The organism is Krasilnikovia cinnamomea (genome assembly GCF_004217545.1).
GTDB classification, from domain to species: Bacteria; Actinomycetota; Actinomycetes; order Mycobacteriales; family Micromonosporaceae; genus Actinoplanes; species Actinoplanes cinnamomeus.
In genome coordinates this window covers 3329980-3387531 of the sequence record NZ_SHKY01000001.1, presented here as the reverse complement: position 1 = coordinate 3387531, position 57552 = coordinate 3329980, and the positions used below count along the sequence as shown (strand labels likewise).

The window sequence follows — 57552 nt, the reverse complement described above, 5'->3', positions numbered from 1 at the left end:
ATCCGGATGGACGCCTGCTCGCGGGCGGTACTGGCGAGGCTGCTCAGGCAGTCGGTCAGCTGACCGCCGTGGTAGCCGGCGGCCTGCAGCAGCGCGCGGACCACGAGGTCGCCGGTGGGATCGGCCAGGTCGCGGGCGAATACCCGCAGGGCGTCCGTCAGCCGGATTCCCGCTCGCGGCGCCGCGGCCAGGGTTTGGACGTGAGCCCGGATCGGCAGCGGGGTGACCGGGGCGGTGGCGGCGATGGCCTGCTCGAGCCCGGCCGCCGAGGACAGGGTGTCGCGCAGCAGTTCGGCCCAGGTCGCGATCGCCTCGATGCGGGCCAGGTCCTGCCGCGACTCACGGTCGGGACCCAGGATCCGCGGCAACGCCCACACCGCGGCGGCGGTGAGGATCGCCGCGACCGGCCAGCGGGTAGCCAGGGCCGCACCGACGCCAGCCGCGGCGGCGAGCAGCGCCCGAGTGCGATCCGCCGCGGTGAACCCCGGCCGGTGCCGGGCCGGGGCCGGCCCGGCGGGTCGGCGGCGCAGCCCGTCGAGGATCAGGGTGAGCCCGGCGGCGCAGACCAGCCCGAGCAGGATCGGCGTCAGCTGCATGCTCACCACCGGTCCTGGTGCAGCAAGCTCGGGTCGAAGCCGGCCGCGACGAGGTCGTCGAGGGTGTCGGTGCGCATGGGTGAGCCGGGTCTCGCACGCCGGTCCGGGCCCGGCCGGTAGATCTCGTTGGAGGGGACCTGCTCACCGGTGGTCTCCAGAACCTGCAGCACGGAGGAGACGACGCGGGTGCCGTCGGTGGCGACGTCGAGGAAGACGACGAAGTCGACGGCCTGGCCGATGAGCATGTTCGCGGCGTCGAACGTGAGCCTCTCCGGGGCGGCCATCACATACATGCCCAGGCGCAGCAGTGCCTGCTTCGCATTGCTCGCGTGGATCGTGCACATCGACCCGTCGTTGCCCTGCGACATCGCGAACAGCATCTGCAGGGCCTCCGCGCCGCGGGCTTCGCCGACGATGACCCGGTCGGGACGCATCCGCAGCCCCCACTTGACCATGGTGGCCATGTCGATGCCGCCGACACCTTCCAAGTTCGGTTCGCGCTGCTGCAACGCGGTCGCGTTCGGGTGCGCGTCGAGGTCCTCGTCGAGGCCCAGTTCGAAGGCGTCTTCGACGGTGACGATCCGCTCCAGGGGATCGATCTCGTAAGCGGCGGCCCGCAGCAGGGTGGTCTTCCCGATTCCCGTCCCGCCGCAGAAGACGATGTTCTTGCGGGATCGGACCATGGCGGCGATCAGCGCCCGCAGTGCCGGGCTGAGCTCGCCGCGCTCGAGCAGGTCATCGAGCGTGACCCGGTTGAGAGTGTTGCGGCGGATCGAGAGGCTGGGGCGCTTCGCGACCGCCATCACCGCGAACAGCCGCTGGCCGCCGGGAAGCCGCAGCGACAGTGACGGGCTGCCGCGGTCGAAGCGGCGTTCCTCCTGACCGCTGCGGGCGGCGGCGATCTGGATCAGATCGATCAGGTCGTCGTCGCTGGCGGCGACCGGGGCGGCCCGAAGGCGCTGGTTGTCGATGGTGCGTACCCACACGTTGTCGCAGCCGTTGACGAAGATGTCCTCCACGTGGGGGTCGTCGACCAGGCGCTGCAGGGCGCCCAACCCGGTGAACGAGTCCCGCAGCGCGCGGGCCACCGCGGCCTCGACGTGCGGCGACAGCGGCGCTCGTCCCTGGCTGATATCGGCGCGGGCGTTGGTGTCGATCTCCTGGGCGATGAACAACGCGATCGCCTGGTCGCGTTCGGTGTCGCTCATCGTTCCCGCGGCGGCGAGCTTGTCGCTGATGGCGGCACGCAGCCGGGCGACGACGTCCAACGGTGCCGGCACGCGCTCGCCACCTCGGCCGGCACCCTGGCTGGCACCGTGGCCGTTCACGGCGTCGACGACGTTCGGGGTGACGGTCATGACACCGTCCTCAACTCAGTCGGTTGCGGTGCCGCAGCGAGCTGCCCGGCGAGGACCTTGAGGGCCTGACCGAGGCGGGTCCGCACCCATGCCCGGCCGGTCATCCGGCCGGTCAGGGCGCCCGCACCCCACCGGTCGTGCGGTAGCTCCGCCCAGACCGGGGCGCCCAGTTGGTCGGCGATCTCCGGCGGCGAGTAGCGGCTCTTGCCGGTCACCGCGAGGCCGATCACACCAGGACGTGCCGCGCGCTGCAGGTCAGGCAGACGGGTGAACAGGTGATTGAGGTGCTCGTCGCTCGGGTGGGTGACGAGCACGACCGCGTCCGCAGCCGGGAGCAGCCGGAGGGCGGGACTATCGACGTAGAGGCGTCCGAGGTCGAGGACCACGACGGGGGCCAGGTGTCGCACCGCCGCCTCCGGATGTGCGGCCAGGACGGCGACGGCGCTGGCCGCCTCGCGGGCGTCGCCGGGTCCGGCGATCACGTTGAACCCCAGCGGCAGCTGCTGAACGAACAGGGCGGCGCCGATGACCGGGGCGCCGTGGCGGGCCGCGGCGGCCAGGCGGTTCAGGCCGGGTCCCTGCGACAGCCCGAAGCGGGCGGCGAGCACACCGCCGCAGGGATCTGCCTCGACCGCCAGCGCGGGATGCTGCGGCCACAGCGCGGCCATCCCGAGGGCCGTGCAGGACGCCCCGGGTGCCCCGGACACAGTCCCGACCCCGATCACAAGCGGTTCGCTCTGCATGTCTGCGTTCACCGCGGGGCTCCGATCTGGACGAGCGACGCGTCGCCGCTGGCCGAGGCGATCGTCTCGGCGCTGTCGGCGGCGAGCAACAGGGTCACGAGCCGGGTGCCGACCTGGTCGGCTCCTGTCGACACGGACACGACGGTGGCTACCGCCCGCCGGGTGCCGTCAGTGTTCTTCGCGGCGCCGTTGCCGGAGGCGGTGTTCTGGCCGGCGTTGCTCGGCACCACGAGCACGACGACGGTGGCGCCGGCGGTCAGTTCGGCGGGCGCCCGGCCGGGCTTGACGGCCAGCGCGATGACGGCCTGCCCGCTAGGCGGCCACGCAGCGGGTCCGACCTGCGCAGCGGTCAGCAGTACTCCCTGCGGGATCGGCGCGGCAGCGGTACGGCCCACGACCTGGCTGCGGCTGCTCGCCGCGATCAGCGCCAGACCGGACGTGTTCGCGACGCGGACAACGGTGAGGTCGCTGTCGGTGATGGGTTTGCCTGCGGCGATCGGGCGGGCCGTGGACAGGAACGCCTCGTCGGCGTGCTGGCGCAGATCCACCTGCCAGAACACGACCACCGTCGCGATCACGATCAGCACTCCAGCGGCGATCCTCCTGCCTGAGCGTCGACCCGAGCGGCGCGTGACCGGCAGCGCGGCGGGCGGGGGTGAGCTCGCCCCGCGGGCCGCGGCCGGGGGAAGGGAACGGTCGGTCCTGACGCTCATGCCGCCCTACTTTCCATTGCAGGCCCGTGGCTGGTACTCGTGCGGGCTGACGCAGACGAGGCAGGTACGGCTTCCATGCTGGCTGCCATGCATGGCGAGGGGTGCTTGGCCGCCTGTCTCGTTTGATCTTGCTGACCGCTGATCGGGCTCCGCCCCGCACCGGTCAGCTCCGGCAGCGCGACGAACGGCAGCTTGCGGCGGCGGGCCGCCCGCCACGGTCCCCGGCCCGCACGCGGTGTGGGAACCGCGGGGCGATCTTCCAGCCCTGATTTTGGGCGCACGGAACCTAGCGCCATGACCAACGTCCTCCCCAACTGGGCGCTTCTACTGATGGATTTTGCTTGCTGTTTAGCGGCTGATGACCGCCTGGGACTCCTGCACTCGGGTCTGCACGTGACCAGTCGTGCTCAGCCCCGGCACCGTGCCGGTCTGACCCGCCCCCGCCCAGGTCACCTCCCACGTCACCGTCACGGACACCGTGTAGGCGCCGCCCGCAGCGCCTGCCGAGGAACGTCGGTAGACGTAGCCGCAGTCCGGCGACGCCGCTTTCGGATCGGTGCCCGGCTTCCACGCCGTACCTGGCCCGTCACAGGCCCGAGTGGAGCCTTCGCCCATCGACCAGGCCGCCGTCACCGGCCGTGCGGTCGCGGTCACGCTCACCCCCGGCACTGAGGCTGTGGCCGACTGTGTCTTCCACGACGCCTTATCGAGGGCCAGCCAGACTGGCAGATTGACGAGCTGGTCACCGGGCGGGTTCATCCAGATCGTCACCTCGGGCAGCCGCAGCTTCGCCCGCGCCTGCCGCGCGAGGATCTCTGGCGATACCGCAGGCGGCGCGCCCGGGATCCATACCGGACCACCGAAACCGGTTGTGGCCGGCCCGTCCGGGCCGTAGCAGACCTTCTGGTACCAGCCGCCCTCCTCGGAGGGCTGACCGCCGAGGTTCTCGATCATGGTCGGCGACAGATCGGCTGGCTTGTAGTAGCAACCATCCGTGCCAGCCCAACCTCCATCCCGCTGGCACGGGATCTCCTTGCCTTGGGGATCACGGCACTTGCCGTCACCACCTTGACCGCCGCTGCCGCCCTCGCTGCCTCCTTTGCCGGGCCGCCCCGGCGTGCCCGCATGGATGTCGCAGGCTGGTCGCGGGTCTTGCTTGCTGCATTGCATACCGCCGGTGCCGTCATCGGCTCTCGCCGCTGGCGCCAGTGTCCCCGCGACAAGCAGGCCGACGAGGAGCGCCAGCAGCAGATGCGTTCGGTGTCCTAGCTGCATGTCCCTGACTCCTCCAAGAGGAAAGAGCTGACCTTCCACGTGTTGCCGGTGAGCTTCACCGTTGCGGTGGTCCGGTGCTTGCCGCCTGGCTTGTCGTCCGCCAGGCCGCCCGTTGTCTTGTACTTCAGCCACTTCGTGGAGTCGACGCAGTCCAGGACCGTCACCTCGTTGGGTGCCTGGGCGGGCTTGGCGCCGGTTACCTTGGGGTTCAAAACCAGATCGCCTTTCGTGACCTTGCCCTGCTCGCGGTCGGTGTAGAGGGAGCTGGTGATCAATCTCAGTGCTTGGTCCATGGCGTACTTGCGCACACCTGGTGCTTCGGGGTCGGATGTTTTCGCCGCCTCCACGACAGCACTCCACATGCCGCGGTAAGCGATCAATGCATCGCGCTCGGCGGCGGCATTTGGTCCGAGGCTCGGCAACGCCGACGGTGACGGCTGCTGGGTGGCCGGCGCGACTTTCGGATTGTCGGAGCTGCACGCCGCGCTGAGCAGGACAGAAGCGGCGACGAAACCAACCAGAACCGGACGGGTGAACACCGGCATTACCTCCCCCACTCGGGTACGGCCCCCTTCAGGAAGCCGCTGCGCGACTCTTACACTGGCTACTGAGGACCGACCATCAACGTCACAAGCAGGTGTGGACCTCCCCCGCGTAGAGACCGCAATGTGCGACACCGGATTCCGCGGCGTCGCCGCAGCCATCACCATCGCCCAGGGATCCTGCGCCTGCCTGTATCGCCGCGATCGCGGTGATGCTGAGCGTTGCTGGACATCGCCCGGCCCGGACCTCAGCACCGGGACCGTACGAACCCGGGCGTGACGTCGGCAGGGCGCGGATTGGGGATTCCCTGCAACCGGCGGTTCTCGTCCCGCAGCACCTGAGCGGCGACATCCCTCGAACCCCGGTGTCCGCTGCCGCGCCAAGTGATGCCATCGCGTGAGTCCCGGTGCCCGCGCAGCCGTGCGATCCGCACCCGCAGCGTCTCGATGATGTCGTGAATCCTCTTGCGCATCTGCCCTCCCCGATGGCATTCCGCTGCTCGACGTTCACTCAGTGATTGCTCGGCGGTGTTCTCCGTTGGACAGGTCTAGGGACTTCGAGTCAGCGAGTGCCGGTCATGATTGGCAACTCGAGTTTCATGATCCTGTAATGACTTGCCGGGACTCAGCTCCTTTCTCACTTCCCTGCCACGGATGTCACAGCTCACAGGCCGTGGTGCGCCAGCAGGGCTGGGCGACATGAGTCGTCTGCCATGACGTGGCGCACCACGACGGCCGGTCGATCTGAGCGAGTTCTCGGGTTGTGCTATTGCGGGTAAGCACCCGGCACGACGTCACGGTGGGATGTCACGTCGTGCGGGGCGTGACCGGGCGGCCGGGCACCCCCCGTTCGCACGGCCACCGGACCGCGGGGTACTGCCAGTCCCCGCCATCCGAGCCGCCGACCCACGCCTGCCAGATCCAGGCCCAGGCCACCACTGTGGACGGGCGGGCACCACTAGCCCCAGTCATGCGCGGCGCGAGCCAGCATGTGAGACCAATCCGGACAGTGCCCACGATCTCGAAGCGCGTCGATCATACGCACACAGTCGGTGATGGTGTCAACCCGTATAGACATCGAGCGGTCGCGCTGTATTCTTGCTTCGACAGTTCCCCCGTCCAGTCCCCTATGGAGCCCTCATGGACGAGAGTTCTCCGCCGCAGCCCGGCTCGTCGATTGCAGACCGGCTGAACGCTCTGTTCGACAAGGTGCGCAAACCCGATGGGACCTTGTACTCCCTACGGGAGGTCGCTGACGCGGTCACCGCCGCCGGCGACCCGGTCTCCCATGGCTACATCGGCCATCTGCGCTCGGGCCGCAGCACCGATCCGACGCTGAGCCATCTGAAGGGGCTGGCCCGGTTCTTCGGTGTCCCGGTCGAGTACTTCACCTCCGAGGCCGTCGCCACGGAGGTGGACAACGAACTGATTCTGGCGGCCGCGCTGCAGCAGGTCCGGACCCGCACGGTGGCCCTACGCCAGTCCGTCGTCCCTCAGGCCCAGGAGCAGATCGGCGCCATCACGGAGCTGCTGCGCGTGATCGCCGATTTGGAACAGCGTCGTGAAGTCGACAGCGGACAGGCGTGAATGCAGGTCCAATGATGGACCCTCTAGCGATCATGGAGGCGAGGCACACGTGTCACTGCGGCAGGTACGGCGGCGCTGCGAGCAGCTGGCTCGCAGCATCGACGTGCCCGACCCGTTCGATATTGAGGGTCTGCTCGGAGACCTCGGCATGCGGCGGGGCCGCCCGATCGTCCTGCTGCCGTTCGCTCTGCCAGCCGGCGCACCATCCGGGCTGTGCGTGGCCGCGGGCTCGGCGGACTACCTCGTGGTTACGGCGTCGGCCACCGGGCCGCAGCGCGACCACATCGTCTTGCACGAGCTGGCCCATCTGCTGCTCGGACACCGGCTTCAGGCCCTCGACCCCGACGCCGACGTCCAGCTGTTCCGCCACCTGGACCCCGCCGTGATCCGCACGATGCTAGGCCGCACCACCTACAGCACCATCGAGGAACAGGAGGCCGAGATCCTCGCCTCCCTGCTCGGCCAACGCGCGCACCCTTGGGCCGCGCCCGCCCCCGACCGCACCTCCGACCCGGTCGTCGAGCAGCTCGGCCGCTCGCTGGAACACGGATAGCGGCGCATGGACCCGACCTCGGCAGTCTTCCTGTTCTGCGCCGTCGCGGCGTGGACCGCGGCAGGCTACAAGGTCTTCGCATTGCGGCGCGAGCCGAGCAACACGGCGCTATGGGTGCTATCCGTGTCCATCGTCCTGCCCGCCACCGGATTCACGGTCGCCGCGCCACTCATCTACCCGCACGTCGGACGGGTCTCCGGCGTACCGGACCTGGCCACGCTGATCGTGTACGGCTGCATCGCGGGCTACGGCATCGTGGTGTCGATCATGCTGCTGCTCTGGCACAAGTCTCCGCGCGAGGCCCGCCGCGCCGGCACCGCCCTGCTCGCGTTGTACGGCGCTGCCCTAGCCGCCATGATCGTCCTGTTCTTCCACATCGACACGGCCAGCGAGCACCCGCTCGACTTCGACGAGACCTTCGGCCCCACCGCCGTCGGCGGCGCGTTCCTGCTGGTCTACGTCAGCATGTACACCACCGGCCTGATCGCCACCGCGGTCCGCGGACATCAGTTCGCCCGTCACGTCGCCGGCACCGGCGGCCACCCCTGGCTGCGGCGCGGTCTGCGGATCGTCTCGGTGGGTTCCTGCGTCGCTCTCGGCTACGCCGTCTGCAAGTCGGTCTTCGTGGTGCTCGCCTGGTCCGGGGTGTACCTGCCGGACCTGAGCAAGCTCGGAGTGCTGTTCGCCTGCCTGGCCTCCCCACCCATCGCCATCGGGCTGACCATGCCGTCCTGGGGGCCGAAGCTGACTACGGTTACCGGCTGGCTGCGCAAGCGGCGCAAGTACCGCCAGCTGCGCCCCCTGTGGGAAGTGATGTACCACGCGGTTCCCGGCATCGCGCTCGAACAGCCCACCTACGGCTGGGCCCTGCTCGGCGACCTCGACTTCCGCCTGTACCGACGCCTGGTCGAGATCCGCGATGGCCGGCTGGCCCTGGCACCCCACATGCCGGACACAGTGCCCGACGCAGAGCAGCTCGCCGCCGCACAGCAGCTGCCCGTCGACGTCGTGCGCGAAGCGCTACGGATCCGCGCCGCCGCCGACCGGGTCCGCGCCGCTGAACCCGCCCGACCGGTGCCACCGGGCACCGGGCCTGCGCCGGCGCTGCCCAACCACGGCGACGACATTGCCTGGCTGGTGCAGCTCGCCGCGGCCCTCGACCGAATCCCCGCCCCGCAGCCCGAGGCCAGCGTGCGGGCCGCAGACGAAGGATGACTATCATGCTGCACCGTCGCGGACGCTACGACCGCCTCGCCGACATCCGCCGCCGTGACCCCATCGCCGACTATCACGCCATCTACCAGGCCACCGCGCTGTACGAGTTTCCCTTCGACTCCCGGATGGGGCTACTGCTGGCGTTCTGGCGCACCTTCGCCGTGCCGTCGATCGCTGAGGTCCTTGCCGGCACCGGCGAGATCATCCACCGGACCGAGCGCCGCGCCGACGACACCGGCATCCTCATGTACACGCTGGTCAAGCAGGGTCTCGACCATCCGGACGGGCGTACCGCCACGCGGCGGCTCAACCAGATCCACCGGCGTTTCACCATTAGCAACGACGACTACCGGTACGTGCTGGGCACGTTTCTGTTCGAACCTGCCCGATGGATCGACCAGCACGGCTGGCGGCCACTGTGCTGCCACGAACGCACCGCCATGCTGACCTTCTACACCACACTCGGCAGGCGCATGAACATCACCGACATCCCACCGACGTGGAACGAGTACGAGTCCTTCTACGACGCCTTCGAAGCCAAGCACTTCGCGTACACCCCGGCCGCGGCGCAGTTGATGGCCGCCACCGAGGGCCTTCTCGGTCCTCTTCCCCGGCCCCTGGCACCCATGGCCGGCGGCATCATCCGCGCCCTGCTGGACCCGCCGCTACGCGAGGCCACCGAACTCGCCGCACCACCCGGATGGGCCAGGCTGCTCCTAACCACCGGATTGGGCGGGCGGGCCGCATGGCTCCGGCACGGCGCACCACCCCGCAGCCGCGGCTGGCTGGCGGAAGGAATCGTGGGTAAGACCTACCCACACGGCTACGACCTCTCCGCGCTCGGGCCTGGCAACGGCACCACAGTTTCGTGAGGCCATGAACGTCATCGCCGCAGGCGACTTCGCCCTCGCAGGCATCCCGGTCATCGCCATCGCATACTCAGCGCCAACACACGGCAGCCTCCGGATACCGCGAGGGTGGTGGCACGGCGCACCCGCGCGCCGCTCGACCAGCGTCAGCACCTCGCTTCCGACCGGCGCGGCCTCGTGATCCAAGGCCTCGTGGGCTTCGTCGTCCAGACCCGAACCACCAGCGACAACGTCATGCCGATGGGACCTGCACTCCTGGCAGGCTGGCTCCTTGCCGTGGCGCTACACGCCCGGTAAAGCCTTGCCGCAAACGCCGTCGCCGTCAGGCCTCGGACCCGGCGACGAACGTGCCGCGCTGCGGAACCGTGACGACGAGCTCGCGCTCGCGCAGCTCTGCCACCGCCCGACGCGCGGTTGTGCGGGCGACGCCCCACTCGCCGTGCATGTCCGTCTCGGTCGGAATGCGGTCGCCCGGCGCGAGTGCGCCACTCGCGATGTCCGCGGCGATGTAGTCGGCGATCTGCAGATAGACCGGCGTTGGGCCGTCGTGGCGGATCGGGCGGGTCGTCATGCGCGGGACGGTAGGCGAGTGGTCACGTACCCCTATCGGCAGATACGATGCGATACGTAGGTAGACTAGGGTAGACAAGATGGCTAGCATGAGCCATGCCGCGGCGGTCGGGCGGTTACCAACCCGCTCGGCCGTCGCGCTGCCAAATTCGACGAGGGGGTCCAGTGTGGGAGAGCGGACGCGCAACCTGACCGACCAGAACGACGAGCCGAAGCACAGGCGAACGGCCCGGGGTGGGCGCCTCTCCCTGCTCGCTGAACTCGCCGCCGATCCATCGAACGGGATGACCGAGGTAGAGCCGGGCGTCTACCTAGTAGATCGGCACCCGGACGCCCCGAGCGCCCGCTAAGCGCGCCAGGTGACCTGGTTTCCGGCACGGCCTATGCGGCGACGTTGTGGATTGTCCCGAGTTCGTTGCCCTCGCTGTTGGCGTACGACTATAGTCTCGTGCATGACAGATGTGGGACTGCATCTGATGGGCGCTCATGAAATTCGGGTCCGGCTCGGCGGCATCAGCCGGCAGCGGACCTATCAGATCACCAGCCGGGTCGACTTCCCGAAGGCCATCGCCGACCTGGAACAAGGCAAGGTCTGGCTTGCCCGGGACGTCGAAGGATGGATCGCCACGCACCGCGCGCCCCTCTCCGAGAGCGAGGCGTGACGACGCTGGTCGGCTCGCTCCAGCAGGAGCTGGATGTCGGCTCACCAGATCTCCGACGCGCGTCCATTCAGCACTACGTCAGCCGATCGGGTGCGCCCTGTCGCTCAGGTGACAGCGCGTATCGCCGAGCGCCCTCACGATACTGGAGGGTGCAACCGGCGGAGCAGCGTGACCTGCGCCTGCATCTGAGGTTCTGGGCAGCTCGGGGGATGCTCATGTTCACGGTGATGACATGGAATCTGGAGAACCTGTTCCGCGTCGGCCAACCGGGCGGGCCAAGCACTGCGGCGGCGTACGAGGCGAAGCTTCGTGGACTCGCGGCAGTGATCAACGATCACGCGCCCGACGTGGTGGCCGTCCAGGAAGTCGGGGACCCGGCCGCCCTGGACGATGCGGTGGCCCTGTTGAACGGCAGCTGGCAGGCCCAGGTTTCCACGCACCCGGACGTGCGGGGGATCCGGGTGGCCTGGCTGAGCCGTCGTCCCATCAGTGACCCCGCCGAGATCACCGCGTTCCCGGCGCTGCTGCGCCCCGTGCAGTGCGACGATCAGGGCACCACATTGGGGCAGATGGGCCGGGGAGCGGTCGCGATCACCGTGACCACCGATGCCGGTGTCCCGGTACGGCTGATCACCACCCACCTGAAATCGAAGCTTCTGACCTTCCCCGGCGGCCGGTTCAACCCCCGCGACGAGGACGAACGAGCCCGCTACGCCGCCTACGCCCTGACCCGCCGCGCCGGCGAAGCCGCCGCCCTGCGTGCGGCCCTCACGGACGCCCTGAATGGGACGGGCAGCCCTGCGGTGATCCTGACCGGGGACCTCAACGACACCCCGCAGGCGGCCACCACCCAACTGCTGCTCGGCCCGCCCGGCTCCGAGATCGGCACCCGCGGCTTCGACCAGCCCGACCGCGGCGACCACCAGCGGATGTGGAACCTCGCCCCGCTCATGCCCCCAGGCCAGGACTACTCCCGGATCAATAGCGGGCGCAAAGAACTCATCGACCACATCCTCGTGTCCCACGCCCTCGTCGCACCGCTGTCCACGGTCACCGCCCGCGCGATCATCGGCACGCCGCTGGCGTCGATCGACCCCAGCGACCCGGCGGCGCGCCGTGATGCCCCGGCGTCGGATCACGCACCGGTCCTCGCGACGTTCACGAACCTCTGAGCACTACCGGCTGGTGATCGACCCAACGCGGTGGCATGGCTGCCAAGGAGAACGCCGTGATGATCGCCCAACGACGGCTGGTGACGTCGATGCGCTGTCCGAGGGAGCGGATCTGACTGGCTGGCCGCACGCGGTGGTGTCCGCACGCGCAGTCGACTTGGACCGGGCCGGCGTGGTGATGGCGGTTGCGGGTTTGTGGGCGCGGTCACGGACGAGCTAGTGATTACGATGCGGATCGACATTCCACGCGGTGCTCAGGGAAATCTCATGGCTGCCGGACGCGAGGTCTTGCCCGGCGTGGGTCGGCACACCTCGTGCCGCGGCTGTCACGCTGCGTGGATTCTGATCTTGTGGGCCACGAATGTCGTTTCCACTTCTGTAGGGTGACCTGCGCGGATAGCGCGACACGCCTGCGGGGAGGGGTTAGCGATGTTGCCGGTTGATGCGGTGATGCAGCAGATCGCAGTGGAGATCGACGGCCTGAAGCAGGTCGCCGCGAGTTTGCGGGGTGAGTTGGAGGGCAGCTTCCGGGTGCAGGTGCCGAAGGTGTACGACGCGGTGCAGCCCGGGGCGACCCTGGGCGCGTCGATCGCCGGAGGTTCCTGGATCAATCTGCAGGACTCCCTGCACGCCAGCCTGCAGGGCACCACCGACGCGTTGTTCAACCTCGACCAGGGCACGCAGGCCGTCACCACGGCGGCCGAACAGATCGCCCGGGACTACGGCGACGCGGATGCGTTCTCGAAGGCGAAGGTGGAGGACGTCCACGAGATCATGGTGGCGCCACCGCAGGCCCTGGGACCGCTGTCCTCGACGATCCCGGCGGGAGACCTCTGATGGGCGATTACAGCGGGTTCGACGTCAAGCAGTTGTTCAACATGGTCGAGGCCGCGGAGGCGAACCTGGCGCCCAGCCACGCTCAGGTCGACGCGCTCAACCGGGCCCAGCAGACGCTGAGCGCGCATCAGCAGGCCTTGAAGAATGCGCGGGCACAGCTGGCGCTCCGGTGGCCGCCCGAGACGAACGCGGCGTCGAACGCCTATCTCGTCGAACTCGACCGCCTGATCGCGGCCGTCGGCGACACCGCGCTGAACTGCGCCGTGAACGTTATGCACATCAACCTGGTCAGCACCGCGATCGTCGAGTCGCGCAAGACGCTGAAGCCGATGTACGACGAGTACGTCGCCAACGAGAGCGCCCTGGCCAAGTACGAGCAGGAAGTCCATGAGTTCGGTGATGGCGCCAAAGACATCCCCTTCGGCAAGAACATCGCCGAGGGCGCGAAGCGGCTGTTCTCGGATCCGCCGGTCGCCGACGGCCGTCAGGACGAGCTGACCCAGCGGGTACGGCAGGAGATGACGTCGCTGGCCGGGGCCGCGCAGGACGGCGCCGCCCGGATCCAGCCGCCGATACCGTACCAACCGCCGAAGGTGGAGATCTCGCGCGACAGAATCGACGAGCCTCCTCGTCCTGGTGGCGATGGAGGTGGGTCGACCGGTGGGGCTGTTCGACCGCCCCGCATCGATCCGCCCGCGCACACCCGTACCCCCGCCGACGGTGCCGTGTCCGCGCCGGGTGACCAGGTGGGAGGTGCGGTCGTGACCTCGCCGGTCGCCGGTGCCCATCCCGGGTCGTCCGGAAGTGGTCCGGGCCTGGCGGGTGTCATCGCCCCGCCGGCGCTGCCCACGCCCGTGCAGCCGGTGCCCGGTGCGGGGATCGGACCGGTGCCCGCGCCACCCGGGGGTGTCGCGGGCGCACTGCCGGGGCTGCTGCCCGCGCTTGGCGGGGCGGCGGCGGGCCTTGGCCCGATCTCTTCCGGCGGCCGGATCGCCGGTGGCGTTCCGGCCGGGGAACTCGGAGCGATGCGTAGCGCGGGCGGGCCACTCGGCGGCCTGCGCAACGGTGTCATCGGTGGCGTCCCCGGCGTTGGCGAAGGTCCCGGCGTGGGCCGCGTCCCCGGCATGGGCGGTGTATCCGGTGTGGGTGGTGGTCCCGGCGTGGGCCGCGTTTCCGGCGTGGGCGGTGCGGGCGAGGGCGGCCTGCGGGGCGGAGCCGGTGCCCGGCCGAGGATCAATCCGGTCGGCGGGGTCATCGGCCAGGAGCCGGGGGCGGGCAGCGCGGGCCGTGGTCCCGGAGCCCGCATCGCCGGCCAAGCGGGGATAGCCGAGCGCGCTCCCGGAGGCCGCGCCGCGGGTCAAGCAGGAATGGCCGGTCGTGGTTCCGGAGGCCGAGGCGCAGGCTCGGCCGGGATGGCTGAGCGCGGTCCTGGCGGCCGCGCCGGTGGACCGATGGGGATGGCCGGAGCCCGCGGCGGTCGCCGCGGTCACGGCGATTCCGACGAGGGCCAGCGCTGGGACCCCGACAATCCGTGGGCGACCGCGGAGGGCGTCGACTCGGTGATCGCACCCGATCCGGCGAGCGGCGACGTCGACCCCGGGCCGGGCATCATCGGACTGCACCGGTGACCTTGCCGCCACACCGTTTCAACCGCCTGGCCGCCGCGGTGGCCAGCGGTGTCCTCCTGGCACTCGCAGGTGCGCCACCGGTGCTCGCGGATTCGGACCGCGAGCACCAGTGGCACCTGCGCGCGTTGCACGTCGCCGAAGCCCACAAGATCAGCCAGGGTGAGGGCGTCACCGTCGCGGTCATCGACTCCGGCGTCCAGGCCAACCACCGGGATCTGACCGGCAACATCCTGCCGGGTGTCGACTTCCTCGACGCGAAGACCAAGGGGTGGGTGGACACGAACGGGCACGGCACCGCCATGGCGGGGCTCATCGCCGGGCACGGCCACGGCGCGGGCGACGCCGACGGTGCGCTGGGTATCGCACCGAAAGCCAAGATCCTGCCCATCCGGGGTCAGAAGGACAACAAGCTGTCCAGCGTCGAGATTGCCGACGCCATCACCGAGGCCGTCCGCCACCACGTCGGCGTGATCTCCATGTCATTCGCCACGTCAGCCGACGAAGCGACGAAACGCGCCCTTCAACAGGCGATCGACGCGGACATCGTGCTCGTCGCCGCGTCTGGAAACCGCCCGGATGACATTTTCCTGCCCTACCCGGCCAAGTACCCGGGCGTCGTCGCGGTCGGTGCGACCGGCCGTGACGGGAAGCTGGCACCGGTGACGACCACCGGACCGGAAATGGTCCTGGTCGCACCCGGCGTGCAGATCGTCTCCACCGCAAACACCGGTGGATATCGGACGGGCACGGGAACAAGTGACTCCACGGCGATCGTCGCCGGTGCCGCCGCGCTGATCCGGGCCAAGTATCCGAACCTGTCCGCCGCCGAGGTCGTGCACCGGCTCACCGCCACCGCGACCGACAAGGGCGCCCCCGGCCGGGACCGCGAGTACGGCTACGGCTCGCTCGACCTCGTCGCCGCCCTCACCGCCGACGTGCCCGCCGGCGCCGGGCAGCCTTCCGCGGCCCCGAGCAGTTCGGCAGTCGCGCTGCCAGACCCGACGACGGACGGCGACACCGCAGCAGCCCCCTCTACACCCAAGGCTGCCCCGGTCAACTGGACGGCCATCGGCGTGGTCGTCGCCGTCCTCCTCATCGTGATCGGCGTGATGGTCGGCCTGCCCACCTGGCTGATCCTTCGTAGCCGCCGACACCGCAAACCGTGACATCCGGCCTTCAGGCGGCGTCGCTTCCGGCCGAGCTGTCCACGCCGACAGACGGCGGTCAACCGCACCCACCCAAGACCAGCGCACTGAGCATCCCTACCTCGGCACGCCACGAGTCACCCGGCCGCACCCTGCGAGTCAGCGCCAATCACTGACCAAAGGGCATCGGGTTTGGCGCACCCTTGCCCCCTCGATGACACCGAAATTCTGACGCGAGGCGGCGACTCCATGGATGACCTAGGCATGAAAAGTCCCCCGATTCATGGGCGTCGGGTCTGGTGAGGTGAAGGTCGGCGCCCCCATGATCGTTCGCCGGTTGTTGTACCGTCCGTTTGCGCGGCCGAGGTGGCCGGCGCGCCACGGGGAGGCGGCAGGGCATGGGGTATCCGACCGGGCAGGTCGACACGGTGGCATTGGGCAAGGTCGGCGCCGCGGTGCAGCAGTCGTCGGCCAAGTTCTCGAGAGCGTTCGGCGCTCATGCCGGGCAGGTCGGCGCCGTCGGCGCCTTGCAAGGCTGGGGGACCGGTGACGTACTGGCCGAGGCCGAACACGCGTGGTCGACGTTCGTGGGTAATCTCGCGGCCCAGGTCAACGCCCATGGCACGTCCTTGAGCCAGTCCGCGAAGGAATACGCAGCCGCCGACCGTGACGCCGCCGGCCGAATCGCCGCTGCCAGGCAGTCCGCGCCCGGTCTGCCGAAGTAGGCGGCGACGATGGCGTTCACGCTGCAAACCCTGCTTGATGCTGACCCAGGACGGGTCCACATCGCGTCCGAGGCGTGGCTCGCGATGGCCGCAGATCTCGACGACGCCTGCGAGGACCTGATCCGGGGCAGCCGCGACCTTCCCTACGCGTGGACACTCGGCGCCGCAGCGGACGAGGCCCAACGGGCGAACCGGGACCTGGTCGCCGAGGCCAGCAATACCGAGCCACCAGCGCGACGCATCGGGCAAGCGCTGCGTACGCACGCCGACACAGTCCGTAGCTTGCAGGAAATGGCCCGACAGATCGCCGCCGAAGCAACCGGCAAGGGCTTCGTCGTCGACCTGGCGGCGGGCACGGTCGCCGCGGGTGCAGCGCTGGCATCGGACTCCAGCGGCGGGCAGCAACTGGCGCAGGCGGTCTCGTCGTACGTGCAGCAGTTGCAGTCGCTCATCGAACGGGCCGTCGAGCTGGACGCCTCGACGATGAACGCGATCCAGGTGAACCTTCCCAACCCGCGGACCGGGTTCGGCACCGGCAGCCCGCCGCCGGTGACCGAGGCAGCATTGCAGGCGCAGAAGGGGCGCCCACCCGCCGATGTGAAGAACTGGTGGGACAGTCTGACCCCGCAGCAGCAGGAAGACGCCATCCGTAACTATCCGGCGCTGGTCGGTGCCCTCAACGGGGTCCCCGCCAGCGACCGGGATCCGGCGAACCGGATCGTGCTGGACCGGGACCTGCTCACCTTGCGCGGCGGCATCGACGCTTTGAACGATCGCGAGCAGCTCATCAAGACAATGGCCGACCAGGGTCGGCTACGGGAGCTCTACCCGAACAGTCAGAACCCGCTCGGTGAGGCCGCCGACGACCTGAAACAGATCGGTGAGCAGCGCGACGCGCTCACCGGCAAGCTCGGCGGTGCGCTCACCCTGCAGAACCGGCTGAACGACCCGAACAAACCCCCGGCGCTGCTGATGGGCTTCTCCTCCGCCGATGATGGCCGGGCGATCGTCGCGGTCGGGAACCCCGATACGGCCGACAACGTGGTTACGTTCACGCCCGGTACCACCTCCGACGTGGCTGGGATCGCCTCCGATCTGGAGCGCACCGACCGGATGGCGCTCGATGCCAACCGACTGGACCGCGACAAGCTCACCTCGGCGATCTTCTGGTTGGACTACGACGCCCCGGACGCCGTGACCAACGCCGGCTCGTCGAGCTATGCGGACTCGGGCGCACCCACCCTGCGGGACTTCCAGACCGGGTTGCGCGCCACCCACGACGGGCCGCCCTCGCATAACACGGTCCTCGGGCACAGCTACGGCAGTACCGTCGTCGGGTACGCCGCCCGTCACGGTTTGGCCGCCGACGACCTCGTCTTCGTGGGTAGCCCTGGGGTCGGATGGACCGGCGCCAACGGGCTGCTGGTGGAAAACCAGATCGAGGGCCACGATCCCCAGGTGCCGTGGCAGCGAGCAGGGAAGCAGCACGTGTACGCCAGCACCTCACCCTTCGACGCCATCGACATCACCGGCCTCGGCGACGTCAAGCGTTTCGGACTCGACCCGACCAACCCCGACTTCGGCGCCACCAACTTCACCACCGACAACAAGTCCTGGTACGACCCGGTCGAGAACCACTCCAACTCGTACTGGGAGCAGGGCAACCCAGGCCGCACCAACATCGCCAAGATCGTTGTCGGGAAGGGCGGCCAGGTGTCATGACCCGCATCCACCGCACCGCAGCCATCATCGCCGCGCTCACCGCAGCGCTTCTCTCCGCTGGATGTGACATGCAGCCCACCGTGACCAAGCAGCAAGCGATCGAACGAGTGGCCCAACGTGCGCAGGAAAGCTTCGCCCAGCTGCCCCCGGGCGCCACTATGAAGAAGCTCATCGAGCAGGACGGTCTGCCGTGCGATGACGGCCGGGTCCTCGTCGAAATCGACTACGACATTGCGTTCGCGTCGGGCTGGCCGGTCGACGACGTCATCCCGACTCTGGCCAGGTACTGGCAGGACGCCGGCTACAAGATCGCCCGGGACGATCGCGCCAGCCGAGATATACCCGAGCTCGTCGTCGAACACCCGGACGATGGCTTCCAACTCGGCATCCTTGTCTCCCACGGCAGCAAGGGCACCATCGGAGTGACCTTGCGTAGCAGTTCCAGTTGCGTCGAGCCGTAACGCCGCACCATCCAAAGAGCCATCCGGTTCTCGGCCCAGGTAGATGGATATTGGCGATCCCTTCAGCCCGGCGCGGCGGCACTTGGAGGGCGTCTACGGCAATCAGTTGCTCGGCCCGCTGCTACACAACGGCGACTAGCAGGCGAAGTTCCTCTCCTCCATCGACTGGGACGTGGTCGACTTCGTTCGCGTGACCCAGCCAGTCAGGAACGCGCGAAGCCGCTGCCCACAGGTTGTCGGGGCGCGAGGGCTGGACCCGCCGGCGATGCCGCGCCGGCGGGTCCAGCCCGTTGCCTCCACGCGTCGGGGCGGGTGGCCGCCAGACGGGCCGGACCCTGGCGAGCAGTTCTCAGGCAAAGGTCAGGCGCAGGCAAGCGCGGTGACGGCGGCGGTGCAGATTTCGTCGACGGCCTGCACCGGATCGGCGACGTGGATGGTGGTGGTGTCGGCGAAGGTGTGCCCGGTGATTCCTGCGGGTCGCAGCCAGAGAACGGCGCAGCCGGCCTGGTGCAGGGTGGTGATCAGCTTCTGCGCTGCGGCCCTGTCTGGCAGGTCGCCGTCGGACACGACGGCGACCATTCTGACGGTGTGACGTTTACGCAGATCGAGGAGCTGATCGGCGAGGTTGACCGCCTCGCAGAACGCGGTGGTACCGCCGCTGACCTGCATGTCGAGGACCTGCGCGGGACGTTGTCGCGGCGCCACGAGAAGGGTCGCCGTGTTCCCGAACGCGATGGTGGTGGTGACGGCTTCGTTGTGGCGAGCGCCGTGGGCGAGGATCCACCCGGCCGTGGACAGCGGCTTCTGGAACTCGCGCATGGACCAAGACACATCGACGAGGACCGCCAGGTGCAGGGTCGGCTTGGGTGGGGGCACCGTGGTGCGCCGCTGCCAGCGTTGGGCGGTGGGCATCATCCCGGCCGCGGTCTGCGCGTCGGCGGTGATCGCCTGCCGGGTACGCAGCCGGCCGGGCGGTACCGGCGCCGGTACGACGGCGGTCTCGCGGTGCTGGGTGCGGGCCTGCCGGAGCCTGGTGGCCAGCCGGCGGGCGGCTTCGACCTCCGCTTCGGTGGGGTCACGGCGCGTCCAGGTCGCGGGGGCGCCGTGGCGGGTGGTGACCTGGGTGTGGCGGAGGTCCGTGGGGGTGATGCCGAGGGCTGCGGCCAGGTATTCAAGGAGCGCGGCAGCGAGGAGACCGGCGAACTCACCGAGGTCGGGCTGTGGTACGTCCGGCCGGTGGGCGGGGTCGATGTCCAGGGCGTAGCACCACCGCCACGCGATCTGGATCATGGTGGTGGCGTCGTGGTCGTCGCATTCGAGTGCCTGGAGCCAGAGCTCACGCAACCGGTGTAGGCGTTTGCGGCCGGCGACGGCGGTCACCGCGGCGCGGATCATGCGGACGTCCTTGCTGGTGAGGATGCGGGCGTCCACGCGGGCCAGCAGCAGCGCGGCGAGTCGTCCAGCGTGCCAGAGATCGTCCGCCCGGGCGGTCTGCGAGAGGAGCAGAGTGGTGACGGTGTGGCGTATCCACTGCCGGTCGCCGCGTCGTCGGCCGCGTTGCCTGTACTCGGCACGTGCTTCCTCGAGTTGGCCGGCGACGTCGGCGACGACCGGTGGGGTGTCCTCGGGAGTTATCCACAGGCTGTGGGCGGCGTGGGCGGCTTCGTGGACGAGTAGGCCGTAGCCGGTCGCCACGGTCTTCTTGTGGCGGGCCTTGGACGGGTCGGTGATGTCGGGGTTGCCGCCGAGGTAGGCGGCGTCGACCTCGATGCGCAAGTGGTCGGGGTAGAAGCAGGCGGGTGCACCGCCACCGGCTCCGGGGGCGACGACCACGCGAAGGCTGTCACGGTCGGTGAGGACTTTGATCTGTCGGGTCCATGCCTTGTTCCAGGCCGTCCAGGCCGGGTCGACCGTGGTCAGGTCGGGGTGGCCGTGCTGCAGGTGAGGGGGTTGTGTCATGGCAGGTCCTTCCTGGGTGGGTCAGCGTTGGGGGCCGACGCGCAGGGGCACGATGTCGGTGCCGAAGTGCGCGGCCAGGGCGGAGATGACCTCGGTGCGGTCGTCTTCGGGGGCACGGCCGGCGAGGTTCGCGACGGCGGCCTTGTGGCCGAGGGCCTTGCGGACGCGGGTAAATCCGAGGAGTTCGCGCAGTTGCGGCGCCCAGGTGAGTTTTCCGGCGTCGAGGTCGGCGTTGAGCCGGATCGCGGCCTGCACGGCGGCGGCGGGGACGCCGAGGTGGCGGGCGAGGTCGAAGTCGGTGGTGACCTCGATGTGCACGTCGAACCGGGAGGCGAGGGCTTCGGTGAGGATCGCGCCGTGCACACCGGGGTTGTGGCCGGCGAGGATGTAGAAGCCGTCCGCGGCCTCGACGCGTTCGTTGCGGTAGCCGGTCAGGGTGATGACCCGGCGGCCGTCCATCGCCGGGTAGAGCACCGCGAGGACCTTCGGCGGGATGAGGGTGGCGTCGTCGATCAGCAGCGCCCGGCCTTCACGCATCGCCGTGACGAGCGGGCCGTAGACGTATTCGTAGCCGCCGTCGGGCAGCGGTATGAAGTTGCCGACGAAGTCCTCGACGATCGTGTCGCCGGTCCCGGCCACCGTGAGAAGGTCAGGGAAGGCGGCCTCGGCCACGGCGGTCTTGCCGGTGCCGGGCGGCCCGTAGAGCAGGACCGGGATGCGTTTGTCGCGCAGCCGTTGCAGGACGTCGACGTCGGTGGAGCCGGCCAGTTTCCGCGGGAAGTAGGGGTCGCCGTTCGGGCGGGTCACTGGCTGGCGTCGTCCGTGGCGTGCCGTGGAACTGCCGGCGGGTCGGGGCGTGGGCGGCGGCAGTGCCCCGGCGGCGTCGATGCCGGCCTGGGTGACGGTGAATCGGTGCGGATTGCTCTGGTGGGTGGCGTACCCGGCGGCGGCCATCCGTTTCAGCGCCTCGAACACCGCCCCGGAGGAGGGGACGTCGAGAGCTTTGGTGATCTCACCGGGCGACAGCGGCTGGCCGGGGTGGTCGGCGAGGTACAAGGCCACCCGGGGGTAGAGGTGCCCAGATCGGCGTCCGGCTGCGGTCGGCTGTCCGGTTGCTTCCCTGGTCGTTGCCGGGTTGCCGGCGGACGGGTGGGGGTTTGGGTGCATGGCGCGCTCCGTTCCTTGGGACTGGGGTGCGAGCCCGCGCACCCGTCTCCGGGTGCGCGGGCAGGTTGATTCCGCGCTGCGGAGACGGGCGATCCGGCGTGGTCCCGAGCCGCGTTCGCGCAGGGCTGGCCGTCACGCCGGGTAGTGCATCGACACGGACCTGCCGTCCGCGAGGACGGCAGGCCGTGCCAGGTGCGGTTGTCCTTCTTCCCGGGGGTGCTGTCAGGCGTCGTCGGGTCGGGTGCGGGACACGGTGACGGCGACGGTGGTCTCGGTAACTTTCAGGACGAGATGCCGGAATCCCTGCGTGGCCCCACGCCGGAGCAGATCCAGCAGCGAGGCGCTGCGGGGACCGAGTGGTTCGTGCAGATGCAGGTGTTCGGCGAAGTCGTCGCCGCCGATATGGGTGTCGGCGGCGCTCGGATGCTCGTCGTCGGGCTCCCAGCCGTGGGCGTACGCGATGAGGTTCGGGGTGCCGTCGTCGCCGGGGATCTTCGGTTGTCCGGTGGACATCAGGTAGGTGCCCTGGTCGCTGACCCAGACGAGCCCTCCAGGGCAGGTGGTGCCTTCCTGGTGTTCGCTGAACGATGGGGCGTGCTGCGGCGCGGCGTTCGCGTGTTCGGCCAGTCGCAGCGCCAGGGCGAGGTCGAAGTACAGGTCGGTGGTGTCAGCCATGAGAGGGGTACTCCTCGTTGGTGGGAAGGGGCGTTGCCGGGTAGCCGTCGCCGGTATCGCGGCGCAGGTCGCGGTAGCGGGGTCCACGTCCGATGCCGGGCTGTTCTGTGGAGGGGGGCATGCCGTAGACCGTCGCGCGTCCGTACCGCTTCGCCTGGTACATGGCGATGTCAGCGGCGCGCAGCAGTTCACGTCCGGAGATGCCCAGGGTCGCGGTCGCGAAGCCCACGCTCGCGGACACGCGGACCTCGCGCCCGCCGACGCGCACCGCCGTACGCGCGATGATCCTGGAAGCGGCGTGGGCCACGGCTGCGGTCTGGTCGTAACCACCGTCGACCAGCAGCACGAACTCGTCGCCGGACAGCCGCGCTGCCAGCGCGGCCGGGGCCGTGATGCCGGCCAGACGGCGGCCCACTTCGGCGAGCACATCGTTGCCGTGCTCATGGCCGTAGGTGTCGTTGATGGACTTGAACCGGTCGAGGTCGACCATCACCAGCCCGGTCGCACGGCCCTTCCGCAGAGCCGTGCGCAGGCATGCGGTGACGGCGCGACGGTTGGGCAGGCCGGTGGTCACGTCGTGGTTGGCCAGGTAGCGAGCCTGGATCAGGCTTTTCTGCTGCCACGCGATCACCACCACGGCGACGATCAGGGTGGCGATCAGGGCGATGATGGCGAGGTCTTGCCAGGTCTGCAACACTCGAAAAGCTCCTTGTATGTGAAGGAGCACCGGGTCGGTCGTCGCGCCGTGCAAAGCTTCGACGGCCGACCCGGGCTTACCGCTGGGAGTCGGCGTCCGCCGGCTTCGCCTGGAACTGGTAGCTCGCGGGGGCTTCGGAGACGCGGAGTGCGTCGCCGTCGTTGACGAGCTTGTCGAGGGCGTTCACGACGGCACCGGGACCGGCCTTGTTGAACATTCCGTCCTGGTCCGCACCGTCGATGATCTTGCACATCTCGCCGACCCGGAGCGCGCGGTCGGGATTGTTATTCAGCGCCGCGAGGATCGCGGCGCGCAGTGCTCCCTTGGGCCTGCGAGGCTTGGCCGGCTTGCGGTAGGCACGAGTGGTCCTCGTGGCCGAGGCATCTGGGTCCGATTCGTCCGACATGCCGCTGTGTGATCCGACCGGCTCGGGCTCGGCCGGTTCTGCGGGCGCGGCCCCAGGGTGGTTGTCGGCCTCGAGTGCGGCCGCTGGCGGTCGGGTGCCCTCAGGCGTCGGGAGTATCTCGGAACCCGGGTTGCTGAGGGCTGGGCGCGCGCCGGTGAGATCCGGGTGCGAGTCGGCGTGATCGCTCGTTACCTCGGCGCGAGCGTTGTCGGTGGGGCTGCTGATTCCCGGCATCGCGCCGTCGCCGGCGGGAGGTTCTCCGCCGGTCGGGTCATGCGGTTCTGAGGCGGCGTTGGTCGCGTCGCCGTTCGCGGGGCCGAGGGTGGAGGGGATGTCGGTGACGATGTGCCAAAGGGTGCTGCCGTCGCCGCCCTCGGACTTGACGGCCTGGCTCGCGGCGAGCAGGCGGCGCAGGACGGGGCTGACGGTGGAGTAGCCAACGCCGGCGGCCTCCTGGATCTGCTTCGCGGTGGCTGGGCGGTCGAGTGTCCACATGGCGGCGACGATGCGCTGGGCCGCGGTCGCGGCGGGTCGGGTGGTCTCGGTCATGACAGGCGGTGCTCCTTCCAGTAGGGCGTGGAGTTGATCCACGCTTCGTTGCGGGATTTGTTCAAGTCGCCCGTGTCCAGATACCGGCCGTCCGGCGCGGACGTGGTGGCGGTGATCGTGGGCGACAGATGGCGGGGGCCAGCAAGAGCTGGTAGGTCACGTTTGCGATGTCCTCACGGGGAGGTGTGGACGCCGTCTTTGCAGTGCCGAGCCCGTCACCTATCACTGGCGGTAGCGGTAGCGGGGCGCCGTGCGCGGACCTCGCCGGCGTGTTCGCCGGCGACCACGCCGGGTGCTCGCCTCACACACGGCTGGCGAGGCGGACCGCGATTTTCAGGGCGTTCTGCAGCGCCGGGATGGTGGCGGGGGTGTCGCGCGGTTCGTCGGCGTCGTCGACTGTGACGATCGGATGGGTTTCGGCGTGGTACCGGGTGAGCTGGTAGACGCGGCCGTCGATGTCGACGGCGTCAAGGCGTCGGCAACCGTGGGGTTCGTTGGCGGCGATGACGATGTCGTCGTCGAGGGCTGCGCAGGCGAGCATTCGGAAGCCGGGCGCGTCACCGGTGGTGGCGTGGACCGCGGCCATGAGCGCCGGAATCGGGCCCTGGGTGTCGGTGTGCCCGCGGGTCAGCGCCTCGAGCCGGCCGACGATCGTCGTGTCGAGTCCCTCAGCGCCGCTGCTGTGCCGCGGCCGGACCACGTGACAGCGGATGAGGTGTTCGGTGTCGGTGTCCGCCACCTCGTACAGGAACAGCACAATCGGAAGTCGTGCGGTCAGGTCCGGAGTCTGGATCGCGGTAATCAACGCATCGGTGAGGGCGTGGCTGGTCGGGAAGGTCAACATCGTCTCGGACTCCCATCGATGAGGAACGCGTTACACACGCAAAGAAGGGCTCCCAAGCGCGGGTGCGCGCCGGGAACCCGATGGGATTGGGGTGGTGCCGGGGGTTGACCGGCGCTGGTGTGGCCGATCGCTGGCCCCGCTACCGGATGTGGGCCGCTCCGGCCGGGCTGCCCACGAAGCGGGCACACAGGACATGCCGAGGCGTCACGGCCTTACGGGTACGGCGAGCCTTACGGAAGGCGCGGCCGTAGCCGCCCTCGATGACGTTGATGTCCTCGCGGGCGAAGCAGTCGAGGTCGGCACCGGTGTCGGCGACGTGCTGCAACCATGCGGCCGTGAGGGCGTCGCGGTCGTGCTCGCTCGTCGCGCCGAAGGCGTGGAAGGTGAAGCGCCCCGAGTTGATCTCGGTCAGGGCGATCGGTGGGCCCAAGCCGGCAGTGCGGCTGCTGTCTGGTGCGGCGAGCGCCGTGCCGGTCGGCGGACTGTCCGGCGGTTGGTCGGTAGGGGTCGACTCTCGGCACTCGCGGATCTCGAACGGGAGATCCCGCGGGTATCCGTCCAGGTGGCGCGGCTGCATCACCTGCCGTTGCAGCGGCGTGAGCCTGGGCAGGCAGAGCGTGGTCCCGGTGGGCAGGTGCAGGTTGCGCAGCAGCACGTCGGAGCCCCCATTCGGGCGCCGCCCTTTCAGCAGTTGCGGTCGTGGGGTTGGCCGGGTCGGGTGAGGGCGCCGGGCACGGTGAACCATGAGGCGCCGGTCCAGATCTGCCACTGCTGGCCGGGGCCGCGGGTGAGGGTGCGGCCGAGTTCCAGCAGTGGGGTCAAGTCGGCCGGGGCGGGGGCGATCGGCCGCAAAGCGCGGGTGTGGCCGGTGTCGTCGACCAGTCGAAGCTGGGTGCCGCCGTCGGCTTCGGCCTGCGCGACGGCCTGGCTGAGGAAGTGTTCGTCGGCCAGGGCCTGCAGCAGCCGGGGCATCCCGACGGGGCTGCCTTGGAATCGGCACTCGGCCAGGTAGGCGCGAAGACCGCCATGAGTGGCGGTCAGGTCGTCCGGGTCCACGGTGATGGCGCCGGCGCCGTCGTCGGTCACCGTGGCGATCGGCGGGCCGTCCAGGGCCAGGGTGGCGGTGAATGCCAGACCGGTGCTGGCCGGCCGGTAGCGCACGTCGGTCAACTGCAGCCGGGTGTGCGGCACGCGCAGGCCCGGCGTGTGGCGCAGCAGCTCGAACTCCTGTTCCCGGCCAGGCTCGGGCAGGTCACCGACGATCCGGTCGCAGTCGTACGGGTCAACCGCTTGCCAGCACCAGTTCCAGCCCATCACCACATATCGGCCGTCGGCGTCCGGGCCGATGTGCTCGATGGCCTCTGGATCGTCGTACTGGGCGCGCTGGTCGGCGACGATGACCTCGCCCTCGAAGCGCAGTTCGGTCAGCTCGGCATTGACCCGCCGGTCCAGCTCAGCCTCGGCCACACCCTTTGCCTGCAACGACGCGCGGCTCGCACGGCGCTGTCGCTGCTGGTCGGCGACGATCGCCTCGGCCACCTCGCGGGTGCAGGCGAACACCGCCCAGCCGTTCCACCGGTCGATCAGCGTGCCGAGGAACCCGACCGGGACACGGTCGGCGCCTTCGGCGTCGACGGACCAGGCCCATTCGCCGGCGAACACCCCGACAAGGCCGATCCGTACGCGCTCGGGGTGCAGATGGGACATGTCGGCGCCGGTCGGGCTGGCTGCCAGCCGGCACAGCTCGGCGACCCGTTCGTGCACGGCGGCCTCGAACGCCTCCTGGGACGCCGCGATCGTCTCGTCTCGCTGGGTATCGGTCAGGTCCCGCCAATGCGGCGCCCGGCGCGGTGCGGCGTCGTGTGCGGCTTCGGTGTAGCGAACTTCGGCGGTGTCCCGGTCATCGTGCCAACGGCTCGGCGGGGTGAACGTCGGCAGATGGTCGAGCACCGCGGGGTCACCGTCGTCGATTCCGACCAGGATCCGCCGGGCGGTGGCGCGCACATCGCCGGTGGCCCGGCCGCCGATGGTGTCCTGCGCCCACCAGTCGGCGACGTCGCGGCCGGCCTCGTCACCCAGAGCGCACAGCCGTGCGAGAGTGGACGTCCAGCCGTCGGTGTCGCTGGACGGCCGCGTGTCGGGAACTGCTGGGTCGAACGGTTCGATGCGGTCACCGGCGTCCAGACACATCGACAGCGACGATCCGCTGTCCCAGTCGATATGGACGGTGTTCAGCTGCTGGTCATGGCGGCGCACGGTGCCGGTGTCACCGGGCCGCAGGTCGGTGTGCGGGTCGCTGGTGTGGACCAGGGCGACACGCTGCCCCGGCTGGTAGATGGTCATGACTGTTCTCCGATCGTTGGTCGTGGTGGTTCGGGTGCCGTCGCGTACGAGCGACACCCGCGGTTCTGGGTGTGCTGCCCGTGGCCTACGGGCGGCTGAATGTGCCGGTGTGGCATCACGCCGGACCGGGCCCGGGACGGTCAATGCCCGGCGGATGCGGCCGGTGGCGTGAGCTCCGAGTGATACGGCCGTGGAAAGGTTCGCCGCCGGCCAATTGGATTGCCGGAGTGTGGTTGTGGCGGCGGCCCGCGGCTCATTGATTTAGGGGTGCGCCGACAGATGCCATGAAGGTCACCGGGTCGACTGCGGTCGCGGACGTGTGATCGCCGTGATGGACCTCGTAGTGAACGTGTGGTCCGCTGGAGTGGCCGCTGCTGCCGGAGATGCCGATGACGTCGCCGGCGTTGACGTGCTGTCCGACGTGGACGTACGGCTGGATCAGCTGGTGGCAGTAGCGGGTGACGATCCCGTTGACATGGTCGATGTCGACGTACCAGCCGCAGCCTCTGGTGAGGTTCGGGTCGCCGTCGCGGTCGCAGCCCCAGTCGCCGCCGGTGCGCACGTCGATCGCGTTGCACCGCACTCGGCTGACCGTGCCGGTCGAGGCGGCGTGAATCGGCGTGCCTTTGGGCACGATCAGGTCGACGCCGTCGTGGGCGGGCCGGTCCGCGGTGCGGAACCCGGAGCCGACCTTGCCGTGCACCGGCTGGGTCCAGCCCTGGGCACTGACCGTCGCGGCGCAGGCGGCCAGGCCGGCGCTGACGCCGGTGAGGGCGGCGACCAGTCGGGTGGCGTCGTCCTCCCACTTCGCGTACGCGTCCGGATAGGCGCTGATCTGCACCTTCTGCGCGGCTTCGGTCAGCGGCATCGCCTGCCAGCCGTCGATCGTCTGGAGCTTCTGGTAGAACCTGGTCGCCGCGTATTGCGGGTCGTGCAGCTGCGCGGGTGTGCCCCAGCCCTGCGACGGCCGTTGCTGGAACAGGCCGATCGAGTCGCGGTCACCGCCCGGCGTGTTGATCAGCGACGATTCCTGCATCGCGGTGGCCACGGCGATGACCCAGCCACGCGGGGGGATATGCAGCCGCATGCCGACACTGATGATGATGGCGGCGTTGCCGACCTGCTCGCCGTTCCATTCGCCGATCGGGCCGATGCCGCCGGGGTTGGGGCTATGTGCGCTCGGCTCGGCGGCCGACGGTCCGCTCGGCGCGGCGCTGGCCTTGGTGTAGCAGGCGGCGATGGCGGCTCCGTCGCCGCCGAACATCAGGGTCGTGGCCACCCCCGAGCAGAGCAGGATGGTGCCGGCGACCGCGGCGGCGATCCAGGACAGCAGTCGGGTGGTCATGGCGGTCACTCCCTGCGTGGCTTCTGGTGGAATCGGGTGGGCACGGCGAAGGCCGCGCGATGCCGGTGGTCGGCGTGCGCGCGGCCTTCGCCTGTCGTGGGAATGGGGTCTTGGCCGCCCCCGTCAGCGGTGAGGCCGGCCGGTTCCGCGTCGATGTCGTGTGCCCAGACGCTGACCGCTCCGCCGTCGCGTGCCCGATGGGTGATCCACCGGACTCCTCAAGTCGGCTGCCCGGGGTGCGGGATCCCGCCCCCGAACGGCGTCTGCGCCGTGCAGGGCCCCCGCGAATGATTCGCCAGGGACGATCCCGAAGGGTGGCTCTGCTCTGCCGGCGTTGGCGGCGCTGTCGCATCGGCAGGGCAGTCGTGGCGCTGGCGCTGTCACGCCGGCTGGGCGTCGAGGCCGAGCCGGTGTCGTTCCAGAGCTAGGAGGGCCCGTGCCGGTGCCTGCCAGCTGTCGTCACCTGTCGGGGCGGGTGTCTGGCCGGTGAGGAGGGCACGCAGCGCGGGGACCTGCGCGGCGTAGGCGCCGCCGAGAGCGTCCAGGTCGGCGCACGCGCGTAGCGTCACCTCGCGCATCTGCTTCGCCCACGGGCCTGGCTGGCCCCACTGCTCCCGGCGGCGGGCGTACATGGAGCCCTCGCAGAGGTTGTAGGCAAGCCACACCACGGGGGGATGCACCCCGACCGCGTCGGCGAGCAGGCTCGTCTTGTCGTAGTCCCAGGCCCGGCCACGGCCCATCTGCGCGCGGAACCCCGCGGGTTTCGGGTTGGTCAGGGTGCGCCAGAAGTCGGGGTGCACGGCGGTGGAGGCCACCATGTCCTTCGCGTCGGCGAAGCCTCCCGCGGTCAGTGCGTGCGGTAGCCGGTCGGTGAGCAGGTGCGCCAGCTCCCGGCGGGTCACGGGCACGGCGGGGTCGTCGGCGCTGGAGCGGCGTACCTGTGGTGCCGCGGGCTCCCGGTGGGGCGTTTCCGCGGCATCGGGGAGTTTCGCGCCGTCGGCCAGGTATCCCAGCAGCTGCGCGGCGAAGTCCCCGAGTACTTCCTCGAATCCGCGGCACCGATCGGCGTAGTCCCCTCGCGGTGCCCAGCGGCCGCCGCCGCGATGCGCGACCCGGTGCGCGGCCTCGTGCAGCAGTATCTCGAGCAGCTGGGATCGGTCGGCCAACGCGTTGACGTGGACGGCCACCGCGCCGGTGCGGGGGTTGTAGAACCCGTCCGCGCAGGGGCTGGACTCGCTCTCGGCGTACACCCGGACCCGATCCAGGGCGAAGGATCCGATGCCACGGCGGACCAGCTGCGTGCCGGTGGCCAAGGCCGTGCGCTGTTCCGGCGTGAGCGTGCCTTCGGGCACCCAGGTGGTCTTGTCGCGGGTCGTCTCGTAGTGCCGACGCTGGCGTGTGTGGGCGATCTCGACGCCGAGCAGGTCCATGAGCGCCCTTTGGTGATGGGCGGCCAGCCCGCGGGCTGTCACCTCGGCGAACCCTTTGTCCTTCAAGTCGAGGGCCGCTTCCTCGTTGCCGGGACTGGTGTAGAACGTCTGGGCGGGTAGGTGCGCGCGTCCCCAGGTGCGCCACGCGGCCCGGGCGCGGGGAAGGATGACGCTGCTGAAGAACTGTTCCGCCTCGCGCAGTTTCTCTCCAGCCAGCACATGGACGGCGAAGCGGTCGACGACCGCCTGGTCGTCGCTGGCGGCGAGGATGGCCCGGACCGCGTCACGTAGGGCGCCGGCCTCGATGACGGTGCGGTCGCGGTTCTGCAGCGCCTTGTCGTCCAGCGGCAGGTCGTAGGAGGCCAGGAATCCGGGGACCGTGGTGACCAGCACGCCGCCGATCCAGACCCGTCCGGGATCCCCGGTCAGCACACATGTTCCGGGCGTCGCGGGTGGGGTGTAGCCGGGTTCGCTCAGCGCCCGGAACCGGCCGATCGCCTCGTCGGCGAGTTCCTTCGGGCATTCGACCGTGATGACGGTGCCGCGGGTGCGGTCGGTGCGGTACAGGTTGTAAACCAGGACCTCGGCGCCCTGCTCCGACCGCGACGGGATCATGCCGCCGAGCAGCCGGCGCCGTTCGACCGTCGGGACGAATCCGTAGCCGACCGTTTCGCAGCGCACCGCGCCGACGCCGGGGCTGCGGGCCAGGATCAGGCAGGCGAGTTTCTTGCCCTCGCCGAACTGGCCGATCTGCGCGTTGGTCTTGGTGGAGTAGCCGAGGATGAGCCCTTCCTCGGGGATACCCGGGCCGTCGTCGGCGATCCTCAGGACTCCATCGGCCCACGCGACGGTGGCGTCGTGGTCCTCGTCGAGGGCGTTCGCGATGAGTTCACACAGCCCACGAACGGGCGTCCAGCTCTTCACGTAGTCGGGCGAGATGGGATAGGCGAGGGTGTCGACGATGGTCGGGGCGGAGGCGTTGTTCAGGGTCGTCGGGGCCTGCTGGCCGTCGGTGCGCTTGTCGGTGCGGTCGTCTGTGGTCACGGAAGACTCCTCAAATGGGGTGGTGTTGGGGGCGGGCAGCGCGAGAGGGGGTGGCAGGGGCGCCGCGGCCGGTCGGGTCGCGTGTGGCTTGGTGCGCCCGCGCCGGCCGGGGGTGTGAGGGCAGCGGGGCGCTGCTAGGACCTGCGGTGAAGGGCGCGGGCAAGGGCTGTACGGAGGCCCGGGATGGTGCAAGAGGGAAAGGCGGCCGTTTCGACGGCCGGACGTGCAGGGTGCATGCCCCTGCCGAGGGCGGCCGCGGCCGGAATCAGCACGGCGCGAGACACCGCGTGGCTTTTGCGGCTGGGGCGTGGTCGCCGGCCGTCGTGCCGGGGACCGTTACCGGGCGGGCCGCTTGCCGTCTCGAATGTCTTCGAGGTTGGCGAGCGGTCCCTACCGGGTGTGGGGCCTGCCAAGACGTGTATCGAGATCAACAGCGGGCAACACTGCCCCGGGAGGGAGACCATGATCACTGTCGATTGTGGCGCCGGGCTGAGGCGTGACAGACCCCCCTATGTTCGGGCAGGGCCGCATCGGGGCAGCCCCGGAAATCAAGGAGAAAGTCCATGCAGCTCAGAAGAATGGTGCTGGTCGGCGCCGCGGTTGTCGGTACGGCGATCGGCGCTCTCGTCGCCGGTGGCGCGATTGGCGGCAGCACCGGAGCGGCCGCATCGGACACTGCCCAGCTCGCCGGCGGCTCGATCGGTGGCTTCAACGGGCGAACCGCGGACCTCACCTCCGGCGTCATTGCCGGTGGCGGCGGGCTCGGACGGGGCGCGGACCTCACCTCCGGCATCATCGTCGGTGGCGGCGGGCTCGGACGGGGCACGGACCTCACCTCCGGCATCATCGTCGGTGGCGGCGGATTCGGGCGAGGCACTGAGTTCCTCACCGGGTCGGGGCAGGGTGGCGGAATCTTGGCCAGAGGCGGGGAGACCGGCACGCTCTGAGCGGACCACGCTGAACTAGTCGTCCTGCGTTCAGTTGGTTCCGCCGTGGCGGGTGCCCCGCAGCAGGCGGTGGGGCACCCGCAGGGGGCAAACCATCTGGGAAGCGCCACCGGAACACCGGGTAAGCGATGCTCTCGAAGTCAGACCGCAGGCAATACGCCGTTCGCACGTCACCCCGCCCCGGCGCCCTAGAGGCTGACGGCGATGAGCCGCTGCTCTGCAGGCATCACGTCTAGCACGCGTAGTGCCTGCTCGATGTAGGTGGTGCGGTCCGCGAGGGTGTCGCTTCTGGGTGCGAGGCGGACACCGTTGTCGCAGAGCAGCGCGTCTGCGCAGATCGCGGTGACGGCGGTGTGGTGCTGGTAGGCCATCTGCCCGGCCTGGAACATCTCGATGTCGAACAGGTCGAGGTGCCCGGCGCCGGGGTTGACGGCGTTGTGCATGCGCATCGCGTTCACGCGAGGTTGCGCGTGGAAGTCGTTCTTGGCGTCGTCCCAGCTGTACTTCGCCGGGTCGGCGAGGTGCTTGGCCAGGTAGGCGGTCCACGGGTAGGCGGGGCGGGTGCCCCGCACGGCGTGGGTCCACAGCTGGTGGCGGATACCGGCGCCGATTCCGGCGGCCTGGCGCAGACCGGCGAGGTCGAGCAGTCGGGCGGGTCCACCCGCGCAGGCGGCCGGGCGACCTTTGCGCAAGCCGACGATCTGCCCGCGCTGCCACAGCTTCAGGGTCGGTGCGGCCCAGAATCGTGCTTCCAGAACGCCGCGGACACCGAAGTGCCGGTCCAGTGCGTGTGCGGTGAGCGACTCGTGCGGAACGGCGTCGGGCAGCAGCACGATCATCGTGCGGATCGTCGGAGTCGGCGTGACGGCCGGCTGCGGCTGGGTCCGGGAACTCCCGGAGGCAGACGCGGCAGGCGTCGCAGCCGCAGGGGTGCGGCGGGTCGCCTTCGGCGCGGCTGTGGCTGCCGGTGCCGGGGTGCTGCCGTTGCTGCTCGGCTCGGTGGCGGCGGTCTTGGCCATGTTGGGTTCCTCCATCTGGGCGGGCGTGTGCGGACACGCGGAAATGGACCGGTCCACCGGGTGCGTGGACCAGTCAGGAAGAGGGGGTGTGGAAGGCGATCCGCAGTTTTCGCGGGGTCGCACGGTGGTGCGGTCGATCCGCCGGGTTCGCGAGATCGTGGTGGTGGGTGCGACCGGAGAGGGCCGCCGCGCGGTGCACGTACCGACCGGCCTACAGAAGGCGGGTGGGTGACGGGCACCATGGTGGTGCGGCGGGAGTCCCTTCGGTGGGACCGAACCGGGGGTGGAGATATATGTAGAGGTGTAGTGGTGCCGTTGACGGTACCGCTGCGGTCTCACAGCGATGCTCTTCCGCACTCGGGCGGAAACCGGCTCTGAGCTGGGGTGTGAGACTCTCGCACCGAGACTGCGGTCGGGCTGTGAGCGGCCGTGAGCGGCTGTGAGACATTCGGCTGGCGCTGCACCGCATCTTGCTGCGGCAGGGTTCAGTCTTCGGGGCCGCTGTAACGGTGCGGGTTGGTGGCCGCGTTGACCGGGCCGTGGTCGCTGGGCAGTTCGTGCAGCCAGCGGCGCAGGCCGCTGGTGTCGCTGGCGACGGTCCATGCCGGGCCGGCGGGGTGCTCGCTGTGGATGCCGGTCGCGACGGGCAGCCCCGCGGGCACGCCGGCCAGGGCGTCGAGCAGGTTGCGTTCGCGGCGGCGCGACGCGACGCGCAGCAGGACCGGGTAGCGGGGGCCGACCTCGGCCAACTGGGCGTAGTTGCGCAGCTTGCCCAGGACGGTGGCGATCTTCTCGGTGCCGCGGTCGTGCTCGAGCCAGAACCCGGTCGTGCGGTCGCCGACCTGCCAGATGCCGTGCCCGTCGGGACGGATCCCGGACAGCGCGTAGGCGGCGGTGGCGTGCTGCTCGGACCACCAGCGCAGCAGCCGGGCGTTCGGGTCGGCGCGGCTGTAGGCGTGCAGGTCGATGAACATCTGGTTGGTGCCGAGCAGATGCGCGAGTTTGCGGCTGCCCACGATCCGCTCGGTGCGATCGGTCGCCGTGCGCGGTGCCGGGGCGTCGGGCCGGTCGGGATCGTTGTAGGCGCTCGGGTGTACGAGCGCGCCGAGCGGGCCGAGGGCGTAGAGGTGCTGCCGGGTGCCGGTGGTGACGTCGACGAACCGGTTGACCGCCTCCATCTCGTAGAGGGCGGCCAGCCGCAGCGTCGCCGCCCGCTTCGACGGGAACAGCGCGGCGGCGATCTGGTCGGTGGACAGCAGGTAGTGCTCCGCCAGCCAGTCGAGCAGCTGCCGGTCGCGGATCGTGAGCCGGGCGAGCAGCCTCAGCCGGGCCCGCTTGGACGAGCTACGAGCGTGGGAGGGCTGAGCTCGGGGACCGGCGGAGGGCTCGGGGGCCAGGAACGGAGGACAAGGACTCGGAGGTTCGAGGGGACCGGAGTACCGGTCGGCGGAGGGGAAGTCGGATGACACGCGGGGTCTCCTGGGGAGATAGACAGGAAGGGTGACCCTCCTGCGGGGAGGGTGTCGGGAACTGTTCGCGTCGACGGTCGTCGGACCTCACGGCCGCTGTGCTGCCTTGACAGCCACCACAGCGATGACGGTGCGTGAGCGAACGGTGAACGGTGGTGAAGGGCAGGTGAAGCTCCGTGGGAAGGTGCAACTCCTGCCCGGAGCAGGGCGTTGACAGACCGGGGTTCAGCGGTACCGGCGGCCGTCGGGCTCAACCACGGCGCGGATCGGTGTCGGAGCGTTTGCCTTGGCCGCCGCCACCGCTTCTGGTGTCGCGGCGGCGGGAGTACTGCTCGACGAGGTCGTCCATGGCCGTGGTGTCCTGCGGCGGCACCGCCTGCGCGGCGATCTGCCGGATCGCGGTCGCCTCCCCAACGAGGGGCTTGGACGGGCGGGTCTTCATGGTGAACGCGGGAAGCTGCCGGCCGTCGACGACCAGCCGGGTGACGGCGGTGTAGGCGTCGAGGTGGGTCAGGTCGTGCTCGTCGAGCTCGGGCAGGGTGTGCCGGGCGAGGACTCTCGCGTCCTCCGGCGCGCACGTGAAATAGATCTTGTTGCGGGCGTTCGCGGACGCGGCGGCGAGCAGGTCGCGGGGGAACTGGGCCAGGTCCTGATGCGACAGCGTCATCGACAGCCGGTACTTGCGGGCCTCGGCGAGCATCGACTCGAGGCTGCTGGCCAGGGTGAGGAAGTTCTGCGCCTCGTCGATGATCAACGACGCGTCACGGCGCTGGTCCGGGGCGAGTTTCGCGCGGGCGGTGGTGGCCTGCCACACCTGCGCCAGCACCAGCGAGCCGAGCAGTTTGCTGGTGTCCTCGCCCAGGGTGCCTTTCGGGATCCGGACCAGCAGGACCCCGCCGTCGAGGATTTCGCCCATGTCGAAGCTGGCCTTCGGGTACCGCATCGTGCGCTTGACGAAGTCACGCAGCAGGAAGGACCTGAGCCGGGCGAGGACGGGGCCGATGACCTGCGAGCGCAGGGCCGGGTTGAGCTCGTCGTACCACTGCCAGAACCCGGACAGCCCGGCCGGGTCGTCCAGGCCCACGGTCATCGCCGACCGGAACTGCGCCGAGTTGAGCAGCGGTGGGATGTGCTGCAGGGTGACGTTCGCGTGCCGCAGCAGGGTGAGGCACGCGACCCGCATGACGTCGTCCATCCGCGGCCCCCACGCTTTGGCGAAGATGTTGCCGAAGATCGACACGAGGTTGTCGACGACCAGGTCCGGGTCGTCGCCCTCGAGGGGGTTGATGGTGGGCGGGTTGGGCTGGTCGGGGTCGAAGATGACGACCTTGTGCGCCAGGCTGGCGGGGAGGCGGTCGAGGATGTCCAGGACCATGTCGCCGTGCGGGTCGATCACGATGGTGCCGCGGCCGGCTTTGATGTCGTCGACGGCCATGTTCACCAGCAGCGTCGTCTTGCCCGACCCGGTCGAGCCGATGACGTGCAGGTGATAGCGGGCGTCGGCGACACCCAACGCGATGCCGTGGCCGCCGATCTCCGCGTCGCCGAGGACTTTCGTCGCCCGGCCTCCGGCGGCGATCGCGACCGGGGCCGGCATCGCGCGGGCGCGGGCCCGGTCCAGGCCAGGCACGGCCAGGTCCTGCGGCAGCGCGGCCAGGGCGGCGAGTTCCGGCGCGGAGGTCAGGAACCCCGGGCCGAGGCGCCGACCGCCGAGGACCGCGACCGGGGAGCTCATCCGGGTGCGGTGGGCGAGGCGGTTGCGGCCGGTGTAGACGGCGAACGCCGAGCCGATCGTGTCGGCGATGCCGCGCAGGCGGCCGTCGGACAGCCGGCCGGCGCGGGCGGGGGTGCGGGCGACGGCGTAGCGGACGCCGGTCTGCCACAGCGGGTGCGCGGTCTTGTCCAGGATGGCCCGCACGTCGCGTTCGACGCCGGGGTCGCGGCGTGCGGCCGGTACCGCGGAGCTGGTGCGCCGGGAGGGACCGGTCTGGAACGCCTCGATCAGCCAGAGCAGCGGGGCCGCCGGGTTGATCGTCGGGGTGGCGGTCTTGCCGGCGCGGATGCGCCCGGCGGCGCGGCGGGCCCGGGCGACCCGGCGGGGCCCGGCGGGGCGGGCGAGGATCTGCACGCAGGCGTGCTCGTCGGCATTGAGTTGCGAGCCGGCGGACATCAGGGCGCGCAGCGGGTCGCTGTCGTGCTCGGTGGCGAACGGCAGCCATTCCGCCGCCGTCGGGGTCAGGTGCCCGCCTGCGGCCATCGTGGCGGTGGACGGGATGGGTGGGGCCGGGTTGTCGGTGGTGCAGGCGGCGCCGGGCCACGCGGCGCGGATCGCGGCCTCGACGGCGCCGCGGGGGACGCTGCCGGGCACCCACACGCTGATCAGCAGCCGGCGGCCGGTCCAGGTGTACTGCCAGACCACGTGCGGGCTGCCGTAGATCAGCCGGCGTTTGCGGGAGGGTGTGAGCGTGCCGGACAGGTTCGCCCACAGCGCGGCCGAGCTGTGCGGGTCGACCTCCGGCGGCGGCGCGATCGTGATCACCCTGGCGTCGGTCGCGTGGTAGTGGTGCCGCCACACTTCCAGGAGGTTGCGAGTGGCGACATAGACGAGCAGGGCTGCGGCGGCCACGGCGAGCAGCCACGGTCGGTGCGCCGCCCATGCGGCGGTGTCGATGATCAGTTGGGCGGGTCGGCTGAGGGGAGAAACGAGGTCGGCGCCCGGCCCCGGGTGGGGGCTGGGCGCCGACGGCGCGTGAAGCAGCAACGGTGGTGGTCTCATTGATGGTGTCCTCATCAGAGGGTCGAGTTCGGCGGCCGGGCAGCGGGTACGCAGGCTTGAAGACAGACGCGGGGGTGTAGGGCCCGAGCGGCGCCCGGCCCATCGGTTGCGGCGAGGTTCCGCTCGGCGATCGGCGGTGGCTAGAGGTCGTCGTCCTGCTCGTCGAGCGCCGCGAGGTCCGCCGGGCTGGTGGTGCACAGCGCGTGTTCTTCCGGCGCGGCGACGGCCTCGAAACTGGTCCGCTGAGTTCCGGAGATCAACAGCCCCTGCCCGGTGCGGGCGGTGAGCAGCGCGCGCCGCTCTCCTGCGGTGAGGCCGAACGCGGCGCCGACGGCGTCGATGGCCTGGGGTGCTTGTTTGAGCAGGACTTGGGTGGCGGCGTTGGCGACGACGGCCTGGCCGAGGTCGGCGCCCAGCACGTCCGCGACGTCCTGGGTGACCACGGTCAGCCCGGCGTTGCGTTTGCGGGCGGCCTTCGACATGCGGAACAGGAACCTCGCGCCTTCGCCGTCGCGCAGCAGCAACCACGCCTCGTCGACCACCACGAGCCGGCGGACGCCGTGGCCCTTCGCGCCGGGAGCGTCGACGCCGCGCCAGATCGAGTCCAGGGCGAGCAGGGTGCCGACGGTGCGGATCTCGTCGGGCAGGTGCCGCAGGGACCAGACGACCAGGTGCCCGTCGGGCAGGGTGGTCGTCGGCCCGTTGAACAACTCGGAGAACGACCCGTCCACCCACGGCGCCAGGCGCGCGGCGAGCTGCTGTGCCGCCGCGTCCTGCGCGTCGTCGCGCAGGCAGGCGGTGAGATCGCCGAGCAGCGGCGCGCTGCGGTGGTGGGTGGCGGGGTCGGCGGTGATGCCGGCGCGGCGGTAGACATCCAGGATGGCCCGGTCCAGGGCCGCCCGTTCCTGCGGTGGCGGCTGGTGTCCCAACAGCACGGAGATGAGCGTGTGCAGGAACAGGCCCCGGCGGGTCAGGAGGTCGGGGCGGGTGTCCCCGGTGGGCAGGTCGAGGGGGTTGATCTTCACCCCGGCGTGTCCGAGGCGCACGACGCTGCCGCCGACCGCGTCGGCCAGGCGCAGGTATTCGTCCTCCGGGTCGATCACCGACACCTGCACGCCCTGGTGCAGATTGCGCAGGATCTCCAGCTTCAGGAAGTACGACTTCCCGGCGCCGGAACGCGCGAGGACGACGGAGTTGTGGTTCTCCTGGCTCCAGCGGTCCCACCAGACGATCCCGTTGGAGTCGGGGTTGATGCCGTACAGGGTGCCGCCGACGGTCTGCGGGTCGCCGGGCAGCGGCGCGGGCAGGTCCGGGCTCGCCAGCGGGAACGCGGCCGCGAGGGCCTGGGTGTCCATGGTGCGCAGCATCTGCAGCGAGTCGGTGGCCATGGGCAGGGTGGTGGTCCACCCGGCGAGATGCCGCCACGTGGCGGGCTGGACCTCGATCAGGGTGGACGCGGCGGCGGCCTTCACCTGCGCGCACGCGTCGAGCAGTTCGGGTTCGGTGCGGGCGTGCACTGTCAGGTACAGCCCGACCCGGAACAGTTTCGACACGCCGCGGGCCAGCCGCTGGGCCAGGTCGGCGGCGTCGTCGGCGGCTGCCTCCAGGTACGGGTCGACGAGTTTGCCCTTGCTCGTGTCGGCCCGCCGCGACGATTCGAAGCGGGCCCGCTGGTTGCGCAGTCGGGAGGCGGCGATCGGTGCGGGCAGCGGGTCGATGTGCATGGCCAGGTCGAGACGGCCGGGCCAGGACAGTAGCGGTTCGAGCCAGGCCGGTCCGACTTCGGCGGGGTAGCCGGTGACGACCAGTGTGCAGGCGTAGCCGTCGCTGACGCGCAGCATCCGCGGCATCACCTCCACCGAGCCCGGCGCGACCGCGGCGGCGACCCCGGCACCCGCGGTGAGGCGCGTTGCCGCCACTGGTGTCTCGCGCGGGTGCGCGTCGGGGCTTGTCTTGCGGGTCAGGTTCATGACGGCCGGTCCTTCGCGTGGCGGTGTGGGCGGGTGGCGGAGGCGGTGATGACGGTGTCGGGGGCGGCCAGGCCGCCGGGGCGCGGCGGCCGGTACGGGTCGGCGGCTGCGGCGATCGCCGCGGTCACGGCCGGACCGTCCAGGGCGCGGGTGGTGACGCCGAGGCCGGACAGGGCGCGCACGGTGTCGTCGGCGCGCCTGCGGGCGGCGTGCTCCCCGCGCTCCCCCGCCGGGGTGCGGGTGACGACGAGGACCTGGCGGCGCAGCGGGTCGCGGCGTTCGGCGAGGTCGTCGAGGAACCGGGCGTGATCAGCGCACGCCGCGGCCAGGGCCGGGTGCGGCAGGGCGGGCGCGGCGGCGGCCAGGGACCTGGCGTGCGAGCGCAGGTCGACCGGTTGGGCGGACACCACGATCTGCGTGGGCGTGGACAGGCTGTTGAGCCACCGGCCGTAGGTGTCGATCAGGGCGGCCTGCTCGCCGGGGGTGCGCAGGTGCAGGTTGACGCTGGTCGCAGCGACCATCGCCGCCCGCACGGCGCCGAGGCTGATCTGTCCGTCGGCGGCGATGGCGTCGGCGGGCAGCTTCAACGGGGCCGGCAGCACCGTTGGTTTCGGTGCCTGCACCCAGTCCGGGGTGCTGGAGGTCGTGTCGGTGGTCGACAGCGCCCGCGGGGCGCGGGAGTGCCGGATCGCGGCCAGCAGCCACAGGTCCAGGGGAAGTCCGTCGCGGCGCCCGACGGCCAGGCCGAACGCCAGGCCGCCGAACACCACGGCCGCGCCGAGCAGCAGCGCGGTCGGCACGAGCGTGTGCAGGCCGCGCCAGGCGGCGTAGAAGACGACGGCGGCCACCGCGAGCAGGGCGAGCTGGCGGAACGTCAGGCCGTAGAGGACCTTGTCGGGGGCGTCCACGTCGGCGGCCATCTTCGCCCGGACGTCCGGGCCGTCAGGGTGGGCAGAACTCATCGCATTGCCTTCCAGACAGAGGAGGTGGTCTTGGCGTAAGAGCGCCGGGCCGCGGCGCGCAACGCTAGGGGCGTCAGCGGGCGAGGCGGCCGATCCCGGGGATCACGCGGCTGATCTGCTGCACCACGACGATGCGTACGGCCGCGCCGACGATGTTGGTGTTGCGGGCGCCGGGTGCTGTGACGAGTCGGCGCATCCAGCCGGGGACCTTGACCGCGGTCCACAGCAGCACCATCACGACGAACAGGTTGATCACGCCGCCGGGTTCCACGGGCAGGCCCAACAGCGGCAGCATGTGGGCGGTGTCGAGCAGCATCCACTGCCCGGCTGCCAGGAACATGCCCTGCGCGACGGGCACCGCCAGCATGCCCGCGTAGGCGCGCCACCACAGGCGGGCCAGTGGGTCGGTCTGCGGCAGGGCGTGCATCGCCAGGGCGATCGGCGCGATCGTGGTGAGGACCAGGGCGATCGCGAACCGGACGATCAGGCTGATCGCCGTCGCGGCGAGCAGCATGACGATGATCGCGGCGCAGACGATGAACAGCAGCCCGCCGAGGTGATCGCGGGAGGCGCCCATCTGCGTCTTGATGCCGGCCAAGCCGCCGTCGGCGCCGGTGCGGGGATCGGTCAGCGCCGCGGTCAGCGCGTTGGCCAGCTCGATGAGTATGCCGGCGATCAGTTGGGAGAAGTGCGCGGCGACGAACCCGACCACACAGCGTGGGAGCAGGTCCTTGACGCCGTAGCGGGCGCGTTCGTCGCCGCCCGCTGTCATGGTGAGCGCGCCGGCGGCGACGAACACCAGCACAAAGACGGTGTCGACGATGAGGATGGAGCGTCCGGTCAGGGCCTGCACCTGGGGCAGGACCGTGACGTCCGGGGTGTGCAGCAGCGCTCCGGTGATCGCGGCGATGAGGGTGTTGAAGACGTCCAGGATCGCGTCGGCGAACCAGTCGAGGATGCCGTCGAGCATGAAACCCATGACGCTCAGCCGCCGACGATGCCCTTGACGACCTGCAGCAACACCGGTGCAAGGACCGCGAGGCCGTAGCCCATCAGGGCGTTCTTCAACGCGGATTTGGCCTTGTCGACCTGCGCCGGGTCACCCCCGGCGGTCGCCCAGTACACCCCGGCCAGGACCAGGAAGAGCGTGGCGATCGCGGCGAGGATCCCCATCACCCACGTCTGCAGATTGCTGATGACGGTGGGCAGGGAGTTCGCCGCCAGGTAGACGGTGTCGCCCGCATCGGCGAACGCGGCGCTCGGCACCGACAGGATCAGCAGGACGGTCGCGGTGTGCGCGGCGACGGTGTGCGCGGCGACCCGGAGGGCCCTGCGGGGCAGCCGGCGAGGTGCGAGCCGGCGTCCCGGCGACCGGCGGGATGTGGCCAGGCGGGCGGCCCGGCGGCCGAAGCCGGCGATGGCGCGGACGTGGGCACGCGGCTGAGCCCGCAGGCCAGTGGTGGTGGTGGTGCGATGGCGGGACATGGGGTGGTCACCTCCGGCCCGGCCCGAAATCGAGCGAGGCTGTGCGAGCGGTCGGATGAGGACCGCCGCCGGGCGCGGAGGCAGCAGGACGCGTCGACCAGCCACAACGGGCCCCGGGAGGAGCTCGTCCTCCCTCAGCGGGTGTGGCGATGATCGATGAGTGTCAGCGCATCAAGCAGGCGCGGCACCCGAGGCGTTGCGGCTCGCGAGACGGCCCGATACCTGTCGGGCCCGGCGGCGGGGCGGAGACCCGATCCAGCCGCTGTTCGGCGTCAGCGCCGACCTCAGCTCCGAAAGTGGTTCCGCACCCTCACACCGGCATTTGTGTGCTCTGCCGAACGCCTGCCCGGCTCACCGAAGGCTCACAACCCCTGCCGGAAGGCTCACAGCACAGGTCAGGGGCCGGTGTCGGCACCCGGCGTGGGAGGCTGGCGGCTCACCTGGCCCAGGTGAACGCGTCGTGCGCCGAGGGTCTACGTCCGGCTCCGCCGGCACCGCTGATCCGCCTCAACGGGACCGGCGCAGAGCGCCTGTCGAGGTGCACACACGTCGGCACCCTCGCGGGTGGACGACTCCACCGGCGAGGGCGCCGAAAAGGGGCTATGCGGTCGTTCAGGCCGCGGAGGGCAGCAGAGTCACCTGCGCGGGGTGGCTGCGCGAGGTGGCCGACCCGCCGGCGCAGGAGACGGCGCGGCTGGCGCGCAGGGCGGCGCGCCGGTCGGCCTGCTCGGCGAGCAGCTGAGCGGCATCCGCCGAGACCGCGCCGGTCAACAGGCCCCGCCCGAGGGCGTCGGCGAGGCGGGTGTCGATGCGGCCCAACCGCATCCGCAGCGCGTCGGTGGTGACGCCGAGGCCGGCGGCGATCGGTTCGATGGCCTTCTGCCCGAGCCGCACGTCGATGTAGGGCCGCTCGTCGGTCTCGTCGACCAGGCCGAGATGGACCGCGCGGCGCACCAGCAGGTCAGGATGACCCCACGGCACCATCGGGGTGCGCGGGCCGGTCACGTGCTCGACGTCGTCGACCGGGGTGTACTCCCGCGACTGGCGCACATGGTCATGCCCGGCCCGAAACGCCGCCATGCACAGGGCGGCGTGCGGGGCCGGCCGAGCCAGGTCCACCCGCTCCCGCAGGGCGCAGAGGAAGCCGGTGAGGACCTCGGCGTCCACGTCGTCGCGGTCACCGCGATACCCGATCGCGAGCTGGACGGCGTATCGGCGCAGGGCCGGCATCGCCATCCCGACGGCGGCGATCACCCATTCCGGCCCATCGAGTCGGGCCCGGCGCACCAGCTCGCGCCAGACCGCATCCCGCGCGGCGAAGGCACGCCGGTGCTTGGCCAGCCAGTCGTCCAGGTCGGTCAGGGTCATGACACCGGCCGGCAGGCCGGCGTCCGGGTCCAGTTGGTCGAGGTCGAGGGTCATCGGGTCAGGCTCGCAGATCAGTGCCGCGAACGCGGTCGCGGCGGCGGACAGAGGGGAGGTCGGCCAGTCGGTAGCGGACACGCTCATGTCACAAGCTCCAGGCGTCGAGGGTGGGGTGACATCGCCGGCCCGTGTAGGGCGGCGACGTCGAGGCACCGAGTAGGACACGAGCGGCTCACCGTTGTGTCACTCCACAGGTCATCGGCCCGATGTCACATGTCCGCGGCGTCACCGGGCTGTCGGCCCGGCTCAGGTCAACCGTCGCCCATGACATCGACGAATGTCGTTGACACGAGGCCATGACACCCGGAATGAGCTGCACTGTGACGTTGCGGGACGGACGGCGACAGCCGTCCGGAGAGCGTCACGAGGAGGACCGCGGACTCCGTCAACGAGGCGATGTCACCGGCGAGGGACCGCGCTCGCCACGACTCACAACGGTCTCACCACGGCCCACAACGACAGCTCGCGGACACCGACCCGCCGCTCACACCCGGGACAGCCCGGAACGTGACACGCTCGCCGCCCCCGTACGCAGGCATGTCCAACCTCGACGGCGACGGCGTCCGACCATTCGGAACAATGACATCGGCCGGCGTGGTCCTGTCCGCCCCGGCCGGTAGTCACACGGCAGACGGCGAGGACCGCTGTCGCACTGACAGACCATCGACGCCTGCGACGTGTCGCGGCGTCCCCGGCACGATGATCCGGGTGGCACGGCAGTCGAGCCGCGCCAGAGCACGGCGTCGGCCGCAGCCCGGGACGCGGTGGGCGGGCCAAGCCGCACAGACCCCAGGTGTGTGAGTCGATGCCTGGCCGTGCCGCGATATTCGCCAGCGATCCGCCGAGACTCCGATTTCGGGCGGTGACGCGGAAACCCTGTAGAACGTCATGGGACACGGACGACGTGGCGGTTACCGGACTGTGTGCACATCCTCTGGCGTGGCGTCTGCGCCGTGCGCCCACGGTTCTGGGCTCGCACGTGGAGGCCGAGAATCGACCCATATCGGGACTGTGTGCCGAATTCACCGTCACTGTGAGCCGCCAGCGGCGGCTGTGAGTGGCTGTGAGCGGGGGAAGCGTTCGGCAGAGCACACATACAGCGGTGTGAGGGTGTCAGCGCATCAGCGGTGCGGCGTGGAGCCGACATCACATGAGCGAACAGTCACCGCAGCCCAACCGCATCCCCGACCGACCCGTCGGACCGGACTCCTCCGGTGCCGACCCGACCCTGATCGACGCCGTACCTGGCGACCCGCCGGTGCCGATCACGGTGTGGCGCACCGCCCGCACGCAGCAGGACATGCTGCGTCCCGTCAGTGCCCGGCTGGCCTACCGGCTCGTCTCGGCCTACAGCCGAGCCGGGGAGGCGGTCGTCGACCTCACCGACGGACACGCCCTGACCGCCGCCTGCCAGGCCGGTCGGCGTAGGCATCACCCCGGCTGGTTCACCGACGCCGCCAGCCTGATCATCGGCCCGAGCACCCTGCCCGGCGACATCAGCGCCCAGACCGGCAACGCCGGCGACCCGGCGTTTCACGAGGACGGCCGGGTCGAGCCGCCGGAGTTGCCCGCCTGGTTCGGTGACGACCTCACCGACCCGCTGGCGGCGGCCGACGACCCGACAGTCGGCCGGATCGAGCCCTTCGCCGACGGCGCGTCCGTGCAGGCGAGCACGAGCCTGGTCGTGGCGATGTGGCCCCTGCACGACGGGGACGTCGCCAACCGGGTCCGGCTGGCCTGGCTGCTGACCGCCTGCACCCGGCTGCTGCGCCCGGGTGGCTGCCTCGTCCTCGTGGTCGCCGCACCCGACCAGATTGCGACCGCGCCGCAGGACTTCAGTCCCATCTCTACCGCGGCCGCGAGCGTCGGGCTCGGCTATCTGCAGCACATCGTCGCCGTGGACGCCGACGCGGGAGCCGAGGCGTTCGTCTACTACGTCACCGACGAGGAGTTGCTCGGCCTCGCCGCCGAGGTCGGCGGGGCCCAGTGGACGGTCGCGCACCTGCGCGTCCACGCCGACCTGCTGGTGTTCAGCCACCAGCCCACCGACAGCCGCCGCAAGGGCGGTGAGCGCCGTGGCTGAGCGCACCTCGACCACCCAGGACCATCCCCGTCCCGGTCGGCACCGTGCCGGCGACGCGCGGCATCGTGTCGGCGGCGACGCTACGCATGAGCCCCGGCACCAGAACGCCGAGCCCTACGAGGGGCAGCATCGCGCGGACCCGCAGGTCCTGTCCGTATGGACGACCGCGCAGACGACCGGTCCGGTGCAACGCCGCGGACGCTACGTGGCCGAGTCCGTCAAACACCCCGCGAGAATGCTCCCGGCGATCGCGGCGCACGCCGTCACCGCCTACACCCAGCCCGGGGACCTGGTCCTCGACCCGATGTGCGGGATCGGCACCACGCTGGTCGAGGCGGCGCACCTCGGCCGCGACGCGATCGGTATCGAGTACGAACCGCGCTGGTCCGACATCGCCGACGCGAACATCGCCCACGCGCACACCCAGGACGCACCCGGCAACGCCGCGGTGATCCGCGGGGACGCCACCCGGCTGCTGTCGCTCGTCCCGTCCGCCCTGGTCGGGCAGGTCGCGCTGGTCGTGACCTCACCGCCGTATGGGCCGACCGTGCACGGCCTCGTGCGTCCCGGCGACGGCGGCGTGGCGAAGTCCGACAACACCTACGGCACCGACAAGGGCAACCTCGCGTACCGCGACCTGACCGGCCTCGCCGACGGTTTCGCGGAGATCCTGCGCGGCTGCGCCGTGCTGCTGCGCCCCGGCGGCCACGTCGTGGTCACCGCCCGGCCCTGGCGCAAGAACGGCCAGCTCGTCGACCTGCCCTCGGCAGTCATCGGGGCCGGCCTAGGCGCCGGGCTGATCCCCACGGAACGCTGCGTGGCACTGCTCAGCGCGGTCCGGGATGGCCGGCTGGTCGCCCGGCCCTCGTTCTTCCAGATCACCGCCGTGCGGAAGGCACGCGCCGCCGGGACGCCGCTGCACCTGATCGCCCACGAGGACGTCCTGATCTTCACCAAAGCCGCAAATTTCGCGAGTTCGGCTGAACCCAAGTGTTCGCAACGCGAATCCGAGTGTCCTGAGGCGACATCATGCCATGCCGGCACCGGGGTTCACGGCGACTCGGGGAGGCGAGTCGCGTGAGGCTCGCCGATGAGTTCCCGTGCGTTGGTGGCCCAGCGGATGGCGGCGCCGTCGCTGCAGCCGAAGACCGCAGCCAAATGCAGCGGGTCCGCGCCGGTGGCGACGGCTTCTTCGAGTTGACGGTCGATGCGCAGTCGTTCGAGGGTGCCTGGCAGGCCGCGCAGGTTGAGGATCCACGTGTGGCTGACCGGGCCGTGGCCCAGCGCGCTGGCGTAGCTGATCAGCAGGTGCTGGTTGGCGGTGTGCGGCCAGCGTTCGCGGCGGTAGGTGAGCCAGTCGAGCAGCACCTGGGCGGTGAGGTCGTCCAAGGGGCGGCTGTTGCCGGCGATGGTGAGCCGGCGGCCGGTGAGGTCGACGTCGTCGAGGTGCAGGGCCCGGATTTGGCCGGGTCGGGCGGCGTGGACGGCGGCGAGCACGACACACAGCCGGGCTTGCACGGTGGTCGCGGCGGTGACGCTGGCGGTGATGTCGTCCGGTTCGAGCAGCGGCCAGATCAGGTCGGGCACGGTGACGCCGCGGACGCCGCGGGTCGGATTCCGGAAGATCAGCTTGTGGGTTTTCGCCCACCGGAACAGCCCGCGCAGCGCGGTCGTGGCCGTTTCCCGGCGTCGGCCCTGCAGCGCGCTGAGGTAGGCGTCGACGTCGTCGCGGGTGACTTCTCGCAGGTGGTCACGGTGCGGCCAGGACGCGGCGGCATCGGCGGCGACGTTCAGGTAGGTGCGGACCGTGCCCTCGTGCCGCGGGCGGCTGCGTGGGCCGCCGTCGCGCAGCAGCCGGCCCCAGTTGGTCAGGTCTCGCCGCCATGGGCCGGGCAGGCCGGCGAGTTTGCCGGTCATCCAGCCTTCGAGGCTGGGCGGCCGGTCGTCGTCGACGACGCCCATGGTTGTGAGGATCTCGACGACGTAGTCGAGGTTGATGTATTGCCCGGCGGCGGCAGCGGCGAAGTCGCTGACGCGGATGCGGTCGGGTTCGCGGTGCTCGGCGAGCAGCATGACCAGCACGCGTTGCATGGCGCGGCGCACGACGGGTGCCCAGCCGCGGGTCTCGGCGGTGCTGTGGGCCAGGTGCAGCGCCCAGGCCAGCCAGGGGTTATCCGGTGGCGGCCCGGCGCGCAGGTCGATCACACCGCGCCGGTAGTCACGGCGACCGGCGGGCAGCAGCGGCTCTTGCAGCCAGCGGCTGACCGGGCGTCCGGCCGCGGGCGGTGGCTGCTTGCGGGGCCGTCCCTTGACGCCGTAGCGGCGGGGCGCGCTGCGCGGGGGTGCCTGGCGGCGGTCGCTGATGCTCAGGAACAGCTGTTGCCAGCGGATTCCGGTCAGATAGGGGGCCAACACGACCGCGGAGCGCGCGTCGGACGCCAGCCGTCGCCGGTCGTCACGGGCCTGGCACCAGCACAATCGGCAGTAGCCCTTACGGACTCGCTGCCGACGCCCGCATGCCTGGCAGTCGCCGTAGGGGTTGCCGTCGCGCGGGTTGGCGAACTGGTAGCAGGCGAGGCAGACGCCTTGGGAGAAGGTCAGGCCCCAGGCCAGGCATGCCGCGCAGCTGGTGACGGTTCGTGGCACGAGCGTGCCGTCATGGTCGCGGGCGCCCACCGGTCAGCGCGGTGGCAGGGAGCGGCCGTCACGGCGGCGCGGCACCACGCGCCGGATGTCACTGGGCGTGGTGGCGTCCGCGGCGGGCTTCGCGGAAGTGTCCTGCCCGGGCCGGGAGACGGTGTCGGGTTCGGCGATGAGCAGATCACCGACCTGGCAGTCCAGCGCCACGCAGATGACGTCGAGGTCGGCCAGCTTGATCGTCACGGGTTGGCCGGACCACAACCCGGACATCTTCCCGGCGGAGATCACCAGGCCGTGCTCGGCGAGCAGCCGCTGCACGTCGGAAGCCTTCCAGATGCCTCGTTGGGCGGCGACCAGGCGCATGTTCCAGCGCATTCAGACCAGTCCTTCCAACCGGCGGGCGGCGCGCCGCTGCCCGTCGAGCCACGCCTGCTCGATGCGGGTGCGGTGCACATGGACGTACTTCATCGTCGTGGCCACCCAGGAATGGCCGAGCATTTCCTGGATCGCGATCAAGTCCACGCCGTTCAAGTACATCTGCGACGCGCAGTAGTGCCGCAACACGTGCGGGGTCAGCCTGTCCGTCCAGGCGGGCAGGTGCGTGGCGACCGCGTCGGCAAGCCCGGCGCGCAGCGAGTCGTAGCCGACCCGGCGCACGCCGTGGCGTTCCGAGGGGAACAGCGGCGCCTGCGGCGAGCGGTGGTCGCCGCCGAAGTGCGCCCACACGTCCTCGATGAACCAGGCCAGGGTGCGGCCCGCCTGGTTGATCAACGGCACCACCCGTTCGCGGGGGCCGGAGCCGCGGGAGCCCTTACCGAAGCGCACGTGCAGCTTGCCGAACGGGCCGACGTTCCACTTGATGTCATCCAGGTCCAGGTTGCGGGCCTCGTTGACACGCAGCCCGACATCGGCCATCAGCCGGGCCGCGGTGTAGTTGCGCGCCGTCGGCGCGAACTTGCGGCACGTCGCCAGCTCCGCCGCCCACCCGGCGAACAGGACGTCGATCTCCTCGGCGCTGGGCGGGATCCGCAGCTTGGCGTCCTTGCGCCCACGGGGGCGGTTCATCTCGTCGATCGGGCACATCACCACCCGCCCGGTCAACGCGTGCAGTTCCGCCTGGAACCTCAGCTCCAGAAACCCGAAGTAGATCCGCAGCGCCTGCGAACGGGCCAGTCTCGTGCCCGAGGGAGCACCTCGCAGCGCACGGCCGAAGTAGGCGTCGGCGTCGGCCGGCTCCATCTCCCACAGCGGTCGGCCGAACCAGTCCCGAATCTGTTCGAGCTGGCTGACATCGCCACGGACCGTGCCGTCGGTCAGCCCGGCCGAAGCCCGCGCCAGCACGAACCCGGCCAGCACATCCACCTCGAACCGCTCGAGTTCCTCCGCGGACGCCGGCACACGCCGGTCTCGGAGATCCCGGACGACCGCCAGTCCCAACCCGAGAACCTCACGTTCACATCAACCGAAGCCAACCCGGACCATCCGAAGCAGCTTCAAGATTCCCGAGGAAGGCTCAGAACACAACCATTGATCCACATTGCGAGATCAACGAGACCAGGCACCTGCACACACACGACAGCGACAACGAACTCAAGCGATGTCGTACTAGTCGAATCCACCGGCGGGGAGGGCAGCGAATGAGCCGGCCCCGTCTTCGTGTCCTCAGTCTCGGCGCCGGGTTGCAGAGTTCGGCCATCGTCCTGCTCGCGGCGCGCGGCGAGATCGCCCCGTTCGATGTCGCGGTCTTCGCCGACACCGGATGGGAACCCCGCTCGGTATACCGTCAACTCGACCGGCTGACCGGAATCGCCGCGGCAGCCGGGATGCCGGTCGTACGGGTGTCGACCGGCAACATCCGCGCTGACGCCCTCAACCCCGCCCACCGGTTCGCGTCCATGCCACTGTTCACCCTCGGCCCCAGCGGCGAACGCGGCATGGCCCGACGTCAATGCACCAGCGAATACAAGATCCGGCCGATCAAAGCCGAAGTCCGGCGCCGGCTCGGCTACCCGCACCCCGCCAGGGTCCCAGCCGGCGTGTGGGCGAAGGTCGACATCGGAATATCTGTCGATGAGATCCATCGCGCCCGCGACGCCGACGTCGTCTACATGCGCAACACCTTCCCGCTCTTGGATCTTGGCTGGCGCCGCGACGACTGCCTGCGCTATCTCAACGAACACGGCTTGAGCGGATTCGGGAAGTCGTCCTGTATCGGATGTCCGTTCCACGACGACGGGTTCTGGGCCAACCTCAAGGCCACCAGCCCCGCGGAGTGGGCGGACGCCGTCGACTTCGATCGGCGGATCCGGCACGGGTCGGCCCGCGCCAACGCCGACGGGCACCCACTGCGTGGCCGGTACTACCTGCACGCGCAGCGGGTCCCCCTCGACGAGGTGGTCCTGCGCCCCCGCACCCGACGTACGCCCGAGGACATGCCGGGGTGCGGGCCGTTCACCTGCCCACACCCCACCGAGCCGGTCGACCCCGACCCACCGGAGCCGGCCGACATCGGCACCGCGACGGCCGGGTGGGAGGTGGCGTGAACAGTGCAAGACAGCCCCATCTCGACACCGACCGATCCGGCACGGACGTGCGCATCGGGTCCCTGTGCACCGGGTTCGGCGGGCTCGACCTCGCCGTCGAGCTGGTGCTCGGCGGCAGATTCGCCTGGTACGCCGAGACCGACCCGCACGCCAACACCGTCCTGGCCCACCACTGGCCCGACGTCACCAACCTCGGCGACATTCGCACCGTCGACTGGAGCACCGTCACACCCGTCGACATCCTCACCGCCGGCTTCCCCTGCCAGGACATCAGCAACGCCGGCAAGCGGGCCGGCATCACCGGCGTCCACAGCAGCGTGTGGACAGCCGTCGCCGACGCCGTTCGCGCGCTTCAACCGGCGTACGTGTTCGTGGAGAACGTGGCCGCGCTCCTACGGCGCGGACTCGACCAAGTCCACGCCGATCTGGCCGCGCTCGGGTACGACACGAGCTGGCTATGCCTACGCGCATCCGACATCGGCGCCGCCCACCGACGCGACCGGCTGTTCCTGCTGGCCGTCCGGACGGATCTGCTCAACGCCGATACCAACCCTGCCGACTCCGTGCGCCCGTGACGGCAAAGGGCCGGGTATGCCCCGCAGCCTGCCCGACCTCATCGAACCCGGCGGCAGCCGACACATGCTGCTGCCCACACCCACCGCGGCCAGCGCCGGCTCCAACCGGTCACCGTCGCCGGGGGCGGCCCACCGGCCCAGTCTGCCCCAGCTGGTCCGCGAGCAACTCACCCCCGGGCCCCTGCTGCCCACACCGACGATGGCAGACTCCCGTTGCTCGGCGAACTGCACCGCCGGACGCAGGACGCCGATGGTCGGACACGCCGGTCGCACCCTGACCGACGCCGCCCGCCTGCTCCCGACACCGCGCGCCAGCGACACCGGCACGCCAGGCCGACGAGCCGGGCGCGGGTTCCGGCCCCCGCTGTCCCAGGTGCTGCTGCCCACCCCACGCGCCACCGACGGCGCCAAGGGCTGCCCGGGACAGCGCGGCTCGCACGGCGACCTGACCCTTCCCTCGGCGGCGGTCCAGGTACGCACGTTGCCGACGCCACGGGCGTCAGACGGGCACGGCCCTTGGCGACACGGCACCGGCGGGGTCGACCTCACCACCGCGGTCGCAGACCTCGGCACTGTCGACCCGCAACGCTGGGGCGGCTACGCCGAGGCGGTCGCCCGGTGGGAGGTGCTGCTCGGCCGACCCGTCCCGGAACCAACCCAGCCCGGCAGGCACAGCAAGCCGGTGCTTGGTCCACCGTTCGTCGAATGGCTCATGGGCCTGCCAGCAGGGTGGGTCACCGATCTGGGGCTGCCCCGCACCGCCGCGTTGCGGGTGCTCGGCAACGGGGTCGTCCACCAGCAGGCCGCAGCCGCGCTGCGGCTGCTGCTGTGCCCGCACCGGTGGGCGGTGCGCCGATGACCGGCCACCCTGAGCTGCCCGCGCTGAACGCTCACCGCTACCGGCGGCACGGCCCAGTCCAGCTGTATCTGGGCGACGCCACCCGTGTCCTTACGGCCATGCCGGACGACAGCGTCGACTGCCTGGTCACCTCCCCACCGTTCTGGGGTCTACGCGACTACGGCACCGGCCGTTGGGACCGCGGCGACCCGTTCTGCGGTGCCGGTACCACCGGGCTGGCGGCGTTGCAGCTCGGGCGGCGGTTCGAAGGTATCGACGTCAGCTCGGTGTTCCTCGACGAGACGCTGACCCGGCACACCCCGCACCTACCCGGCCCGGGACGGGCGGAGTGAGCCTTCGGACCGTGCCGGTGACCGTCGCGCAGACCCGCCAGTTCGTGTCCGAGTGGACCGTCACCACCGGCCACCCTCGGGGACACAAGTTCTCCATCGGCGTCACGGACGGCGACGTTGTGGTCGGGGTGGCCATCGTGGGTCGGCCGGTCCCCCGCCTGCTCGAAAACCCCAGGGTCATGGATCGAACGCCCGGACGGCTCGACGAACCGGGACCGCTCGACGGACCTCGTTGCACGCTGCCGGCCTCAATTCCCCTTCACGAAGCAAGGAGCAGCTCACGCATGCCCATCGACCCGACCACGACCCCGAACACCGAGAACCCCACCCCTGACGGCGTATGGACCGAGGAACGCATCCGTGCGCTCGGCGCCGTCACCGACCTGCTCACCGCCGCCCAGATCTTCGGCCTCGGCCGGGCCCTGGCCTACAACCTCGCCAGGAACGGGACCTTCCCGGTGCCGGTCATCCGCGCTGGCACCCTCTACCGGATTCCCGTCGCACCGATCCTCGCGGCCCTGCGTCTGACGAGCGGCGCCGACTTGACCCCCGCCGCCGAGCAGAGCGTGGATCACCACAGGGACCGATCGGAAGGACCGCAACCACGGTCCCAGCCCCCCCGACTTCAGGAGAACCGTGAACACGCAACTACTCGGCGCCTCCCGCAAGAGTGACAACAGCGGCGAAGGCGCCGTCTTCAAACGCTGCAGCTGCAAGGACCCCGCCACCAGACGACGCCTCAACTCCGCCTGCCCGAAGCTGTACCGCGCCGGCGGCGGCTGGCATCCGCACCACGGGTCCTGGGGCTACCAACTCGAACTCCCCCACCACCCCGGCCGACCCCGTCGCCAGCTGCGGCGGACCAGCGGCTTCGCCCTGCGCGAGGCCGCCGCCGCCGAACTCGACCACGTCCGCAGCCTGCTCGACCTCGCTGGAACAAACCCGCAGCGACGCCTCGAGATCGCCGACATGCTCGCCGCGTGCAAACGCGGCACCCCACTGCCCGACCGCGACACCGTCGCCAAACGCGTCAAGGCCGGGGTCGCCGTGCACACCGACAAGACCACCGGCGCGTGCCTCACCATGTGGCTCAAGGGACGGCGCGGCCTGGCCGAGCACACCATGCGCGGCTACTCCGACCACATCCGCCTCTACCTGACCCCGCACCTCGGCGACGTGCCGATCCAGGACCTCAACCACCACCACATCAACGCGATGTACGACGCCCTCGACGAACGCAACGCCGACATCGTCACCGCGAAGTCCAGCCCCGACCCGCGCGTACAGGCGTCCGTGCGCGGAGTCCGGCCACTGGGCGCGTCCAGCCTGCAACGCCTGCACGCCACCCTGCGCAAATTCCTCAACGACATGATCCACACCTACCACCTGCGGGACTCCAACCCCGCCATCGGCATCGAGCTACGCCCACAGAAGAAACGCAAACCCAAGGTGTGGACGAGCGCCGCCGTGGCCCGGTGGAACAAGACCGGAGAGCGCCCCGGACCCGTCATGGTATGGACCCCCGCACAGGCGGGCGAGTTCCTGGACTTCGCCGAACGTCACGACATCGCCCTCTACCCGCTGTTCCTGCTCATCGTGCACCGCGGCCTACGCCGCGGCGAAGCCTGCGGCCTACGCGAGCACGACGTCGACTTCGACGACCACATCATCACGGTCGTCCAGCAGATCACCGCCGTCGGCTACCAACCCGTCACCCGATTCGTGAAGAGCGACGCCGGGGAACGCGTCATCCCCGCAGGCCCCAAGACAGAGGCCGTCCTGCTGGACTACCGTCGCCGACGCGACGGCTGGCGAAAGGCCAGCGGCGACGAATGGCCCGACACCGGGCTGTTCTTCGTACGCCCCGACGGGCAGGCATGGCACCCGCAAGCGGTCAGCGACCGATTCGAACACCTCGTCGCCAAGAGCGGCCTGCCCCCCGTACGCCTGCACGACCTGCGGCACGGCGCCGCTACCTATCTCCGCGCAGGCGGGGCCGATCTCAAGGAGGTCCAGGAACTCCTCGGGCACGCCCGAGTCGGCACCACCTCCGACATCTACACCAGCGTGCTGCTGGAGTTCCAACGCCAGCACGCCGACACCGCCGCCGACCTCATCCCCCGCCGACCACCCGCCGCCTAATGGGATCGGCGGCACCGCAGCAGCGCAGACGGGCCTCTCCCACGCCGGGAGAGGCCCGCTTCCGTCATCAGCGTCCGCCCGACCGTGGTGCGACCGATGACAGCGCGGGCCACGGCCCGCACCGACCCTCTCGATCTGGTGCTGACCCGTTCACCACGCGGGGCAGGGACGGTAGCATCTCAGAACGGGGTATCTCGGGAGCTATCCCAGCCTCCCGGCGGCATCCCGGACGGAGGTACGCACGGTTGTGGGCGACGTCGGTGCCACGCCTATTCACGCGAACACGCGCCTGGTTACTGCGCGAAACCGGCTGCAGTCTCCCTCCGGCTCCGGCCTGGCTCTGTCCCGTCTGGAACTCGCGGAGGCTGTCACCGCGTACCTTTGGGCCACCTACGAGGATGATGATCCTGTCGATGGCGCCTACATTGGGCAACTCGAACAGGGCCGGATTCGGTGGCCGCGCGCTCGCCGCCGTGAGGCATTGAGGGCAGTCCTCGGGGTGTCCACTGACGCCGAGCTGGGATTCTTTCACGGTCCGCGGGGCCCGGTCGCCCGTGGTGAGGACCCGCGAACGAGAGTGGCGCAGCGCCTCAGCCGGATGCAGATGGCGACCAGCGCCGAACCAGCACAGCTAGGACGCGCGCCAGGAGACCCGGACGCGCCGACGGTGCCGTGGCACCTACCCCCGGAATTGCGTGACGGTTCGGGCCTGGACGTTGCCAATAGTCTTTACGACGGCAATCAGCCGCCTGGCACAGTCGGTGTTCACGTTCGTCGGCGGACGTTGTTGTGGGGTTTGGCAACGGTTACCGCTGCTGCGGGTCTGCTTTCCCCACAGTCGGCGGCCCGTCGCCGGATCGGTACTTCCGATGTGGCGCGACTCAACGCCCTGATCACGCTTTATCGCACCACGGACCATCAGTTCGGCGGTGGCGCGCTGGTCGACGACGTCGGCGTGTTCGCCGAGTCGGTGTCGGCGTTACTCGACCAGAGGGTTGACGAACGGCTCCGACCGAAACTGGTGACGGCAATCGCGAACGCCCGTGACCTGGCTGCATGGACCGCTTTCGACGCGTGTCGGCACAGCGATGCGCAGCGGCACTTCGCGGCGGCGGAACGGTACGCGATCGAGTCCGGTGACCGGCAACTGGTCGCGCACATCCGATATGGCCAGGCAAAGCAGATGCAGCACCTACGTCACAACCGGGAAGCGCTGGAGATCCTGCACCTGGCGCACCACCGGCTCAACCCGACCCCAGCGATGACCGCGATCCTGTCCGGCGCGCAAGCGGCGTCATTGGCCGCGCTCGGCGACGCCGAGGGCGCGGAACGCGCGCTGGGCACCTCCAGCGAGGCGTTCACCCGCGTGGCCCCGGGAAGCGAACCCGAGTGGCTCGGCTTCTTCGACGAAGGGGAACTACTCGCGCAGTACGGCCGGGTCTACCGTGACCGTGCCCGCGCCGACCAGCGGCACGGCGAGGCAGCGGTGTCCTGGGTCAGCGCGGCGATCGAGGCATTCGGGCCGCAGAGCGTCCGCAGTACGGTCCTGAACCAGGTGGGCCTTGCCAGCGCGTACTTCCTCGCGGGCGCTCCTGAGCTGGCGCTTCAGGCCGGGAACCGGGCCCGGGTACACGCCACCGCGGTCGTGTCGCCACGGGTCCAGGAACGACTCGCCAACCTGCGCCGCGACGCCCACCCGTACCGTGCCGTGCCAGAGGTCGCCGACTTCCTCCACACCCTGCCCACCGTGGCCGTCAGCAGCCGATGAGCGGCGGTGACGGACGGTTCACCGAGCAGGCCATGCGGCAGAGCCTCACTCGGATCGCCGAGAAGATCGACGTCGACGCCTCCGGTACCGACCTGCTACGGCTGACGAACAACGCCGTGTTCATGCTGCCGGCCGCAGGACTGGTCGTACGGATAACCCGAACACACCGACTACACGCTCGCGTACACAAGGTTGCCGCGCTCGGCGCATGGTTCAAGACCGTCAACGCGCCGACGATCCGGCTCGCCGGCGGGATCGGCCAGCCAGTCGTCGACGGGCCGCTGCTCGCCACGGTGTGGGAGTACGCCGACGGGCCGGGACGGCACCCGGACGCTGCCGACCTTGGCGCCGTCCTGCGGGAGTTCCACAGTCTTGAACCGCCGCCTCACCTGCTGCCGCAATGGGATCCGATCGGTGACGCCCGCACACGGATGACTGACGCCGAAGGCCTCGACGCCCGCGATCGCGACTACCTGCTGGAATGGTGCGCCCGGCTGGAACCGCAGCTCCGGGACTTCGCCGCACGCGGCAACCGGCGCCTGGTCCATGGCGACGCGCACGAAGGGAACCTCGTACGCGATCGATCGGGACGGGTCCTGCTGTGCGATTTCGACGCGACCTGTGTCGGGCCGTGGCAGGTCGACCTGGTGCCCGCACCCGCGAATGAAGCCCGGTTCGGGCGCACCGGCGGACACACGGCGCTCGCCGCAGCGTACGGATACGACATCACTCAGGACCCGCATTGGCCCCTGTTACGTGAGGCCCGGGAACTGAAGATGATCGCTGCGGCGGTGCCGTTGCTGGCCAGCGCACCCGGTGTCGCCGACGAGTTCCGCCTGCGTCTGGACTCCGTCCGTTCCGGCGACGAGACGGTGCGGTGGACAGCGTTCGGTGACCTGCCTCGCTGACGCGGCCACCTCGTACGTTGGGCATCCGCTGGAACCCGAGCTCCTGAAACGTAGGCATTAGGTTCCGGGCAGTTCGGCCCCCGGGGCTTCGGCGACGTCCTCTCCGACGATCGCCCACAGCGCCTTACGGTGTGCGGCGAGGGCAGCCCGCCCTGCGGTGGTGAGGGACAGGTAGGTGCGGGTCCGCCGGCCGACGAAGGCTTTGCGTACCTTGAGGTAACGGGCCTGTTCGAGTGCGGTGATCTGTTTGGAGAGCGCCGAATCGGACACTACGACGATGTCTCGGATGGTGGCGAAGTCCGCCTCGTCGACAGCCGAGAGCGCGGAGACGATTGACAGTGTGATTGGCCGATGGATGAGCGGATCCAGCGACAGCCGCGGGTGATATCCGGTCGAACTCACCCTCCTGCACCACTCTCCGCGTGCCATTGCGACAGTTCGCGCGCACCGCAGACGGCGACCGCGAGGCCGGTCAGCACGGCGCCGCCGGTCCACCAGGCGTACGAGCTGGGGAATATCGCGTCCCCGACCGTCAGCGTCACCGAGAGCAGCACCGCGGCCAGCCCGAGCAGGGCGGCGTTGGCTGACCGGCTGTGTCGTGGTGTCGCCGATCGGCTGGCCGAGTACACAGTCGCCGTCATGAGCGGGACCAGCGCAAGCAGCATGACGATCACGAACCCGCCGCCCCGCCCAGCCAGTAGCGGCCCGCCGAGGAGCGCGACCACAAGCGTCACGGCCAGACCAAGGACGAGGTAGACCACCGCGCCGCCCTGGCCGCGTCGGCGTGCCGCGGCGGCAGCGGCATCCGAAGTCTGAA

The 57552-nt window shown here is 70.4% G+C and carries 53 protein-coding genes and 1 pseudogene (2 of these 54 cut by a window edge); 23 read left to right on the top strand and 31 right to left on the bottom strand.

Going from position 1 to position 57552, the window contains the following annotated elements; all coding sequences use genetic code 11:
• The 7 genes from EV385_RS15310 to EV385_RS15280 form a co-directional block, all read right to left on the bottom strand.
• On the bottom strand, positions 1-596 hold the 5' portion of the coding sequence (locus tag EV385_RS15310) for a type II secretion system F family protein (RefSeq protein WP_130513336.1). The gene continues 280 nt to the left of window position 1, outside the view; 596 of the gene's 876 nt are visible here — the first part of the coding sequence; the start codon lies at positions 594-596; its stop codon lies off the left edge, out of view.
• Between the two features lie 2 nt (positions 597-598).
• Complete coding sequence (locus tag EV385_RS15305) at positions 599-1954, bottom strand: TadA family conjugal transfer-associated ATPase (RefSeq protein ID WP_130510070.1); 1356 nt, start codon at positions 1952-1954, stop codon at positions 599-601.
• Positions 1951-2622, bottom strand: a complete 672-nt coding sequence (locus EV385_RS15300; protein WP_130513335.1) for a CpaE/TadZ family protein — start codon at positions 2620-2622, stop codon at positions 1951-1953. The genes EV385_RS15305 and EV385_RS15300 overlap by 4 nt, the downstream gene beginning before the upstream one ends.
• An 83-nt stretch (positions 2623-2705) precedes the next feature.
• Positions 2706-3410 (bottom strand): SAF domain-containing protein, encoded by a 705-nt coding sequence (locus EV385_RS15295; RefSeq protein WP_130510069.1) that lies wholly within the window; start codon positions 3408-3410, stop codon positions 2706-2708.
• A 348-nt stretch (positions 3411-3758) separates the two neighbouring features.
• The gene (locus tag EV385_RS15290; RefSeq protein WP_207229835.1) at positions 3759-4685 is read right to left on the bottom strand and encodes a hypothetical protein; all 927 of its coding nucleotides are present in this window, start codon (positions 4683-4685) and stop codon (positions 3759-3761) included.
• Positions 4676-5230 (bottom strand): hypothetical protein, encoded by a 555-nt coding sequence (locus EV385_RS15285; protein WP_242624903.1) that lies wholly within the window; start codon positions 5228-5230, stop codon positions 4676-4678. The genes EV385_RS15290 and EV385_RS15285 overlap by 10 nt, the downstream gene beginning before the upstream one ends.
• 245 nt (positions 5231-5475) lie before the next feature.
• Positions 5476-5700 (bottom strand): hypothetical protein, encoded by a 225-nt coding sequence (locus tag EV385_RS15280; RefSeq protein WP_130510068.1) that lies wholly within the window; start codon positions 5698-5700, stop codon positions 5476-5478.
• Positions 5701-6367: 667 nt separating this feature from the next.
• Here EV385_RS15280 and EV385_RS15275 point away from each other — a divergent pair.
• Genes EV385_RS15275 through EV385_RS15260 form a run of 4 tightly spaced genes read left to right on the top strand, consistent with a single transcriptional unit; the run spans position 6368 to position 9454 of the window.
• On the top strand, positions 6368-6814 hold the full coding sequence (locus tag EV385_RS15275) for a helix-turn-helix domain-containing protein (protein WP_130510067.1): 447 nt from the start codon (positions 6368-6370) through the stop codon (positions 6812-6814).
• Between the two features lie 49 nt (positions 6815-6863).
• The gene (locus EV385_RS15270) at positions 6864-7367 is read left to right on the top strand and encodes a hypothetical protein (protein ID WP_130510066.1); all 504 of its coding nucleotides are present in this window, start codon (positions 6864-6866) and stop codon (positions 7365-7367) included.
• A 6-nt stretch (positions 7368-7373) separates the two neighbouring features.
• On the top strand, positions 7374-8582 hold the full coding sequence (locus tag EV385_RS15265) for an MAB_1171c family putative transporter (protein ID WP_130510065.1): 1209 nt from the start codon (positions 7374-7376) through the stop codon (positions 8580-8582).
• A 5-nt stretch (positions 8583-8587) separates the two neighbouring features.
• Positions 8588-9454 (top strand): oxygenase MpaB family protein, encoded by an 867-nt coding sequence (locus tag EV385_RS15260; protein WP_130510064.1) that lies wholly within the window; start codon positions 8588-8590, stop codon positions 9452-9454.
• 319 nt (positions 9455-9773) lie between these two features.
• Here EV385_RS15260 and EV385_RS15250 read toward each other — a convergent pair whose 3' ends face one another.
• Positions 9774-10022 (bottom strand): GntR family transcriptional regulator, encoded by a 249-nt coding sequence (locus EV385_RS15250; RefSeq protein ID WP_130510063.1) that lies wholly within the window; start codon positions 10020-10022, stop codon positions 9774-9776.
• A 451-nt stretch (positions 10023-10473) separates the two neighbouring features.
• Here EV385_RS15250 and EV385_RS15245 point away from each other — a divergent pair, with 451 nt between their 5' ends.
• The 8 genes from EV385_RS15245 (at position 10474) to EV385_RS15210 (ending at position 18373) form a co-directional block, all read left to right on the top strand.
• Positions 10474-10683, top strand: a complete 210-nt coding sequence (locus EV385_RS15245; protein ID WP_242624902.1) for a DNA-binding protein — start codon at positions 10474-10476, stop codon at positions 10681-10683.
• Positions 10684-10910: 227 nt separating this feature from the next.
• Positions 10911-11855 carry an endonuclease/exonuclease/phosphatase family protein gene (locus tag EV385_RS15240; RefSeq protein WP_207229834.1) on the top strand — a complete coding sequence of 315 codons (945 nt, stop codon included), beginning with the start codon at positions 10911-10913 and terminating at the stop codon, positions 11853-11855.
• A 429-nt stretch (positions 11856-12284) separates the two neighbouring features.
• Positions 12285-12692 (top strand): hypothetical protein, encoded by a 408-nt coding sequence (locus tag EV385_RS15235; RefSeq protein WP_130510062.1) that lies wholly within the window; start codon positions 12285-12287, stop codon positions 12690-12692.
• A complete protein-coding gene (locus EV385_RS15230; RefSeq protein ID WP_130510061.1) occupies positions 12692-14320 on the top strand; it encodes a hypothetical protein in 1629 nt (542 codons plus the stop codon). Before EV385_RS15235 ends, EV385_RS15230 begins: the two co-directional genes overlap by 1 nt.
• Positions 14317-15486 (top strand): S8 family serine peptidase, encoded by a 1170-nt coding sequence (locus tag EV385_RS15225; protein ID WP_165449487.1) that lies wholly within the window; start codon positions 14317-14319, stop codon positions 15484-15486. Before EV385_RS15230 ends, EV385_RS15225 begins: the two co-directional genes overlap by 4 nt.
• A 377-nt stretch (positions 15487-15863) precedes the next feature.
• Entirely contained in the window at positions 15864-16190 is a 327-nt protein-coding gene (locus EV385_RS15220) for a hypothetical protein (RefSeq protein WP_130510059.1), read from the top strand.
• Between the two features lie 9 nt (positions 16191-16199).
• Positions 16200-17912, top strand: coding sequence for an alpha/beta hydrolase (locus EV385_RS15215; protein WP_130510058.1), 1713 nt, complete (start codon positions 16200-16202; stop codon positions 17910-17912).
• Positions 17909-18373, top strand: coding sequence for a hypothetical protein (locus tag EV385_RS15210; RefSeq protein ID WP_130510057.1), 465 nt, complete (start codon positions 17909-17911; stop codon positions 18371-18373). Before EV385_RS15215 ends, EV385_RS15210 begins: the two co-directional genes overlap by 4 nt.
• 360 nt (positions 18374-18733) lie before the next feature.
• On the opposite strand, the gene EV385_RS15205 is transcribed toward EV385_RS15210, so the two are convergent.
• The 10 genes and pseudogenes from EV385_RS15205 to EV385_RS15160 all read right to left on the bottom strand — a co-directional run bounded on the left by EV385_RS15205 (position 18734) and on the right by EV385_RS15160 (position 30832).
• Entirely contained in the window at positions 18734-20332 is a 1599-nt protein-coding gene (locus EV385_RS15205) for a VWA domain-containing protein (RefSeq protein ID WP_130510056.1), read from the bottom strand.
• 21 nt (positions 20333-20353) lie between these two features.
• Entirely contained in the window at positions 20354-21394 is a 1041-nt protein-coding gene (locus tag EV385_RS15200; RefSeq protein ID WP_242624901.1) for an AAA family ATPase, read from the bottom strand.
• Between the two features lie 327 nt (positions 21395-21721).
• On the bottom strand, positions 21722-22174 hold the full coding sequence (locus EV385_RS15195) for a DUF3085 domain-containing protein (protein WP_130510054.1): 453 nt from the start codon (positions 22172-22174) through the stop codon (positions 21722-21724).
• Positions 22167-22925 carry a GGDEF domain-containing protein gene (locus EV385_RS15190; RefSeq protein ID WP_242624900.1) on the bottom strand — a complete coding sequence of 253 codons (759 nt, stop codon included), beginning with the start codon at positions 22923-22925 and terminating at the stop codon, positions 22167-22169. The genes EV385_RS15195 and EV385_RS15190 overlap by 8 nt, the downstream gene beginning before the upstream one ends.
• Positions 22926-22947: 22 nt before the next feature.
• A complete protein-coding gene (locus tag EV385_RS15185) occupies positions 22948-23826 on the bottom strand; it encodes a hypothetical protein (protein WP_130510053.1) in 879 nt (292 codons plus the stop codon).
• Positions 23827-24127: 301 nt separating this feature from the next.
• A complete protein-coding gene (locus EV385_RS15180) occupies positions 24128-24670 on the bottom strand; it encodes a hypothetical protein (RefSeq protein ID WP_130510052.1) in 543 nt (180 codons plus the stop codon).
• A gap of 139 nt (positions 24671-24809) precedes the next feature.
• A complete protein-coding gene (locus EV385_RS15175; protein ID WP_130510051.1) occupies positions 24810-25325 on the bottom strand; it encodes a hypothetical protein in 516 nt (171 codons plus the stop codon).
• Positions 25326-25915: 590 nt separating this feature from the next.
• Positions 25916-27013, bottom strand: a pseudogene (locus EV385_RS15170) (DUF4314 domain-containing protein); the annotation flags it as partial.
• Between the two features lie 253 nt (positions 27014-27266).
• Entirely contained in the window at positions 27267-28358 is a 1092-nt protein-coding gene (locus EV385_RS15165) for a M23 family metallopeptidase (protein ID WP_130510049.1), read from the bottom strand.
• A gap of 380 nt (positions 28359-28738) precedes the next feature.
• Positions 28739-30832 carry an ATP-binding protein gene (locus tag EV385_RS15160; RefSeq protein ID WP_130510048.1) on the bottom strand — a complete coding sequence of 698 codons (2094 nt, stop codon included), beginning with the start codon at positions 30830-30832 and terminating at the stop codon, positions 28739-28741.
• A gap of 563 nt (positions 30833-31395) precedes the next feature.
• Here EV385_RS15160 and EV385_RS15155 point away from each other — a divergent pair.
• The gene (locus tag EV385_RS15155) at positions 31396-31779 is read left to right on the top strand and encodes a hypothetical protein (RefSeq protein WP_165449486.1); all 384 of its coding nucleotides are present in this window, start codon (positions 31396-31398) and stop codon (positions 31777-31779) included.
• Between the two features lie 188 nt (positions 31780-31967).
• On the opposite strand, the gene EV385_RS15150 is transcribed toward EV385_RS15155, so the two are convergent.
• The 8 genes from EV385_RS15150 to EV385_RS15115 all read right to left on the bottom strand — a co-directional run bounded on the left by EV385_RS15150 (position 31968) and on the right by EV385_RS15115 (position 42969).
• Complete coding sequence (locus EV385_RS15150) at positions 31968-32798, bottom strand: hypothetical protein (protein ID WP_242624899.1); 831 nt, start codon at positions 32796-32798, stop codon at positions 31968-31970.
• A 485-nt stretch (positions 32799-33283) separates the two neighbouring features.
• The gene (locus EV385_RS15145) at positions 33284-34123 is read right to left on the bottom strand and encodes a replication-relaxation family protein (protein ID WP_242625297.1); all 840 of its coding nucleotides are present in this window, start codon (positions 34121-34123) and stop codon (positions 33284-33286) included.
• Between the two features lie 394 nt (positions 34124-34517).
• Positions 34518-37043, bottom strand: a complete 2526-nt coding sequence (locus tag EV385_RS15140; protein ID WP_130510046.1) for a type IV secretory system conjugative DNA transfer family protein — start codon at positions 37041-37043, stop codon at positions 34518-34520.
• Positions 37044-37183: 140 nt separating this feature from the next.
• Positions 37184-38893, bottom strand: a complete 1710-nt coding sequence (locus EV385_RS15135; protein ID WP_278045025.1) for a VirB4 family type IV secretion system protein — start codon at positions 38891-38893, stop codon at positions 37184-37186.
• A 116-nt stretch (positions 38894-39009) separates the two neighbouring features.
• Positions 39010-39933, bottom strand: coding sequence for a PrgI family protein (locus EV385_RS15130; RefSeq protein WP_130513326.1), 924 nt, complete (start codon positions 39931-39933; stop codon positions 39010-39012).
• A 115-nt stretch (positions 39934-40048) separates the two neighbouring features.
• The gene (locus tag EV385_RS15125) at positions 40049-40954 is read right to left on the bottom strand and encodes a TrbL/VirB6 family protein (protein ID WP_130510045.1); all 906 of its coding nucleotides are present in this window, start codon (positions 40952-40954) and stop codon (positions 40049-40051) included.
• A 5-nt stretch (positions 40955-40959) separates the two neighbouring features.
• The gene (locus EV385_RS15120) at positions 40960-41364 is read right to left on the bottom strand and encodes a pilin (RefSeq protein ID WP_130513325.1); all 405 of its coding nucleotides are present in this window, start codon (positions 41362-41364) and stop codon (positions 40960-40962) included.
• A gap of 708 nt (positions 41365-42072) precedes the next feature.
• On the bottom strand, positions 42073-42969 hold the full coding sequence (locus EV385_RS15115; RefSeq protein WP_130510044.1) for a hypothetical protein: 897 nt from the start codon (positions 42967-42969) through the stop codon (positions 42073-42075).
• Positions 42970-44035: 1066 nt separating this feature from the next.
• Between EV385_RS15115 and EV385_RS15110 the strand changes: the two genes are divergently transcribed.
• Positions 44036-44968, top strand: coding sequence for a hypothetical protein (locus EV385_RS15110; protein WP_130510043.1), 933 nt, complete (start codon positions 44036-44038; stop codon positions 44966-44968).
• On the top strand, positions 44961-46049 hold the full coding sequence (locus tag EV385_RS15105; RefSeq protein WP_130510042.1) for a TRM11 family SAM-dependent methyltransferase: 1089 nt from the start codon (positions 44961-44963) through the stop codon (positions 46047-46049). Before EV385_RS15110 ends, EV385_RS15105 begins: the two co-directional genes overlap by 8 nt.
• Here EV385_RS15105 and EV385_RS15100 read toward each other — a convergent pair.
• From EV385_RS15100 to EV385_RS15090, 3 genes are read right to left on the bottom strand one after another with little or no spacing between them, the layout of a single operon-like run.
• On the bottom strand, positions 46019-47614 hold the full coding sequence (locus EV385_RS15100) for a site-specific integrase (protein ID WP_242624662.1): 1596 nt from the start codon (positions 47612-47614) through the stop codon (positions 46019-46021). The two genes, EV385_RS15105 and EV385_RS15100, sit on opposite strands and share 31 nt — an antisense overlap.
• A gap of 33 nt (positions 47615-47647) precedes the next feature.
• Complete coding sequence (locus EV385_RS15095; protein ID WP_130508004.1) at positions 47648-47983, bottom strand: helix-turn-helix domain-containing protein; 336 nt, start codon at positions 47981-47983, stop codon at positions 47648-47650.
• Positions 47984-49006 (bottom strand): tyrosine-type recombinase/integrase, encoded by a 1023-nt coding sequence (locus EV385_RS15090; RefSeq protein WP_242624663.1) that lies wholly within the window; start codon positions 49004-49006, stop codon positions 47984-47986.
• A 239-nt stretch (positions 49007-49245) separates the two neighbouring features.
• Here EV385_RS15090 and EV385_RS15085 point away from each other — a divergent pair, with 239 nt between their 5' ends.
• From EV385_RS15085 to EV385_RS15050, 8 genes are all read left to right on the top strand, one after another.
• Positions 49246-50151, top strand: a complete 906-nt coding sequence (locus tag EV385_RS15085; protein WP_242624898.1) for an adenine nucleotide alpha hydrolase family protein — start codon at positions 49246-49248, stop codon at positions 50149-50151.
• Positions 50148-50726, top strand: coding sequence for a DNA cytosine methyltransferase (locus tag EV385_RS15080; RefSeq protein ID WP_242624897.1), 579 nt, complete (start codon positions 50148-50150; stop codon positions 50724-50726). The genes EV385_RS15085 and EV385_RS15080 overlap by 4 nt, the downstream gene beginning before the upstream one ends.
• A gap of 16 nt (positions 50727-50742) precedes the next feature.
• Positions 50743-51585, top strand: a complete 843-nt coding sequence (locus EV385_RS15075) for a hypothetical protein (protein ID WP_242624896.1) — start codon at positions 50743-50745, stop codon at positions 51583-51585.
• The gene (locus EV385_RS15070; protein ID WP_165449332.1) at positions 51582-51917 is read left to right on the top strand and encodes a DNA methyltransferase; all 336 of its coding nucleotides are present in this window, start codon (positions 51582-51584) and stop codon (positions 51915-51917) included. Before EV385_RS15075 ends, EV385_RS15070 begins: the two co-directional genes overlap by 4 nt.
• 11 nt (positions 51918-51928) lie before the next feature.
• Entirely contained in the window at positions 51929-52591 is a 663-nt protein-coding gene (locus tag EV385_RS35100; protein ID WP_242624895.1) for a hypothetical protein, read from the top strand.
• A complete protein-coding gene (locus EV385_RS15060) occupies positions 52554-54059 on the top strand; it encodes a tyrosine-type recombinase/integrase (RefSeq protein ID WP_130510041.1) in 1506 nt (501 codons plus the stop codon). The genes EV385_RS35100 and EV385_RS15060 overlap by 38 nt, the downstream gene beginning before the upstream one ends.
• 598 nt (positions 54060-54657) lie before the next feature.
• Positions 54658-55827 (top strand): NsdA family TPR-like regulatory protein, encoded by a 1170-nt coding sequence (locus EV385_RS15055; protein ID WP_130510040.1) that lies wholly within the window; start codon positions 54658-54660, stop codon positions 55825-55827.
• The gene (locus EV385_RS15050) at positions 55824-56735 is read left to right on the top strand and encodes a phosphotransferase (protein ID WP_130510039.1); all 912 of its coding nucleotides are present in this window, start codon (positions 55824-55826) and stop codon (positions 56733-56735) included. Before EV385_RS15055 ends, EV385_RS15050 begins: the two co-directional genes overlap by 4 nt.
• Before the next feature lie 57 nt (positions 56736-56792).
• Here EV385_RS15050 and EV385_RS15045 read toward each other — a convergent pair whose 3' ends face one another.
• Both EV385_RS15045 and EV385_RS15040 read right to left on the bottom strand, forming a co-directional pair.
• Complete coding sequence (locus tag EV385_RS15045; protein ID WP_242624894.1) at positions 56793-57137, bottom strand: winged helix-turn-helix domain-containing protein; 345 nt, start codon at positions 57135-57137, stop codon at positions 56793-56795.
• On the bottom strand, positions 57134-57552 hold the 3' portion of the coding sequence (locus EV385_RS15040) for a hypothetical protein (protein ID WP_130510037.1). The gene runs 28 nt beyond the window's last position; only the last 419 of its 447 coding nucleotides appear in the window; the start codon falls outside the window, past its right edge — the gene reads right to left on this strand; the stop codon is at positions 57134-57136. The genes EV385_RS15045 and EV385_RS15040 overlap by 4 nt, the downstream gene beginning before the upstream one ends.

Coding starts and splice junctions, on each gene's coding strand:
- EV385_RS15230 (WP_130510061.1), top strand. CDS start 12,692: ATGGGCGATTACAGCGGGTTCGACGTCAAGCAGTTGTTCAACATGGTC.
- EV385_RS15055 (WP_130510040.1), top strand. CDS start 54,658: ATGCAGATGGCGACCAGCGCCGAACCAGCACAGCTAGGACGCGCGCCA.
- EV385_RS15205 (WP_130510056.1), bottom strand. CDS start 20,332: ATGACACAACCCCCTCACCTGCAGCACGGCCACCCCGACCTGACCACG.
- EV385_RS15305 (WP_130510070.1), bottom strand. CDS start 1,954: ATGACCGTCACCCCGAACGTCGTCGACGCCGTGAACGGCCACGGTGCC.
- EV385_RS15155 (WP_165449486.1), top strand. CDS start 31,396: ATGCAGCTCAGAAGAATGGTGCTGGTCGGCGCCGCGGTTGTCGGTACG.
- EV385_RS15130 (WP_130513326.1), bottom strand. CDS start 39,933: ATGGCCGCCGACGTGGACGCCCCCGACAAGGTCCTCTACGGCCTGACG.
- EV385_RS15210 (WP_130510057.1), top strand. CDS start 17,909: ATGACCCGCATCCACCGCACCGCAGCCATCATCGCCGCGCTCACCGCA.
- EV385_RS15290 (WP_207229835.1), bottom strand. CDS start 4,685: ATGCAGCTAGGACACCGAACGCATCTGCTGCTGGCGCTCCTCGTCGGC.
- EV385_RS15215 (WP_130510058.1), top strand. CDS start 16,200: ATGGCGTTCACGCTGCAAACCCTGCTTGATGCTGACCCAGGACGGGTC.
- EV385_RS15070 (WP_165449332.1), top strand. CDS start 51,582: ATGACCGGCCACCCTGAGCTGCCCGCGCTGAACGCTCACCGCTACCGG.
- EV385_RS15135 (WP_278045025.1), bottom strand. CDS start 38,893: ATGCCGCGGATGCTGCGCGTCAGCGACGGCTACGCCTGCACACTGGTC.
- EV385_RS15140 (WP_130510046.1), bottom strand. CDS start 37,043: ATGAGACCACCACCGTTGCTGCTTCACGCGCCGTCGGCGCCCAGCCCC.
- EV385_RS15250 (WP_130510063.1), bottom strand. CDS start 10,022: ATGACGACCCGCCCGATCCGCCACGACGGCCCAACGCCGGTCTATCTG.
- EV385_RS15275 (WP_130510067.1), top strand. CDS start 6,368: ATGGACGAGAGTTCTCCGCCGCAGCCCGGCTCGTCGATTGCAGACCGG.
- EV385_RS15180 (WP_130510052.1), bottom strand. CDS start 24,670: ATGTTGACCTTCCCGACCAGCCACGCCCTCACCGATGCGTTGATTACC.
- EV385_RS15050 (WP_130510039.1), top strand. CDS start 55,824: ATGAGCGGCGGTGACGGACGGTTCACCGAGCAGGCCATGCGGCAGAGC.
- EV385_RS15110 (WP_130510043.1), top strand. CDS start 44,036: ATGAGCGAACAGTCACCGCAGCCCAACCGCATCCCCGACCGACCCGTC.
- EV385_RS15085 (WP_242624898.1), top strand. CDS start 49,246: ATGAGCCGGCCCCGTCTTCGTGTCCTCAGTCTCGGCGCCGGGTTGCAG.
- EV385_RS15165 (WP_130510049.1), bottom strand. CDS start 28,358: ATGACCACCCGACTGCTGTCCTGGATCGCCGCCGCGGTCGCCGGCACC.
- EV385_RS15295 (WP_130510069.1), bottom strand. CDS start 3,410: ATGAGCGTCAGGACCGACCGTTCCCTTCCCCCGGCCGCGGCCCGCGGG.
- EV385_RS15185 (WP_130510053.1), bottom strand. CDS start 23,826: ATGACCGAGACCACCCGACCCGCCGCGACCGCGGCCCAGCGCATCGTC.
- EV385_RS15300 (WP_130513335.1), bottom strand. CDS start 2,622: ATGGCCGCGCTGTGGCCGCAGCATCCCGCGCTGGCGGTCGAGGCAGAT.
- EV385_RS15240 (WP_207229834.1), top strand. CDS start 10,911: ATGACATGGAATCTGGAGAACCTGTTCCGCGTCGGCCAACCGGGCGGG.
- EV385_RS15285 (WP_242624903.1), bottom strand. CDS start 5,230: ATGCCGGTGTTCACCCGTCCGGTTCTGGTTGGTTTCGTCGCCGCTTCT.
- EV385_RS15220 (WP_130510059.1), top strand. CDS start 15,864: ATGGGGTATCCGACCGGGCAGGTCGACACGGTGGCATTGGGCAAGGTC.
- EV385_RS15195 (WP_130510054.1), bottom strand. CDS start 22,174: ATGGCTGACACCACCGACCTGTACTTCGACCTCGCCCTGGCGCTGCGA.
- EV385_RS15125 (WP_130510045.1), bottom strand. CDS start 40,954: ATGGGTTTCATGCTCGACGGCATCCTCGACTGGTTCGCCGACGCGATC.
- EV385_RS15245 (WP_242624902.1), top strand. CDS start 10,474: ATGACAGATGTGGGACTGCATCTGATGGGCGCTCATGAAATTCGGGTC.
- EV385_RS15280 (WP_130510068.1), bottom strand. CDS start 5,700: ATGCGCAAGAGGATTCACGACATCATCGAGACGCTGCGGGTGCGGATC.
- EV385_RS15260 (WP_130510064.1), top strand. CDS start 8,588: ATGCTGCACCGTCGCGGACGCTACGACCGCCTCGCCGACATCCGCCGC.
- EV385_RS15235 (WP_130510062.1), top strand. CDS start 12,285: ATGTTGCCGGTTGATGCGGTGATGCAGCAGATCGCAGTGGAGATCGAC.
- EV385_RS15075 (WP_242624896.1), top strand. CDS start 50,743: ATGCCCCGCAGCCTGCCCGACCTCATCGAACCCGGCGGCAGCCGACAC.
- EV385_RS15115 (WP_130510044.1), bottom strand. CDS start 42,969: ATGAGCGTGTCCGCTACCGACTGGCCGACCTCCCCTCTGTCCGCCGCC.
- EV385_RS15095 (WP_130508004.1), bottom strand. CDS start 47,983: ATGCGCTGGAACATGCGCCTGGTCGCCGCCCAACGAGGCATCTGGAAG.
- EV385_RS15265 (WP_130510065.1), top strand. CDS start 7,374: ATGGACCCGACCTCGGCAGTCTTCCTGTTCTGCGCCGTCGCGGCGTGG.
- EV385_RS15150 (WP_242624899.1), bottom strand. CDS start 32,798: ATGGCCAAGACCGCCGCCACCGAGCCGAGCAGCAACGGCAGCACCCCG.